General features: G+C 61.3%; 54 protein-coding genes (1 of these 54 only partly in view). 23 read left to right on the top strand and 31 right to left on the bottom strand.

What is annotated here, in order from left to right:
• Window positions 1-99: 99 nt before the first annotated feature.
• Window positions 100-1,206, bottom strand: a complete 1,107-nt coding sequence (locus tag AC07RZ_RS19970; RefSeq protein ID WP_494669268.1) for a DNA alkylation repair protein — start codon at window positions 1,204-1,206, stop codon at window positions 100-102.
• A gap of 180 nt (window positions 1,207-1,386) precedes the next feature.
• Between AC07RZ_RS19970 and AC07RZ_RS19975 the strand changes: the two genes are divergently transcribed.
• The gene (locus AC07RZ_RS19975; RefSeq protein WP_494669269.1) at window positions 1,387-2,793 is read left to right on the top strand and encodes a glycerophosphodiester phosphodiesterase family protein; all 1,407 of its coding nucleotides are present in this window, start codon (window positions 1,387-1,389) and stop codon (window positions 2,791-2,793) included.
• Here AC07RZ_RS19975 and AC07RZ_RS19980 read toward each other — a convergent pair whose 3' ends face one another.
• On the bottom strand, window positions 2,794-3,573 hold the full coding sequence (locus tag AC07RZ_RS19980) for a CPBP family intramembrane glutamic endopeptidase (RefSeq protein ID WP_494669270.1): 780 nt from the start codon (window positions 3,571-3,573) through the stop codon (window positions 2,794-2,796).
• 325 nt (window positions 3,574-3,898) lie between these two features.
• Here AC07RZ_RS19980 and AC07RZ_RS19985 point away from each other — a divergent pair, with 325 nt between their 5' ends.
• The 7 genes from AC07RZ_RS19985 to AC07RZ_RS20015 all read left to right on the top strand — a co-directional run bounded on the left by AC07RZ_RS19985 (window position 3,899) and on the right by AC07RZ_RS20015 (window position 11,333).
• On the top strand, window positions 3,899-4,663 hold the full coding sequence (locus AC07RZ_RS19985) for an SDR family oxidoreductase (protein WP_494669271.1): 765 nt from the start codon (window positions 3,899-3,901) through the stop codon (window positions 4,661-4,663).
• A 39-nt stretch (window positions 4,664-4,702) separates the two neighbouring features.
• Window positions 4,703-5,557 (top strand): fumarylacetoacetate hydrolase family protein, encoded by an 855-nt coding sequence (locus tag AC07RZ_RS19990; protein ID WP_494669272.1) that lies wholly within the window; start codon window positions 4,703-4,705, stop codon window positions 5,555-5,557.
• 16 nt (window positions 5,558-5,573) lie between these two features.
• The gene (locus tag AC07RZ_RS19995; protein WP_144737828.1) at window positions 5,574-6,851 is read left to right on the top strand and encodes an L-fuconate dehydratase; all 1,278 of its coding nucleotides are present in this window, start codon (window positions 5,574-5,576) and stop codon (window positions 6,849-6,851) included.
• 46 nt (window positions 6,852-6,897) lie between these two features.
• Window positions 6,898-7,674, top strand: coding sequence for an SDR family oxidoreductase (locus AC07RZ_RS20000; RefSeq protein ID WP_494669273.1), 777 nt, complete (start codon window positions 6,898-6,900; stop codon window positions 7,672-7,674).
• Between the two features lie 19 nt (window positions 7,675-7,693).
• Window positions 7,694-9,226: a sugar ABC transporter ATP-binding protein gene (locus AC07RZ_RS20005; RefSeq protein ID WP_494669274.1), complete on the top strand. Its 1,533-nt coding sequence runs from the start codon at window positions 7,694-7,696 to the stop codon at window positions 9,224-9,226.
• 46 nt (window positions 9,227-9,272) lie between these two features.
• Window positions 9,273-10,313, top strand: a complete 1,041-nt coding sequence (locus AC07RZ_RS20010; protein ID WP_494669275.1) for an ABC transporter permease — start codon at window positions 9,273-9,275, stop codon at window positions 10,311-10,313.
• A gap of 81 nt (window positions 10,314-10,394) precedes the next feature.
• Window positions 10,395-11,333, top strand: a complete 939-nt coding sequence (locus tag AC07RZ_RS20015; RefSeq protein WP_144737820.1) for an ABC transporter substrate-binding protein — start codon at window positions 10,395-10,397, stop codon at window positions 11,331-11,333.
• A gap of 267 nt (window positions 11,334-11,600) precedes the next feature.
• Here AC07RZ_RS20015 and AC07RZ_RS20020 read toward each other — a convergent pair whose 3' ends face one another.
• A complete protein-coding gene (locus AC07RZ_RS20020) occupies window positions 11,601-12,089 on the bottom strand; it encodes a GFA family protein (RefSeq protein WP_494669276.1) in 489 nt (162 codons plus the stop codon).
• A 268-nt stretch (window positions 12,090-12,357) separates the two neighbouring features.
• Between AC07RZ_RS20020 and AC07RZ_RS20025 the strand changes: the two genes are divergently transcribed.
• The 4 genes from AC07RZ_RS20025 (at window position 12,358) to AC07RZ_RS20040 (ending at window position 17,433) form a co-directional block, all read left to right on the top strand.
• The gene (locus tag AC07RZ_RS20025; RefSeq protein WP_342831787.1) at window positions 12,358-12,669 is read left to right on the top strand and encodes a hypothetical protein; all 312 of its coding nucleotides are present in this window, start codon (window positions 12,358-12,360) and stop codon (window positions 12,667-12,669) included.
• Window positions 12,670-12,925: 256 nt separating this feature from the next.
• Window positions 12,926-13,222 (top strand): hypothetical protein, encoded by a 297-nt coding sequence (locus AC07RZ_RS20030; RefSeq protein WP_494669277.1) that lies wholly within the window; start codon window positions 12,926-12,928, stop codon window positions 13,220-13,222.
• A 321-nt stretch (window positions 13,223-13,543) separates the two neighbouring features.
• Window positions 13,544-15,181 carry a VRR-NUC domain-containing protein gene (locus tag AC07RZ_RS20035; protein WP_494669278.1) on the top strand — a complete coding sequence of 546 codons (1,638 nt, stop codon included), beginning with the start codon at window positions 13,544-13,546 and terminating at the stop codon, window positions 15,179-15,181.
• Entirely contained in the window at window positions 15,160-17,433 is a 2,274-nt protein-coding gene (locus tag AC07RZ_RS20040; RefSeq protein WP_494669279.1) for an ATP-dependent DNA helicase, read from the top strand. Before AC07RZ_RS20035 ends, AC07RZ_RS20040 begins: the two co-directional genes overlap by 22 nt.
• 21 nt (window positions 17,434-17,454) lie before the next feature.
• Here the strand turns inward: AC07RZ_RS20040 and AC07RZ_RS20045 are convergent, their stop codons facing one another.
• The 9 genes from AC07RZ_RS20045 to AC07RZ_RS20085 all read right to left on the bottom strand — a co-directional run bounded on the left by AC07RZ_RS20045 (window position 17,455) and on the right by AC07RZ_RS20085 (window position 26,524).
• On the bottom strand, window positions 17,455-19,278 hold the full coding sequence (locus tag AC07RZ_RS20045) for a phospholipase D-like domain-containing protein (protein ID WP_494669280.1): 1,824 nt from the start codon (window positions 19,276-19,278) through the stop codon (window positions 17,455-17,457).
• A 193-nt stretch (window positions 19,279-19,471) separates the two neighbouring features.
• On the bottom strand, window positions 19,472-20,266 hold the full coding sequence (locus AC07RZ_RS20050) for a phosphate/phosphite/phosphonate ABC transporter substrate-binding protein (RefSeq protein ID WP_494669281.1): 795 nt from the start codon (window positions 20,264-20,266) through the stop codon (window positions 19,472-19,474).
• Window positions 20,263-21,027: an ABC transporter permease gene (locus tag AC07RZ_RS20055; RefSeq protein ID WP_144737800.1), complete on the bottom strand. Its 765-nt coding sequence runs from the start codon at window positions 21,025-21,027 to the stop codon at window positions 20,263-20,265. Before AC07RZ_RS20055 ends, AC07RZ_RS20050 begins: the two co-directional genes overlap by 4 nt.
• The gene (locus tag AC07RZ_RS20060) at window positions 21,024-21,956 is read right to left on the bottom strand and encodes an ABC transporter ATP-binding protein (protein WP_144737798.1); all 933 of its coding nucleotides are present in this window, start codon (window positions 21,954-21,956) and stop codon (window positions 21,024-21,026) included. Before AC07RZ_RS20060 ends, AC07RZ_RS20055 begins: the two co-directional genes overlap by 4 nt.
• The gene (locus tag AC07RZ_RS20065) at window positions 21,949-23,154 is read right to left on the bottom strand and encodes an ABC transporter permease (RefSeq protein WP_494669282.1); all 1,206 of its coding nucleotides are present in this window, start codon (window positions 23,152-23,154) and stop codon (window positions 21,949-21,951) included. The genes AC07RZ_RS20060 and AC07RZ_RS20065 overlap by 8 nt, the downstream gene beginning before the upstream one ends.
• Window positions 23,151-24,080, bottom strand: a complete 930-nt coding sequence (gene osmF, locus AC07RZ_RS20070; protein WP_494669283.1) for a glycine betaine ABC transporter substrate-binding protein OsmF — start codon at window positions 24,078-24,080, stop codon at window positions 23,151-23,153. Before osmF ends, AC07RZ_RS20065 begins: the two co-directional genes overlap by 4 nt.
• 31 nt (window positions 24,081-24,111) lie before the next feature.
• Window positions 24,112-25,083: a fatty acid desaturase gene (locus tag AC07RZ_RS20075; protein ID WP_494669284.1), complete on the bottom strand. Its 972-nt coding sequence runs from the start codon at window positions 25,081-25,083 to the stop codon at window positions 24,112-24,114.
• A 97-nt stretch (window positions 25,084-25,180) separates the two neighbouring features.
• Entirely contained in the window at window positions 25,181-25,579 is a 399-nt protein-coding gene (pcaC, locus tag AC07RZ_RS20080) for a 4-carboxymuconolactone decarboxylase (protein WP_494669285.1), read from the bottom strand.
• A 54-nt stretch (window positions 25,580-25,633) separates the two neighbouring features.
• Window positions 25,634-26,524: a LysR family transcriptional regulator gene (locus AC07RZ_RS20085; protein ID WP_494669286.1), complete on the bottom strand. Its 891-nt coding sequence runs from the start codon at window positions 26,522-26,524 to the stop codon at window positions 25,634-25,636.
• A 129-nt stretch (window positions 26,525-26,653) separates the two neighbouring features.
• Between AC07RZ_RS20085 and AC07RZ_RS20090 the strand changes: the two genes are divergently transcribed.
• Entirely contained in the window at window positions 26,654-27,397 is a 744-nt protein-coding gene (locus AC07RZ_RS20090) for an SDR family oxidoreductase (RefSeq protein WP_494669287.1), read from the top strand.
• 30 nt (window positions 27,398-27,427) lie between these two features.
• On the opposite strand, the gene AC07RZ_RS20095 is transcribed toward AC07RZ_RS20090, so the two are convergent.
• Window positions 27,428-27,988 carry a cupin domain-containing protein gene (locus tag AC07RZ_RS20095; protein ID WP_494669288.1) on the bottom strand — a complete coding sequence of 187 codons (561 nt, stop codon included), beginning with the start codon at window positions 27,986-27,988 and terminating at the stop codon, window positions 27,428-27,430.
• Window positions 27,989-28,124: 136 nt separating this feature from the next.
• Here AC07RZ_RS20095 and AC07RZ_RS20100 point away from each other — a divergent pair, with 136 nt between their 5' ends.
• The 4 genes from AC07RZ_RS20100 (at window position 28,125) to AC07RZ_RS20115 (ending at window position 32,912) form a co-directional block, all read left to right on the top strand.
• Window positions 28,125-28,559 (top strand): YeeE/YedE family protein, encoded by a 435-nt coding sequence (locus tag AC07RZ_RS20100; RefSeq protein WP_494669347.1) that lies wholly within the window; start codon window positions 28,125-28,127, stop codon window positions 28,557-28,559.
• A gap of 10 nt (window positions 28,560-28,569) precedes the next feature.
• Window positions 28,570-28,995: a DUF6691 family protein gene (locus AC07RZ_RS20105; protein WP_494669289.1), complete on the top strand. Its 426-nt coding sequence runs from the start codon at window positions 28,570-28,572 to the stop codon at window positions 28,993-28,995.
• Between the two features lie 358 nt (window positions 28,996-29,353).
• Window positions 29,354-31,753, top strand: coding sequence for a pilus assembly protein TadG-related protein (locus AC07RZ_RS20110; RefSeq protein ID WP_494669290.1), 2,400 nt, complete (start codon window positions 29,354-29,356; stop codon window positions 31,751-31,753).
• Window positions 31,754-31,769: 16 nt separating this feature from the next.
• Complete coding sequence (locus tag AC07RZ_RS20115) at window positions 31,770-32,912, top strand: hypothetical protein (RefSeq protein WP_494669291.1); 1,143 nt, start codon at window positions 31,770-31,772, stop codon at window positions 32,910-32,912.
• A 204-nt stretch (window positions 32,913-33,116) separates the two neighbouring features.
• Here AC07RZ_RS20115 and AC07RZ_RS20120 read toward each other — a convergent pair whose 3' ends face one another.
• A complete protein-coding gene (locus AC07RZ_RS20120; protein WP_494669292.1) occupies window positions 33,117-35,297 on the bottom strand; it encodes an eCIS core domain-containing protein in 2,181 nt (726 codons plus the stop codon).
• Between the two features lie 315 nt (window positions 35,298-35,612).
• Here AC07RZ_RS20120 and AC07RZ_RS20125 point away from each other — a divergent pair, with 315 nt between their 5' ends.
• Window positions 35,613-37,592, top strand: coding sequence for a hypothetical protein (locus tag AC07RZ_RS20125; RefSeq protein ID WP_494669293.1), 1,980 nt, complete (start codon window positions 35,613-35,615; stop codon window positions 37,590-37,592).
• Window positions 37,593-37,668: 76 nt separating this feature from the next.
• On the opposite strand, the gene AC07RZ_RS20130 is transcribed toward AC07RZ_RS20125, so the two are convergent.
• Complete coding sequence (locus AC07RZ_RS20130) at window positions 37,669-38,154, bottom strand: SgcJ/EcaC family oxidoreductase (RefSeq protein ID WP_494669294.1); 486 nt, start codon at window positions 38,152-38,154, stop codon at window positions 37,669-37,671.
• Window positions 38,155-38,637: 483 nt separating this feature from the next.
• On the opposite strand from AC07RZ_RS20130, the gene AC07RZ_RS20135 reads away from it, so the two are divergent.
• Together AC07RZ_RS20135 and AC07RZ_RS20140 are read left to right on the top strand one after the other, a co-directional pair.
• Window positions 38,638-39,879, top strand: a complete 1,242-nt coding sequence (locus tag AC07RZ_RS20135; RefSeq protein ID WP_494669295.1) for an alginate lyase family protein — start codon at window positions 38,638-38,640, stop codon at window positions 39,877-39,879.
• 59 nt (window positions 39,880-39,938) lie between these two features.
• Window positions 39,939-42,209 carry a pectate lyase-like domain-containing protein gene (locus AC07RZ_RS20140; RefSeq protein ID WP_494669296.1) on the top strand — a complete coding sequence of 757 codons (2,271 nt, stop codon included), beginning with the start codon at window positions 39,939-39,941 and terminating at the stop codon, window positions 42,207-42,209.
• Window positions 42,210-42,212: 3 nt separating this feature from the next.
• On the opposite strand, the gene AC07RZ_RS20145 is transcribed toward AC07RZ_RS20140, so the two are convergent.
• Window positions 42,213-43,724 (bottom strand): FAD-dependent monooxygenase, encoded by a 1,512-nt coding sequence (locus tag AC07RZ_RS20145; protein WP_494669297.1) that lies wholly within the window; start codon window positions 43,722-43,724, stop codon window positions 42,213-42,215.
• 55 nt (window positions 43,725-43,779) lie between these two features.
• Here AC07RZ_RS20145 and AC07RZ_RS20150 point away from each other — a divergent pair, with 55 nt between their 5' ends.
• Entirely contained in the window at window positions 43,780-44,418 is a 639-nt protein-coding gene (locus tag AC07RZ_RS20150; protein WP_494669298.1) for a TetR/AcrR family transcriptional regulator, read from the top strand.
• Here the strand turns inward: AC07RZ_RS20150 and AC07RZ_RS20155 are convergent.
• Window positions 44,409-45,359 (bottom strand): LysR family transcriptional regulator, encoded by a 951-nt coding sequence (locus tag AC07RZ_RS20155; RefSeq protein WP_494669348.1) that lies wholly within the window; start codon window positions 45,357-45,359, stop codon window positions 44,409-44,411. The genes AC07RZ_RS20150 and AC07RZ_RS20155 overlap by 10 nt on opposite strands.
• A gap of 105 nt (window positions 45,360-45,464) precedes the next feature.
• On the opposite strand from AC07RZ_RS20155, the gene pcaD reads away from it, so the two are divergent.
• Window positions 45,465-46,256, top strand: coding sequence for a 3-oxoadipate enol-lactonase (pcaD, locus tag AC07RZ_RS20160; protein WP_494669299.1), 792 nt, complete (start codon window positions 45,465-45,467; stop codon window positions 46,254-46,256).
• A gap of 1 nt (window position 46,257) precedes the next feature.
• Here pcaD and AC07RZ_RS20165 read toward each other — a convergent pair whose 3' ends face one another.
• The 11 genes from AC07RZ_RS20165 to AC07RZ_RS20215 all read right to left on the bottom strand — a co-directional run bounded on the left by AC07RZ_RS20165 (window position 46,258) and on the right by AC07RZ_RS20215 (window position 53,780).
• Window positions 46,258-46,881 carry a glutathione S-transferase family protein gene (locus AC07RZ_RS20165; protein ID WP_494669349.1) on the bottom strand — a complete coding sequence of 208 codons (624 nt, stop codon included), beginning with the start codon at window positions 46,879-46,881 and terminating at the stop codon, window positions 46,258-46,260.
• Between the two features lie 166 nt (window positions 46,882-47,047).
• Window positions 47,048-47,839: an SDR family NAD(P)-dependent oxidoreductase gene (locus tag AC07RZ_RS20170; protein WP_494669300.1), complete on the bottom strand. Its 792-nt coding sequence runs from the start codon at window positions 47,837-47,839 to the stop codon at window positions 47,048-47,050.
• 274 nt (window positions 47,840-48,113) lie between these two features.
• Entirely contained in the window at window positions 48,114-48,686 is a 573-nt protein-coding gene (locus tag AC07RZ_RS20175) for a DUF6529 family protein (protein WP_494669301.1), read from the bottom strand.
• A 64-nt stretch (window positions 48,687-48,750) separates the two neighbouring features.
• Window positions 48,751-49,449, bottom strand: a complete 699-nt coding sequence (locus AC07RZ_RS20180) for a CDGSH iron-sulfur domain-containing protein (RefSeq protein ID WP_494669302.1) — start codon at window positions 49,447-49,449, stop codon at window positions 48,751-48,753.
• Between the two features lie 19 nt (window positions 49,450-49,468).
• Window positions 49,469-49,852 carry a cupredoxin domain-containing protein gene (locus AC07RZ_RS20185; RefSeq protein WP_494669303.1) on the bottom strand — a complete coding sequence of 128 codons (384 nt, stop codon included), beginning with the start codon at window positions 49,850-49,852 and terminating at the stop codon, window positions 49,469-49,471.
• A gap of 3 nt (window positions 49,853-49,855) precedes the next feature.
• On the bottom strand, window positions 49,856-50,755 hold the full coding sequence (locus AC07RZ_RS20190; protein ID WP_494669350.1) for a metallophosphoesterase family protein: 900 nt from the start codon (window positions 50,753-50,755) through the stop codon (window positions 49,856-49,858).
• Between the two features lie 82 nt (window positions 50,756-50,837).
• Entirely contained in the window at window positions 50,838-51,227 is a 390-nt protein-coding gene (locus AC07RZ_RS20195) for a c-type cytochrome (protein ID WP_494669304.1), read from the bottom strand.
• 107 nt (window positions 51,228-51,334) lie between these two features.
• A complete protein-coding gene (locus tag AC07RZ_RS20200) occupies window positions 51,335-52,039 on the bottom strand; it encodes an anti-sigma factor family protein (protein WP_494669305.1) in 705 nt (234 codons plus the stop codon).
• Window positions 52,039-52,668: an RNA polymerase sigma factor gene (locus AC07RZ_RS20205; RefSeq protein WP_494669306.1), complete on the bottom strand. Its 630-nt coding sequence runs from the start codon at window positions 52,666-52,668 to the stop codon at window positions 52,039-52,041. Before AC07RZ_RS20205 ends, AC07RZ_RS20200 begins: the two co-directional genes overlap by 1 nt.
• Window positions 52,669-53,027: 359 nt before the next feature.
• Window positions 53,028-53,540 (bottom strand): dethiobiotin synthetase, encoded by a 513-nt coding sequence (locus AC07RZ_RS20210; protein ID WP_494669307.1) that lies wholly within the window; start codon window positions 53,538-53,540, stop codon window positions 53,028-53,030.
• 102 nt (window positions 53,541-53,642) lie between these two features.
• Entirely contained in the window at window positions 53,643-53,780 is a 138-nt protein-coding gene (locus AC07RZ_RS20215; RefSeq protein ID WP_494669308.1) for a hypothetical protein, read from the bottom strand.
• Between AC07RZ_RS20215 and AC07RZ_RS20220 the strand changes: the two genes are divergently transcribed.
• Window positions 53,779-54,174 carry a hypothetical protein gene (locus AC07RZ_RS20220; RefSeq protein WP_494669309.1) on the top strand — a complete coding sequence of 132 codons (396 nt, stop codon included), beginning with the start codon at window positions 53,779-53,781 and terminating at the stop codon, window positions 54,172-54,174. The two genes, AC07RZ_RS20215 and AC07RZ_RS20220, sit on opposite strands and share 2 nt — an antisense overlap.
• 128 nt (window positions 54,175-54,302) lie before the next feature.
• On the opposite strand, the gene AC07RZ_RS20225 is transcribed toward AC07RZ_RS20220, so the two are convergent.
• From AC07RZ_RS20225 to AC07RZ_RS20235, 3 genes are all read right to left on the bottom strand, one after another.
• Window positions 54,303-54,668, bottom strand: a complete 366-nt coding sequence (locus AC07RZ_RS20225) for a nuclear transport factor 2 family protein (protein ID WP_494669310.1) — start codon at window positions 54,666-54,668, stop codon at window positions 54,303-54,305.
• A gap of 103 nt (window positions 54,669-54,771) precedes the next feature.
• Entirely contained in the window at window positions 54,772-55,401 is a 630-nt protein-coding gene (locus tag AC07RZ_RS20230; RefSeq protein ID WP_494669311.1) for a glutathione S-transferase family protein, read from the bottom strand.
• 172 nt (window positions 55,402-55,573) lie between these two features.
• Window positions 55,574-55,956, bottom strand: partial view of an SDR family oxidoreductase gene (locus AC07RZ_RS20235; protein WP_494669312.1) — the 3' portion only. Its footprint extends 373 nt past the window's final position; only the last 383 of its 756 coding nucleotides appear in the window; the start codon falls outside the window, past its right edge — the gene reads right to left on this strand; its stop codon occupies window positions 55,574-55,576.

The following is a 55,956-nucleotide window of genomic DNA, read 5'->3' on the forward strand; positions in this document are numbered from 1 at the left end:
AGAACGGATCAAGCTTCGACCCGCACTTCGTTTCCATAAAAGCTTGACCAAAACCATAGAATCTATTACGCCCTACAGGGTGCGTCTTGCCGTGTTGATTTATTCAACGTCGCGGCGCAATTCAAAGAAACCGCGCGCCATGGATTGGCCGTTGACCAGGATTTCAACCTCGTGCCGTCCCGGGTAATGGATGCGCGTAGTGAAATCCCGGATGCTCTGGCTGCGCTCGATGGATACCCGCTGGGCGCCTGCCAGCGTCAGCTCCTTGAGCTTGAACACCTTGGCCGTGGTGGCCCCTGATTTCTTCACGTAATGCATCTTGTAATCGATCACCAGGCGCTGGCTCTGCGCTGACCTGGATACCAGGTCGAACGACAGGGTCACGCGTTCGCCCAACGCCAGCCGGCGCGGCGTCACCGTGAATTTGCTGATGTTTACCTCGGGTGCGCCGCCGGCGCCGATCACCGCCAGCGCGCGCGGGTTGCCGGCCTTGATCAGCGAGCGCAGCGCGTGCCTGGCGATCCAGGCCGTCTGCGGGTTGTCGAGCGGCCAGGCGGTGAGCCGGTCCAGCACCCATTCCGGATGGGATTTGGTGACATCGTTGAGGTGGTTGGCCACCGACTTGCGGACATACAGGCTGGGGTCGGCGCGCAAATTCTCGAGGATCGGCGCCGCCAGCGACGGATCGGCGAGGATGGCGTCGAGCCGGAACGACCATGGCAGGCGCGGGCGGCAGCCTTCGCTGGCAAGCCGGCGCACAGCGTCGCTATCGTCGCGCGACCAGGATTCCATGATGGCGAGCGCCCGCGCGGTGTCGAGGCGCAGGAATTCGCGCACGGCAAATTCGGACGAACCGAAGCCGGTGAAATACTTCAGCGCATCCATCGACCAGTCGAAGTCGTGCTGGCCGTGCTGGCCGACATAGTCGGGCAAGACCAGGGTCGCGAAACCGTGGTCGATGCGCGGCGCAAGCGCGCGCAGGATTTTTACCGCCTGCCGGTAATTCTCGGGCAAGGTGGCGTGCAACGCTTCCGTCATGCGGCGCAGGCGCTGCATCAGGCTCAGCTGGTCGAGCCCGGCGAACGCCAGCTTGAGGAAGCGCTTGGCGTCGAATGCCGGGTAGATTGCAGCCACCTCCAGCGCCACGCTGCGGAAGCGTGCCTTGTCGAAGATATCTTTCAGGGCGGCGTTCTCGGTAGTTGTCATTCATGTCTTTCCTGCCGGATACGGGCATGTAAAACATGAAGCTTAACGGTTTCTGCTGCCAGTTTCCGTCAGGAGCGAAGACGGGCAGCCGGCAGGGCGCAGGGAGAATTGCCGTCTGTCATCACGTGGTCATCGAAACAATCGATAATCGAAGGTCTTTACACTCAAGCCCACATCGCCATGCACCTCAAAGACAGCCGTTCCGCCTCCCGTTCGATCCTGATCCTGACCCAGCTCGCGGCCGCCGCCGCGCTGACCGCCTGCGGCGGCGGCGACAGCGGCAACGGCAACCTTGGCGCCGCCAAGTTCCAGACCCTGGACGGCGCAATGCCGCTGGTGATCGGTCATCGCGGATTGCCGGGGCTGTATCCGGAAGAGACGCAGCCTTCCTATGAGGCTGCGGCCGATGTCGGCGCCGACTCGCTGGAAGAAGACCTGCACTTGACCAAGGACTGTGTGCTGGTGGCCCGCCACAATCCGTGGCTGAGCGATAACACCAACATTGCCACGGTAGCCCAGACCAACGCCACGGTGGCGGCGCGCAAGCGCACGGTGCCGGGCGTGCTGGTGAACGTCAGCTATTCGCTCGCCACCTATGGCGGCCCGGCGCAGTATCTGAGTGACCTGACCGATCCCAGCGATCCGAAATCGGTGCTGAAATCGCTGGTGGTGGACGGCGAGGACCATACCGGCGACTGGTCGATTACCGACTTCACCGTGGCCGAACTGAAACAATGGATAGGCGGCACCACCTACGACGCCCGCGACCAGCGGCCGACGGCGCTGAACGGCAAATATCCGATCCTGACGATGCAGGAAATCATCGACATCGCCAAGGCCAAGGGCGCCGCCAGCGGCCGCACGATCTCGATCTATCCGGAATCGAAGAATCCGTACTGGAACAACGCGCAAGCCATCGCCAACGGCTGCGGCAGCGGCAAGCATCCGTTCGAAGACGCGATCATCAAGCTCATCAAGGACAACAACCTGAACAGCAAGACGGCGCCGATCTATGTACAGAGCTTTGATCCTGCCAGCCTGAAGTACATGCGTTCGGCCGGCCTGAATACGAAAATGGTGCAGCTGGTCGACGGCAACGACGTCAACTACAAGACCGGCGAGATGATTTACCAGACCAACGATGTCTACAACTTCGTGGACGGCCGCCCATACAGCTGGACGCTGGCCGGCGACGGCCGCTATTTCGGCGCCATGCTGACCCCGGCAGGGCTGGCCGAAGTCAAGACCTATGCCGATGGCATCGGCCCATGGAAGCCGCAGGTGATGGCGCATACCATCGTGCCGTTCAAGGCGACCAATGCCGACGGCACCCCGTATACCGGCTCGCTGGCCGACGTCAACACGATCACGCCGACCAGCCTCATCGCCGATGCGCACAAGGCTGGCCTGTTCGTGCATTCCTATACTTTCCGCAACGAGCAGAAGTACCTGGCCGGCATCTACAAGGGTGATCCGAACGCGGAATTCCTGACTTACTTCCGGGCTGGCATCGACGGCGTGTTCACCGATTTCGCCAACACCGGGGTAGCTGCGCGCGCTTCCTTCATCCAGGAAAGCCGGCAGTAATCAGGCCCAGGCGACGGACAGCAGCATCACCGCCGCCACCTCCAGCAAATCGCCGACGCCATGCGCGATCATCGGCGCCAGCAGGCTGCGCGAGCGTTCCATCAGCCAGACGTAGGTCAGGCCGAAGAGGAAGGCGTAGAGCTGCTGGGCCACCGCCTGGTATAGCGGGTCGTTGAAGAAACTGCCGTAATGGGCGGCGCCGAACAGCAGGCCGACGATCACGCCCGACACCGGGATCTCGAACTGCGCCAGGCGCACCCGTCCGGGCACCAGCACTGTCAGCATGCCGACCAGCACGCCGCGGAAAATGATTTCTTCGTTGGGGCCGGCGGCGAACATCACCGCCAGCCAGCCGGGAATGCCGAGCGCGGTCATCTCGTAGCCGCCCTGCGGCGCGGTGCGGCTGATCAGCTGCGGCCAATAGTCCGCCACCAGCATCAGCAGCGCCATGCCGGCGCCGATCAGCACGGCCAGGCCGGCGTAGCTGCGCCGCGGCGGCCAGCGCAGGTACGGATCGGCCTGCGGCAGGCAGCGGCGCATGACCGCGACGGCCATCAATCCGACCGCAACCTGGAACAGCTCGGCCAGGCCGACAAAGGCCCAGACCTGGTGGTGGAACCAGCCAGGCTCATGCTTGAACAGCCAGCGTGCGGCTTCGCGCGCCGGCCAGAGCATAAGCTGCATCAGGATCGCGGCGAGCACGATCGGCCACAGGCGGAACTTGAATCCGGTAATTTGAAACAGCGGGCGGCGGGGCGCCAGGGCGGTGGTGTCGGTCATGGATTGACGATATCAGGGAGCGGCACAGGCTTGGGCAGGGATATGCGCGCAATCACGGTTCCTGTCGCAAGGATGCAACTGGGCGTTTGCTGGAAACTGGGCATGTTGAAAAAGGGGCGGGTGGTTATGCGTCGCATATTGCCGCATATCGTTACCTGAAGGCAAGATGACTCTGGTCCCGGCGGCCGGCAATTATGTATTGCAAAGCCAAAATTTAACCATTATGATTGCCTCAAGCGAATTGGTCCAACCAATGGACCTATAGACCGATTGCCATCAATCGGCAGGCAAGTTCCGCACAATAAACAATACGGAGACAGTGTTCATGAGGCTTCAAGGAAAACGCATCCTGGTGACGGCGGCAGGCCAGGGCATAGGACGCGCCAGCGCCCTGATGTTTGCGCGCGAGGGTGCGCAGGTGCTGGCGACCGACATCAACCAGGACGCGCTGGACCAGACCGCCGCGCTGGCTCGAGCCGCCGGCGCCGAGCTCGGCACCCGCCATCTCGACGTCACCGACGCCAAGGCCGTGGCCGCATTGGCGCAGGCAGGTTCGCCTTTCAACGTGCTGTTCAATTGCGCCGGTTTTGTCCACCACGGCAGCATCCTCGATTGCAGTGAACAGGATTGGCAGTTTTCCTGGGACCTCAACGTTTCGTCCATGTACCGCCTGATCCGCGCGCTGCTGCCGGGCATGCTGGCGCAGGGCGGCGGCTCCATCATCAACATGGCGTCGGCCGCGTCCAGCGTCAAAGGCGTGCCCAACCGCTTCGTCTACGGCGCCACCAAGGCAGCAGTAATCGGCCTGACCAAGGCGGTGGCGGCGGATTTTGTCGCCAAGGGCATCCGTTGCAACGCGATCTGTCCCGGCACCGTGGAATCGCCTTCCCTTGAGGCCAGGATCAAGGAACAGGCGCGCCAGCAAGGCGTGTCGATTGCTGAAATCGAAGCTGCGTTTGTCGCCCGCCAGCCGATGGGACGGGTGGGCAAGGCCGAGGAAATCGCCGCGCTGGCCCTGTACCTGGCTTCCGACGAATCTTCCTTCACCACCGGCGCCATCCATCTGATCGATGGCGGCTGGTCCAACTAATCAATCCCTGTTGCATGACATTACGATGAAAGCGAAACCATGAAGTTGTTGAGATACGGCCAGAAAGGCCAGGAAAAACCCGGCGTGCTGGATGCGCAGGGGCGCGTGCGCGACTTGTCTGGCGTGGTGGCGGATATCGCCGGCCGCTTCCTGACGCCGCGGGAGCTGGATAAATTGCGGGCGCTGGACCTGGACAGCCTGCCGCTGGTTGCCGGCACGCCGCAGCAGGATTTGCGGCTCGGACCTTGCGTCGGCGCCGTCGGCAAGTTCATCTGCATCGGCTTGAATTATTCCGACCACGCCGCCGAATCCGGCATGGACGTGCCGGCGGAGCCGGTGGTGTTCAATAAATGGACCAGCGCGATCTGCGGCCCGGACGACGACGTCGAAATCCCGCGCGGTTCCCTGAAGACCGACTGGGAAGTGGAACTGGGCGTGGTGATCGGCCAGGGCGGCCGTTACATCACTGAAGCCGACGCCCTCAAGCACGTCGCCGGCTATTGCGTGATCAACGATGTCTCCGAGCGCCAATACCAGCTCGAACTGGGCGGCACCTGGGACAAGGGCAAGGGCTGCGACACCTTCGGCCCGCTCGGTCCGTGGCTGGTGACCGCCGATGAAGTGGCCGACCCGCACGCCCTCGGCCTGTGGCTGGAAGTGGACGGCCATCGCTACCAGAACGGCAATACCTCGACCATGGTGTTCCAGGTGCCGGCGCTGGTCAGCTACCTGAGCCGCTTCATGAGCCTGCAGCCAGGCGACGTGATTTCCACCGGCACGCCGCCCGGCGTCGGCCTCGGGCAAAAACCGCCGCTCTACCTGCGCGCCGGCCAGGTGATGCGGCTCGGCATCGACGGCCTGGGAGAGCAGCGCCAACGCACCATCTCACTTTGAACCAGAGAGAACCACGATGACGACAATTCGATCAATACGCGTACTGGACGTGCGGTTCCCGACCTCGCAAATGCTGGACGGCTCGGATGCGATGAACCCGGACCCCGATTATTCCGCCGCCTACGTCGTTCTGGAAACCGACCAGCCCGGGCTGGAAGGCCACGGCCTGACTTTCACCATCGGCCGCGGCAATGAAATTTGCTGTGCGGCGATCAAGGCCATGGAACACCTGGTGGTCGGCCTCAAGCTGGACTGGATCAGCGCTGACATGGGGCGCTTCTGGCGCCACATCACCTCCGACAGCCAGCTGCGCTGGATCGGCCCCGACAAGGGCGCCATCCACCTGGCTACCGGCGCCGTGGTCAATGCCGTCTGGGACTTGTGGGCCAAGGCTGAAGGCAAGCCGCTGTGGCAGCTGGTGACCGACATGTCGCCCGAGGAACTGGTGCGCGCCATCGATTTCCGCTACCTGACCGACTGCATCACGCCGGAGGAAGCGCTGGCCCTGCTGCGCGCGCAGGAACCGGGCAAGGCTGAACGCATCCGCTTGCTGCAGCAGGACGGCTATCCGTGCTACACCACTTCCGCCGGCTGGCTGGGTTATGAGGACGCCAAGCTGCGCCGGCTGTGCCAGGAAGCCATCGACAACGGCTTCAACCATATCAAGCTCAAGGTCGGGCGCGACCTGGAAGACGATATCCGCCGCGTCACCATCGCCCGCGAGGTGATCGGCCAGGACCGCCAGCTGATGATAGACGCCAACCAGGTATGGGAAGTCGACCAGGCTATCGACTGGGTCAACCAGCTGGCGTTTGCCCGGCCCTGGTTCATCGAAGAGCCGACCAGCCCGGACGACGTCGAAGGCCATCGCAAAATCCGCGAAGGCATAGGCGCGGTCAAGGTCGCCACCGGCGAAATGTGCCAGAACCGCATCATCTTCAAGCAGTTCATCATGCGCGGCGCGATCGACGTGGTGCAGATCGATTCCTGCCGCCTTGGCGGCGTCAATGAAATACTGGCGGTGCTGCTGATGGCGGCCAAATACAAGCTGCCGGTGTGCCCGCATGCGGGCGGCGTCGGCCTGTGCGAATATGTGCAGCACCTGTCGATGATCGACTATGTCTGCATTTCGGGCAGCAAGGCAGGGCGCGTCACCGAATATGTCGACCATCTGCACGAACACTTCGTCGATCCCTGCGTGATCCGCAATGCGTCCTACATGCCGCCGACGGCGCCGGGTTTTTCGATTACGATGAAGCCTGAATCGCTGCAGCAATACCAGTTCCGCGGCTAGCAAAGCGCATACTGTCAATAAAACAAATAAGAATGGAGGCGGCAAAGTGGATCTACATCTGGCTGGAAAGGTAGTGATCGTGACCGGCGGCGGCGCCGGGATAGGCGCTGCGATCTCGCTGCAGCTGGCGGCGGAAGGCGCGATTCCGGTAATCCTTGGCAAAAGCCAGCCGGCGCCCGAATTCAAGACTGCGTTGCTGGCTTTGCAAGACAAGGCCCGCATCATCCAGCTCGACCTGATGGATGAGGACAAGTGCCGGCAAGCCGTGGCCGAGACCGTCGAAGAATTCGGCCGGCTGGACGGCCTGGTAAACAACGCCGGCATCAACGACAACATCGGCCTCGACGCCGGGCGGGCCGCTTTTGTGCTCTCGCTTGAAAAGAACCTGATCCACTATTACACGATGGCGCACTTCTGCGTGCCGCACCTGAAAGCCAGCCGCGGCGCCATTGTCAATATCTCTTCAAAAACCGCCGTCACCGGCCAGGGCAACACCAGCGGCTATTGCGCCGCCAAGGGCGGCCAGCTGGCGCTGACGCGCGAATGGGCCGCCGCGCTGGCGAACGACGGGGTGCGGGTCAATGCCGTGATCCCGGCCGAAGTGATGACGCCGCTGTACCGCAACTGGATCGCCAGCTTCGACAATCCGGAGCAGAAACTGGCCGCGATCACCAGCAAGATACCGCTCGGAAAACGGCTCACTACGGCCGAGGAGATTGCAGACACCGCGGTATTCCTTTTGTCGCAGCGCGCCGCGCATACGACCGGGCAATGGGTATATGTGGACGGCGGCTACAGCCATCTCGACCGCGCCTTGACCTGAATGCATCATGAGGGCAGATATGCAGCAACCAGAAATTCCTACGCCTGACTGCCTTATTTCGCTGGAAAACGTGACCAAGCGTTTTCCCGGCGTGCTGGCGCTCGACAATTGCCGTTTCGACCTGATGCGCGGCGAGGTCCATGCGCTGATGGGGGAAAACGGCGCCGGCAAATCGACGCTGATGAAGGTGCTGGCGGGTGTGTATCCCAAGGACAGCGGCGAAATCCGCGTCGAGGGGCTGCCGGTCGAGATTCCTACGCCGCGCGCCGCGCAGGCGCTGGGCATCGGCATCATTCACCAGGAACTCAACCTGATGAACCACCTGAGCGCGGCGCAAAACATTTTCATCGGCCGCGAGCCGCGCGGACGCTACGGCCTGTTCCTTGACGAAGAGGCATTGAACCGGCAGACCAAGGCGATTTTTGAACGCATGCGGCTCGACCTCGATCCAGGCACGCTGGTGAGCGAACTGACGGTGGCCAAGCAGCAGATGGTGGAAATCGCCAAGGCGCTGTCCTTCGATTCGCGCGTGCTGATCATGGATGAGCCTACGGCGGCGCTCAACAATGCGGAAATCGAAGACCTGTTCCGCATCATCCGCCAGCTGCAGTCGCATGGCGTCGGCATCATCTACATCTCGCACAAGATGGACGAACTGCGGCAGATTTCCAACCGCGTCACCGTCATGCGCGACGGCAAATACATCGCCACCGTGCCCACCGCCACCACTTCCATGGAAACCATCATCGGCATGATGGTGGGACGCCAGCTTGACAACATTGGCCAGGCCATTCCCGACACCTCCGGCAACGACGTCGTGCTGGAAGTCAAGGGACTGCAGCGCGGCGCGTTCATCAAGGATGTGAGTTTCAGCCTGCGCAAAGGCGAAATCCTCGGTTTCGCCGGCCTGATGGGTGCCGGCCGCACCGAAGTCGCGCGCGCCATTTTCGGCGCCGACCGCCTCGACGCCGGGGAAATCCGGGTGCACGGCGCCACGGTGACCATCAAGTCGCCCCGGGATGCGGTGGCGCACGGCATAGGCTACCTGTCGGAAGACCGCAAGCATTTCGGCCTGGCGACCGGGCTGGACGTCAAGACCAACGTCGCCATGTCCAGCATGAACCGGTTCCTGACCCAGGGCTTGTTCCTGGACCAGGCCGCGATCCGCGACACCGCCCAGGATTTCGTGCGGCAGCTCAGCATCAAGACGCCGTCGGTGGACCAGCCGGTGCGGCTGCTGTCGGGCGGCAACCAGCAAAAGATCGTGATCGCCAAATGGCTGCTGCGCGATTGCGACATCCTGTTTTTCGACGAACCGACGCGCGGCATCGACATCGGCGCCAAGAGCGAAATCTACAAGCTGCTCACGACGCTGGCGGCGGCCGGAAAGGCGATTGTCATGATCTCGTCGGAACTGCCGGAAGTGCTGCGCATGAGCCACCGCATCCTGGTTATGTGCGAGGGCCGGGTGACCGGCGAACTGGCGGCCGGCGAAGCCTCGCAGGAAAAGATCATGCAGCTGGCTACCTTGCGCGAACCCGCGGCAGCCTGAATCCAGGTAACGCCTGCCGAATAACTTATATCGAATGAAGACCACCATGGCAAATACCCAGAACCCGCTGTCGCCGACAAAGCCGCCCTTGGCCGGGCAAGGGCCGCTCGCGGCGCTCAAGGCAAAGATATTCCATCCTTCGACGCGGCAGAAACTGCTGGCCTTCGCCAGCCTGCTGGCGCTGCTGGTGTTTTTCAGTTTTGCGTCGCCGAACTTCCTGGAAATCGATAACCTGGTGAGCATCCTGCAGTCGACTGCCGTCAACGGCGTGCTGGCGATTGCCTGCACCTTTGTCATCATCACTGCCGGCATCGACCTGTCGGTCGGCACCCTGATGACTTTTTGCGCGGTCATGGCCGGTGTTTTCCTTACCTATTGGGGCATGCCGCTCTACGTCGGCATTATCGCCGCGATCGTGTTCGGCGCCTTGTGCGGCTGGATTTCCGGCGTGCTGGTGGCCAAGCTGAAGATTCCACCCTTCATCGCCACGCTGGGCATGATGATGCTGCTCAAGGGCTTGTCGCTGGTGATCTCCGGCACCAAGCCGATCTACTTCAACGACACGGAGGGATTTTCGGCGATCTCGCAGGATTCCCTGATCGGGAGCCTGATTCCCGCCTTGCCGATCCCGAATGCGGTGCTGATCCTGTTCCTGGTGGCTATCGCCGCCGGCATCGTGCTCAACAAGACCATATTCGGCCGCTATACCTTTGCGCTGGGCAGCAATGAAGAAGCGCTGCGGCTGTCGGGCGTCAACGTCGATTTCTGGAAAGTCGCGGTGTATACCGTCGGCGGCGCCATCTGCGGCATCGCCGGGCTGCTGATTGCGTCGCGCCTGAACTCGGCGCAGCCGGCGCTGGGGCAGGGTTATGAGCTGGACGCGATTGCCGCGGTGGTGATCGGCGGCACCTCGCTTTCGGGCGGCACCGGCACCATCCTCGGCACCATCATCGGCGCTTTCATCATGAGCGTGCTGATCAACGGCTTGCGCATGATGTCGGTGGCGCAGGAATGGCAGACCGTGGTGACCGGCGTCATCATCATCCTGGCGGTCTACATGGATATCCTGCGCCGCCGGCGCCAGTGAAAGGAAGAGCAGGTTTTGCAGGCGATGTTACGGGTTGCTGCAGCGGGCCCACCGTTTTATAACCACAAGAGGAGACTTGAAATGATAAAGAGAAGAGCAGTGAACATTGCCGTTGGCCTGGCGCTTGCGCTGGGATTCAGCGCCGCGGCGGTAGCCGAGGATATCTATATTCCCCTGATCTCGAAAGGCTTCCAGCACCAGTTCTGGCAAGCGGTGAAGGCCGGTTCGGAGCAGGCGGCCAAGGACTACAATGTCAAGGTGTCGTTCGAAGGGCCGGAAACCGAAGCCATGGTCGACAAGCAGATCGACATGCTGTCGGCGGCGCTGGGCAAGAAGCCCAAGGCTATCGGCTTCGCCGCGCTGGACAGCAAGGCTGCCTTGCCGTTGCTGAAGAAGGCCCAGGCCGCGCATATCCCTATCGTTGCATTCGACTCGGGCGTGGACAGCGATATTCCGGTGACTACCGCGACCACCGACAACAAGGCGGCAGCGGCGCTGGCGGCCGACAAGATGGCTGAGCTGATCGGCAAGGAAGGCGAAGTTGCGGTAGTTGCGCATGACCAGACCAGCCGTACCGGCATCGACCGCCGCGACGGTTTTGTGGAACGCATGAAGGCTTATCCCAAGATCAAGATCGTCAGCATCCAGTATGGCGGCGGCGACCAGCTGAAATCGACCGAGATCACCAAGTCCATCCTGCAAGCCTATCCACGCCTCAAGGGCGCTTTCGGCACCAATGAAGGCTCGGCGATCGGCGTGCTGAACGGCGCCAAGGAAATGAAGCGCAAGCTGGTGATCGTCGGCTACGACTCCGGCAAACAGCAGAAAGATGCGATCAAGGACGGCAGCATGGCCGGCGCCATCACCCAGAACCCGGTCGGCATCGGCTACAAGACGGTAGAAGCCGCGGTCAAGGCGCTCAAGGGAGAAAAACTGCCCAAGGTGATCGATACCGGTTTCTACTGGTACGACAAGAGCAACATCAACGATCCGAAGATTGCTGCGGTGCTGTACGACTGACCTGGCTTGAGTCCGGCCCGATAGCGTGACAAGCCCTGTCGGGCCGGCACTCAGGCGTAGGGCGTAATAGCGAAGCGTATTACGCCGCATGGTTGATTGCTGTACCACGGTGCAGGCTCGGTATCATGCAGCATTCTTTTATAGCTATTCGTCACAATTCATTTGACTTCACTTTCGTCACCAGCACATCACATGCGGCGTAATACGCTTCGCTATTACGCCCTACGGGGGGCGGGTGCGTTTACACAGGGGTGTTTTACAGGCTCGTCATTTCAGCAGGTCCAGCCGCTGATGCCATTCAAATAAAGACTCACGCGGAAATTGCTTGAACTGCTTGTCCTTGCGGCCAGCCTTGACTTCCACCCATGGCGCCTTATAAGCCAGCAGCAGGTGGGTGTATTCAGGCGGCGTTGGCAGCGGCGTATCGATGGCGGATGCGAACGGATGGACCAGTTCCGGCCATTCCGGGCTGTAGAGCCATAGCGCGCTGCCGCAACGCCGGCAGAAATGGCGTTGCGCGGTGCTGGTATGGACGCGCGATTCGCCGTGCCGCTTGAGTTTTGCGTGATAGACGTTGACGTCGTCCCGGCCTTGCACTTTCAGGGTGCTGGCGTCGCCGCCGATGTTGACGGCATACCCGCCGCCGCCCTGGGTCTTGCGGCAAATCGAACAATAGCAGCGCTGGTAAGGGTAGGGCGTGTCGCTTTCCAGGCTGAAGCGGACTGCGCCGCAATGGCAGGATCCCTTGAGCTTCATGGTTCTCTCCTCGTTGTCGCTGCCGCCAGTATCGCCGATCCCGGCATCCAGGATGTGTTAAGCACCGAACATACAGGGCAGCTGTTGAAGCGCATCATGCTTCCTTCTTTCATCCCCCTCATCGCAGATCTCGCCGCCCGAGCGGCTGCTGGCGCCGGCCTCGCCGGCCGGACAGTAGCCTGGACTCGAGCGCGTGAACGTCGATGGCGGTATAGTTAAACGAACTTAAGTTAACCCGACTCAAGGCTGACGGATCAAGGAAATTGTCATGGCGCTGGACCGTACTTACATGATTGAAACAACGAATGCGTTGTTTACGCTAGTCATCACCGAAGCCGGCGATGGCGGCTCTTATAAGGCGACGTATGTCGGGACCCGGCAAAAAGTCGAGCTGCCCTGGGTGGATAATCCCGGGCTGGGGCAGAAAGACCTTGACGGCGAAGCGACAGACGTCGATTTTGACGCGCTCATCGCGACTTGCCACCGCCAGATCGCGGAACGCGGGGGCGAGATACTCGGCATCCAGGATATTTCCGTCATCGACGAACGCCCCCGCAGAGACTGGGGAGCCAGCCGTTGACAATCCGGCCGCCGTCCGAAAACAGTATTACCTTCCATCAGCAATGATTATTTGACAGCAGCCGGCGCCGGCAGGCGTGGCCCTGCCCGCAAAAAAACTTGCGGAATCGCTCCTGATGGAGAATTATTTAAGCTCCGATCCGTCTCACTCCCAATGACACTGTCAAGGCCTGGCGCAGCAGTACCGGGCCGGTCGGCGCACGCCGCCGTTTTGCGAGGGCAGTCCATTCATCGCCTGGATAGACAAGGAGATTTTCATGAGGCCAGTCAGTACCTACATCATTGAAACCGACAATGCGCTTTTCACGCTGGTGGTCACGGAAACGGATGAAGGCGGTCCATACAGCGCCTCGTATATCGGGACCAGCCCGAAATTTGAACAGACCGAGATCGACGATGACGATGGCGGCCCGGCACAGGAGGACCTGGAGGGTGAAATGGAGGACGCGGATTTCGATGCGCTGCTGGCAGCCTGTCACCGCGAGATCGTCGAGCGCGGCGGCGAGATCGTCAGCATCGAAGATATATCTGACGACGATGATGACGACCGCTAGCATTTCACGCGGGAACATCGAATTTGCGGCGAAGCGCGGCTTCCCCCTGGGGGGCGACTCAAACTTGTGCGCACACGTCATTCCCGCGAACGCGGGAATCCATTTTGCGATGCGTGCCAAGTCATTAACTTGGATTCCCGCGTTCGCGGGAATGACGGTTTTTAGAGGACGCACAAGTTTGGATCGCGGCTTCCGCCTGGCCGAAGGCGGCAATTCTTCAGGGTTGATATATACTGCAGTGTAACTGTATATCCATACAGTCAATCATCTTCAATTTTGCCTGGCGCTCTTCGCAATGCGCAGAGCTGCGGCGCCCGCAACATGATCAGAGTGCTGGAAAACCGTTTTTATTATCTCGACAATTTCCTTGCCGTGGTGGCATCGGTGCGCGCCCGCTATCGGCATCTGCTGGATGGCGAGGAGCAGGCTTTCGCCGATGGTTTCGAAGCATTGCCGCTGGCCTCGCGCGCACTGCTGGTGCGGATGGTGATGCGCAAGGGCGAGCTGTTTCGCCTGGGCCGGCTGCGTTACGACGAAATCGGCTGCCCGCGCAGCGCCGCAGTGCCCCTGGTCGCCGCCGGCTGGCTGGACGGAGAGCCGGCCATCGATATCGGACAACTGTGCGGCCTGCTGACGAAAACCGAGCTCGCGGAAGTATTCCCGTTGCTGCCGCGCAGTGCGCGCAAGGCAGGGCAGCTGGAAATCCTGCGCGGCGAACATGGCGACACGGTGCGCACGCTCGCCGGCTGGGGCATCGATGAGCAGCTGTTGCAGTTGCGCATCGCACCTTTGTGCGACCGGCTGCGGCTGATGTTCTTCGGCAACCTGCGCCAGGACTGGTCGGAGTTCGTGCTGTCGGAACTGGGGATTTTCAGGTACGAACAGGTCGATTTGTCGCTTGCGCAAGGTTTCAGCAGCAGGCAAGACATCGACGATTACCTGCACCTGCACGCCTGCCGCGAACGGTTCCGTAACGGCGAAGCGCCGGCAGCCGTACTGGCTGACGTTCCCGAGGTGCCTTATCCGAACGACTGGCTGGAACAGCGCCGCAGCAAGCTGCTGTTCCAGGTCGCCCAGCACTACGAACGCAGCGCAGAACTGCCGGCCGCGCTACGGCTTTATGCTGAATGTGCTTGGCCGGGGGCGCGCCTGCGTGCGATCCGGGTGCTGGAACGCTGCGGCCAGCCCGATGCGGCTTTCGCACTGGCGCAGCAGGCCGAGCGGCAGCCGGAAAGCGAAGCTGAAAAACAGCAGCTGCTGCGCGTCATGCCGCGTTTGCGGCGGCAGCTGGGCCACGGCAAGATGCCGCAGGCCGCTGCCGCGGCTATCGTCCGCCAGGATATGGCGTTGCCGCGGGCCGAGCCCGGCATCCCGGTCGAAACCGTGCTTGCCAGCCATCTGTCGCGCCCCGATGCGCCCGTCGTCTACGTCGAAAACACGCTGATCAATTCACTGTTCGGCCTGCTGTTCTGGGATGCCATCTTTGCACCGCTGCCGGGCGCGTTCTTCCATCCGTTCCAGAGCGGCCCCGCGGACCTGCACAGCGCCGATTTCCAGCAACGCCGTGCTGCGCTGTTCGAGGCCGGTTTCGCCCTGTTCGACAGCGGCGGCTATAAGCAGGCTATCAGGCGCAATTTCCACGCCAAGGCCGGCATCCAGTCGCCGTTCGTGTTCTGGGATGCCATCGACGAAGCGCTGCTGGCAATGGCGCTGGATTGCCTGCCGCCGTTGCACCTGCGGAAATGTTTCGAGCGCATCCTGCAGGACATCAAGACCAACCGTTCCGGCTTGCCGGACCTGATCCAGTTCTGGCCGGCGGAAAAACGCTGCCAGATGATCGAAGTCAAAGGGCCGGGCGACCGCCTGCAAGACAACCAGATCCGCTGGCTGCACTATTTTGCCGAACACGGCATCCCGGTCGCCGTCTGTTACGTGCAATGGGCCGGGGAGTGCGCGTGAACCAGGCCGCATACGTAATCGCCGTCCGCGCCCTGTGCGAGTTCACGGCCAAGCAGGGCGACCTTGACCTGCGCTTCACGCCGGCGCCGACCGCGCTGGAAGGCATCGCCGGCCACGCCGCGGTGGCGTCGCGCCGCGATGCCGCCTATGAAAAGGAAGTCAGCCTGAGCGGCCGCTACGGGCCGTTGCTGGTGCGCGGCCGCGCCGACGGCTACGATCCGGCCTTGAACCGGCTGGAAGAAATCAAGACCTTCCGCGGCAGCCTGGAGCGCATGCCGGACAACCACCGCCATCTGCACTGGGCGCAGCTGCGGATCTACGGCCACTTGCTGTGCCAGGCGCGCAACCTGCCCGAACTGCAGCTGGCGCTGGTGTACTACGACATCGGCAGGCAGAAGGAAACCCTGCTGACCGAACATGCGACCGCCGCCTGCCTGCAACGGTTTTTCGAAGAGCAGTGCGGCCGCTTCCTGGCCTGGGCCGGACAGGAGATGGCGCATCGCGCGGCACGCGACGCCCAGCTGGCCGCCTTGCGCTTTCCGCACGCCGATTTCCGTCCCGGCCAGCGGATCCTGGCGGAAGCGGTGTACAAGGGCGCCAGCAGCGGCCGTTGCCTGCTGGCCCAGGCGCCGACCGGCATCGGCAAGACGATCGGCAGCCTGTTCCCTTTGCTCAAGGCGACTCCTGGCCAGGCGCTGGACAAGATATTTTTTCTTTCTGCCAAGACCTCGGGGCGCGCGCTGGCGCTGGAAGCGACGGCGCGCATCAAGCAAAGCGCGGTCGGATTGCCGTTGCGCGTGCTGGAGCTGGTCGCGCGCGACAAGGCCTGCGAGCATCCCGACAAAGCCTGCCACGGCGATTCCTGTCCATTGGCGCAAGGGTTTTACGACCGCCTGCCGCAGGCGCGCAGCGCAGCCATCGAAAGCGGTGCGATGGACAAGGAGGGCTTGCGCCAGGTCGCCGCCGCGCATCGCGTCTGCCCCTATTACCTGAGCCAGGACCTGGTGCGCTGGTCGGACGTGATCGTCGGCGACTACAACTATTATTTCGACCTGAGCGCCATGCTGCATGGCCTGGCCAGCGCCAACCAGTGGCGGGTAGGCGTGCTGGTCGACGAAGCGCACAACATGATCGAACGGGCGCGCAAGATGTATTCCGCCGAAATGGAGCAAGCCGGTTTCAAAGCCGTGCGGCAAGCGGCGCCGCCGGCGCTCAAGCGCGCGCTGGACCGCGTCAATCGCCAATGGAATGCCCTGTACAAGGAGCAGGAAGCCGAATACCAGCGCTACGAAAACCTGCCGGACGCCTTCATCCAGGCGCTGCAACAGGCCGTGGCCGATATCACCGACTACATGGTCGATCATCCGGCTGCCCTCGACAGCGACCTGCAGCGCTTTTATTTCGACGCCATGCATTTCACCCGCATCGCCGAGCTGTTCGATAGCCACTCGCTGTTCGACATCACCCGGCGCGGCGCCCATGGCGCGACGCTGTGCCTGCGCAATATCGTGCCGGCAAGCTTCCTGGCGCCGCGCTTTGCCGCTGCGCATTCGACCACGCTGTTTTCCGCCACGCTCAGCCCCTGGCATTTTTACAGCAAGACGCTGGGCATGCCCGACAATACCGCCTGGCTCGACGTGCCGTCGCCGTTTACCGCCGACCAGCTGTCAGTGCGGCTGGTCACCGGGATTTCGACCCGTTTCCAGCATCGCGAGCGGTCGCTGGCGCCGATCGTGGACCTGGTCGCCAGGCAATACCGGGAGCAGCCCGGCAACTACCTGACGTTTTTCAGCAGCTACGACTACCTGGAGAAAGTCGCCGCCATGTTCGCCGCGCTTTATCCCGATATCCCTTTGTGGCAGCAGGCGCGCCGCATGGATGAGCGGGAAAGGGAGCAGTTCCTGGCACGGTTTACCGATGCCTCGCAAGGCGTCGGTTTTGCGGTGCTCGGCGGCGCATTTGCAGAAGGCATCGATCTGCCCGGCGCGCGCCTGATCGGCGCCTTCATCGCTACCCTGGGGCTGCCGCAGGTCAATCCGGTCAATGAACAGATCATGCAGCAGATGGAACGCACTTTCGGCCAAGGCTACGACTGCACCTACCTGTATCCCGGGCTGCAGAAAGTGGTGCAGGCCGCGGGCCGGGTGATCCGCACCCAGCAGGACCGCGGCGTGGTGTACCTGATCGACGACCGTTTTGCGCGGCAGGAAGTCAGGCAGCTGCTGCCTGCATGGTGGCAGCTCGGCAGCTGAGCTGTTGACCTGGTGCACGCATCAGGCAAACAGCAGGCGGTCAGTGTAATGAAAGTCGTTGGGATCGAAATAGGGGCGGGCCCAGCCATCGCTGGTGGACAAGAACCAGCCGACAGCAAGCGCGGCCTGCTGTTTCGAGGCCGGCACCGGTTCATTGGCCGTCGGCGGCGCGACGGCCGCCATCCGGTTCAGGAACTGGAAATGATCGACCAGTCCCACCGCTTCGATGGCGAACACCGTTGCGACGTCGCCGTCATGGATCGCCAGCAGGTTGTCGCCGTTGGCCTGTTCCCCGCCTAGGGCAAGGTTGGACGAGCCGCAGAACACAACCGGGCTGTCGCCGCTGAAACCGCATACGACGAATTTATGATGGATCTGGTGGCCGATGCCGCTGATCGAGCGTACCTGGTCAAACGGCGGCGGCAGTATCGATTTGCCCGGTTTGCCGGTCACCAGCACGCCGGTTTTCTTGCCCGGCGCATACAGGGAAATACCGGTGTTGCTATCCGAAATTCCATAGCTGAAGACATTGCTGTCGGCGTGCAAATCCTTCAGCGCGGCATAGACCGGGCTGGTGCCGTTGTCGATCTCCATGACGGCAAACAATACGCTGCCGTTCTTGGCGGGCTTGGTTTGTTCCTGCTGGATGCGGGCGGCGATGTCGCCAAGGTTCTTGGCAACGAAATCCGCCGCATGCGGCGCAAACGTAATATCGGCGCGCGGCGAAATGCCTTCGGGAATCGAGAACGTTGCGGAGGAGAACGGCGATTGCAGGTAGGGGCCGAGCTTGACGCCGCCTTGCCATACGGTCTCGAACAATTGCCCGTATTCGGTTGCGACGCTGGGATCGTCGAACACCATCACATGGTTGGAGTTGACGTACAGGCCGGTGACGGAAAAATTGGTCGACCCGGTCAGCACCTTCAGCGCACTGTCCTTGTTGAAGGAAACGAATACCTTGTCATGCGCATAACGCTTGAAATGGCCGCGCAGGATGGCGGCGGGGCTGGCGGCCACGGCCAGGAACTGCGCCTCGAACTCATCCTCTGGCATTGGTTTGGCGGCGGAATGATGCAGGGCTGCGTTGTCGAGGATGATGCGGACCCGGCCCTGCTTGCCCAGTTCCAGCAGGATCTTGCACAGGTCGGGTTCGTTCAGGTCATAGGCAAACACATCGAGGTACTGTGCCGGATCTTGCAGCATTTCATTCAGGAATTCAAAAATCCGCTCCCTTGCAGTCAACCCCAGCCAGGCGTATTCGTCGGCAAAGGTGTACTGCTCGCCGGCGGCATTGGCGCCCGATACCTGCGTGGTATCGAACAGCAGTTCCTTGGTGTTGGGCCGGATCAGCGCGTTGACGCCGAAATGATGGGCAAACGCCTGGGACTGCGTGTAGCCGCGGGTAAAGCCGAGCTTGAACTTGTCTTTTGCAAACGGCCCGACATACACGCTGACCGATACGCCCAGTGTCTCGTCAAGGGCGGTCATCGACTGCTTGCCGTCAAAATAACGGGGGATCACCGTATAAGTGTATTCGCCGAAAAACGGTGTGAGTCCCTGATGGACCGAGCCAGGCACGTGCAGCCAGCGGAACTTGTGTATCGGCGCATTCACCGTTGAGTTCGGCGGCTCGGCCGGATCCTGGGCATGCGCCGCCGGGGTTTCAAACTGCAGCGTGTTGTACAGATAGTAGGACGGCAGGCCCTTGGGCTGGCAGCGGATCGTGAAACCCGCCAGGTTGGCGGCGCCGTCGGGCTGGAGCAGGCTGAACGCCAGCAGGGTCTTGCAGTCGCCGACATGGGCGGTCACCGACAGCAACTGGGATTGATCTTTGACAGACGCCATGGCGATCCTCCGAATTCAGTTAGACATGTTCCGGTTCTCGAAGCATGAACGAAGAAATTTCGCCTGGCACACGGATTCAGTGCAGGACGTCCAACCCGATTCAGGAGGAGTTGCAAAATACTAACGAAGAAATATGACTGGATGATGACCGCCTTGCGCCGGCCCAGAACGCGTACTGCGTGCCGGCAAGGCGCTACCAGTCGGCCAGGCCGCCGGCGAGGTTCTGTTCCGCCTTCAATGCGCAGATGCGGTAATCCTGCTCGTCCAGCACGGAAAAACCGCTGATGCGCATGGCGCGGCGAGCGTGTTCAAGCCCAGGAGCCTCGATGCTGGCGGCCAGGGCTTGGCGCAGGGCGGCCAGGGTGGCAGGCGGTGTGGTAGATGCGGTGATGAGCGGCAGGCCCGGCATCGGCGTGGTGAACCCGATGGCGGCGAGCCGGGAAAAAACCTCCGCTTCCTGGCGGCTCAAAAAATAGGCGCTGACACAATCGAGCGCGGCAATATCGGCCTTGCCGCCGGCGACCAGCCGCGCCGACTGCCGGTGAGCGCCGCTGAACAGCACTTCCGAGAAAAACCTGCCGTCGCCGGCAAACCCTGCAACCGCGCTGCGCAGCGCGTGATAGCCGGATTGCGAATGGCGCTCGTTGCAGGCGGCAACCGCGCCGTGGAAAGCCGGCAAGGGCTTGGCAGCATCCTCTTTGCGCACCCACAAGCTGCTGCTGTAGTTGGCCTGTTCGCAGCCGGGCAGGTCGAAATGCAAGGCGCCGACCACCTGCACCTTGCCATGCAGCTGCGTGGATACCGGATAACCGCAAGCCTGGCTCAGCAGCAGGCCGGGCTCTTGCCAGTGCTGCAGCAAATCCTGCGGCTGCTCAAGCTGGTGCGGCACATCGGCCATGCCTTCGCGCAGCATGCAATCGCGCAGCCCGCGCCAGAACTGGTCCAGGCTGGCGGCCGGAAACGGGTACATCGGCAATGCACATCTCATGCACTGCCTCCGCCGCGCAATGCAGGGTCTGCCTGCGGCGTCCAGCGCTGTCCCAACAGGTCGAACAGCTGGTCGGCGACGATGGCCAGCAAGGCCACCAGCAGCGCGCCCTGGATCACATAGGCGGTGTTGAAGCCGCTCAGGCCGACGATGATCGGCAGCCCCAGCGTCTTGGCGCCGACGGTGGAGGCGATCGCCGCCGTGCCGATATTGATCACCACCGAGGTGCGCACGCCCGCCAGTATCACCGGCGCCGCCAGCGGCAGCTCCACCCGGTACAGGATCTGCCAGCGGTTCATGCCGATGCCGCGCGCAATTTCCAGGATCGCCGGCGAGATCGAAGACAATCCGGTCATCGCGCCTTGCGCTACCGGCAGCACGCCGTACATGACCAGCGCAATCAGGGCCGGCGTTTCGCCGAAACCGATCAGCGGCACCGCCACCGCCAGCACCGCCACCGGGGGAAACGACTGGCTGATCGCCAGCACCGTTTCCAGCGAAGAGCGGAACGGCCGTCCCGCCGGCCGGGTGACCAGCAGGCCGGCCGCCACGCCGCCCAGCACCGCGATGGCGCCCGACAGCAGCACAATGCGCAGGTGCGCCAGCACCAGCGTGGTGAATGCGTCTTGCAGGTACATGGGGCGCGCCAGCTGCGGGAAGGCGCTGGCGAACAGCGGCGCCGTCAACGGCATGCCAAAGGTGAATCCCAGCAGCAAAAGGCTGCTGGCGGCGAGCCAGCGGTAGCGGTAGAGCCGGTTCATCGCGCCGCCTCCAGCAAATCGGAGAAATGCAGCACGCCGGCAGCCTGGCCGCGCTCGTCGACCACCGGCAGGCTATGCGCCTTGCGGGTGATGAAAGCGGACAGGGCTTCGCGCAGGGTGCTGCTGCTGGAGATCGGCTCGCCCGGTATCGCTGCTTCGTTGCGCACCCGGCCGGCGATCTTGTCCAGCCCGAGCAGGCGGATGCCGACGTCGCTCTGGCCGACAAACCCGCGCACGAATTCATTCTCCGGCGACAGCAGGAATTCGCGCGGCGTGCCTTGTTGCACGATGCGCCCGTGGTCCATCAGTACGATGCGTTCGCCCAGCGCCAGGGCTTCGTCGATGTCATGCGTCACCAGCACGATGGTCTTGCCGGACAGCTTGTGGATATTGGCCAGTTCCTGCTGCAGGCTGGCGCGGGTGACCGGATCCAGCGCACCGAAAGGTTCGTCCATCAGCAGCACGTCGGGATCGGCCGCCAGCGCGCGTGCGACGCCGACCCGTTGCTGCTGGCCGCCGGACAGCTGGTCGGGATAACGGTGGCGGAATTTTTCAGGGGGCAGGTGCAACAGCGCCAGCAGTTCGCTGACGCGCTCATGGATCCTGGCTTTTGGCCATTTCAGCAGGACCGGGACGGCGCTGATGTTCTGCTCCACCGTCCAGTGCGGAAACAGGCCGACTGACTGGATCGCATAGCCGATGCGGCGCCGCAATTGCTCCGGCGAGTGCTCCACGATCGGCTTGCCGTTGAGCCTGATGCTGCCGCTATCCGGTTCCAGCAAGCGGTTCAGCAGCTTCAGCATGGTCGACTTGCCGGAGCCGGAAGTGCCGATCAGGACCACGAACTCGCCGTCCTTGATCGTCAGGGACAGCTCGCTGACCGCTTGCCAGCCGCTGAACGATTTGCTGACTTCGCTGATTTCAATCATGGTTTTGCCTCCGCAAGAGAACGATCGCTACCTTGAACAGCGTATCGGCGCCGATGGCCAGCAGGATCACCGGGATCACGCCCAGCAGCACCAGGTCCAGCGCGCTGCTCGACATGCCCTGGAACATGAGGACGCCGAAGCCGCCGGCGCCGATCAAGGCTGCCACTACGGCCAGCCCGACCGCCTGCACGGTGGTGACGCGGACGCTGGCCAGGAACACCGGCAGCGCCAGCGGCAGCTCGACGTGGAAGAATATCTGCCAGGACGACATGCCGATGCCGCTGGCTGCTTCGCGGACGTCGGCCGGGACCTGCTCCAGACCGGCCAGGGTGCCGTTGGCCATCGGCAGCAGCGAATACAGGCTCAGCGCCAGCAACGCCGGCGGCAGGCCGACGCCGCCGATCCCGGATTGCGGCAACAGGCTGCCCAGCAGCGCCAGCGGACCGATCAGCAAGCCGAACAGGGCAATCGAGGGAATCGTCTGGATCACGTTCAGCACCGGAAACAGCAGCTTGCGCGCCCGCCGGCTGCGGAAAGACAGCGCGCCCAGCAACGCGCCGACGACCACCGCGGGCAATACCGAAAACACGACCAGCTGCAGATGGCGCAGCAGCGCCAGGTTAAAGGCATCCTGGTGATTCTGGTATTCCTTCAGCAGCGACAGGCTATCCAGGTATCCCGAAACGATCAGCGCCACGATCGGCGCCAGCGCCGCGAGTATCACCGCGACCCGCGCCGGCAAAGCCAGGGCGAGGCCGCGCAGCGCCTCCGCCAGCTGCAGCCAGGCGGTCAGCAGCAACAGCCAGAACGCGCCGCCGAACGAGATGCGCGCCAGCGAATCGGCGTCGCCGCTGCGCAACTGGGCTTCATGTCCGGCCAAGGCCAGCAGGCCGCCGCTCAACCCTGCCGCCGCGAGCAGCAGGACAATGCTGCTGAAGCGGGACGGCCGCAGCCAGGGCGCCGCCAGCAGCGGCAGGGCCGGCAGCGCCAGCAGCCAGTAACGCGCGGCCAGCTGGCTCAGCAGGATGCCTTGGCCGCTGAGCAGCCGGTTGGGGGCATAGGTCAGCAGGGGCAGGTTGGTAGCGGCGACGATCGCGACGATCACCAGCAGCAAATGCACCGGATTGTGCAGCTTGCGGGCCGCCAGCGCGGCGCTGCCCACGCGCCATGGCTGGTCGGCCAGACGCGCCATGGTCATTTGATGAAGCCTTTGCTGCGCAGGTAATCGCCGGCGACCTTGCGGCCGTCGCGCCCTTCGATGGCGATGCCGGCGTTGAGTTTTTGCAGCGTCGGGCTATCCAGCGACAGGAACACCGGCTTCAGCAGGTCGGCAATCCTGGGGTACTTCGCCAGCGTTTCGCTGCGGACCACTGCTGTCGGCGCGTAGACCGGCTGCACCGACTTGATATCCTCCAGCGCCACCAGTCCCAGCGCCGCCAGCGCGCCGTCGGTGCCGTACACCATCGCCGCGTTGACGCCGGAAGTCTGCTCGGCGGCGGCCTTGATGGTCGCTGCCGTATCGCCGCCGGCCAGGGTCAGCAGCTGGTCCTGTTTCAATTTGAATCCGTAGGTGTTTTCAAAGGCGGGCAAGGCATCCGGGCGCTCGATGAATTCAGCCGACGCCGCCAGCTTGAAATGCCCGCCCTGGCCGATCCAGCGGCCCAGGTCGGCCAGGGTCTTGAGCTTGTTGGCCTGCGCCACCTCCTTGCGCACCGCGATCAGCCAGGTATTGTTGGCGGGAGACGGCGTCAGCCAGGCCAGCTTGTTTTTATCGAGATCGAGTTTCTTCACCAGCTGGTAGCCGCTCTCGGCGTTTTTCCAGGCCGGGTTCTTTTCATCGGAAAAGAAGAACGCACCGTTGCCGGTGTATTCGGGATAGATGTCGACGTCGCCCGAGATCAGGGCGCCGCGCACCACCTTGGTGGTTCCCAGCTGCAGGCGGTTGACCGTCTTGATGCCGTTGGCCTCCAGCACCAGCTGGATCAGGTTGCCCAGCAGCGCGCCTTCGGTATCGATCTTGGAGCCGACCCGGACCGGTTCGGCAGCCTGGGCAAAAGGAGAAAAGAGGGCGGCGGCCAAAGAAGTGGCCAAGGCGGCGGCCAGCAGGCGAGTGTACAGACTCATGTCGACTCCGTTAGAAGATAGCGATGCCGGTTCAGGCAAATGGATGGATATCGGCAATCACCGGGGTGCTGCGATGGCGCCACAGCAGCGGCAGGTAGCCGTGCTCGACAAAACCGTCGCTGCGTTCCTGGTAGGCCTCGCGCTGGACCAGATAGGCTTGTCGTAGATGGAACCATGGCAGTCCGGGATGCAAGTGATGTACAAGATGGTAATTCAAATTCAGGAACAGCAGGCGCCAGGGCCATGCAGCCTCGTTGATCACCGAGCGTCCGTGCGCGGCTTCGACCGCCCGGTGTTCATAGAAAGAACGCACCATGGTCAGGCTCAGCGCGGGATAAGCGACGGCAAACAGGTAGAACCAGGGGGATATGCCGGCGCGATGCAGGAACAGCAGCAGCATGGCCAGCAGCGCCAGGTGCCAGGCCCAGGTAACCATGGTTTTGCGGTCGCGCTGCCGCCATGCGGCATGGACCGTCTGCGACCATGCCAGCGCCGGCCCGGCCAGCAGGCGGCCGCCGGACGTATTGCGGAAGCGGCGCAAGGACCGTCCCGGCCGGCCGCCGCTCGCGCGCGCTGCATAGTAGGTTTCCGGGTCGGCGCCCGGCAGCGTCAGGTTCTTTTCATCGCGGTGATGGGCAAGATGGCTGTCGCGGTACAGCGCGTACGGATACCACACCGCCAGCGGCAGCTGGCCGAACAGGGCGTTGAAGCGGGCGTGGCGGGTCGGATGGCCGTGTATCAGCTCGTGCTGCAGCGACATGTACCAGGCGCTCAGTCCGATCAGCAAGGGCGTGCCGAGCCATGGGCCCAGTCCGCGCCAATGCAGCACGGTCGCCAGCCAGCCGCCGTAGATCACGGCAATCAGTCCCCAGGTAGGCAATTCCAGGCGGCCCCGCCATGCCGTGGACGGCGGCGTCTTTTCGTCGTTCTGGGCAACGGTGGCGGCCGGCGGCGCGGCCTGGTCAAGGTAATGGAATGCAGGGTCGTAAGGTAAAAAGTACATGCGCGGCTCTCTTTCCATTAGCCGCGAATATATAGTAGGCATATGCCAAGAAAGAACGAATCATTTTGAACAACTATATACGGAATAAATATATGCTTTAGGCGCCGGGGTTCGACGCCTTGCCGGTTTGCTGGTCAGCCAAAACCTCCTGCGCAGCACGGAAAGCATCCACCGCCAGCGGCACGCCGCAGTACACGGTGGCGTGCAGCAGCACTTCCTGTATTTCTTCCATGGTCGCGCCGTTGTTGCGGGCGCCGCGCACGTGGCCTTTCAGTTCCTGGGTGCGGCCCAGGGCCGTCAGCATCGCCAGCGTCAGCAGGCTGCGGGTTTTCAGGTCGAGGCCGTCGCGGCGCCAGACCGTGCCCCAGGCGTTGCGGGTGATGTATTCCTGCAGCGGACGCGTGAAATCGTCGGCGCCGGCGAAAGCCTTGGCCACGAATTCCTCTCCCATTACCTGCCTGCGTATTTCCAGGCCATCTTCGAATTGCTTGTCCATGTCGTTTTCCTTTATCCAGGGGAATTGGTCTTGCCTGCTTCGAGCGAGCTTACATCATGCCGACAGCACGTCCGCGAGATGGTCGTAAACCAGGCGCACCCGCGCCGGCACCGGTCCGCGTTGCGGCCGGTAAATGTACAGGTCCCATGGTTCGGGAGCAAACTCCTGCAGCACCGGCAGCAGCTTGCCCGCGGCAATCTGCTGGTCTGCCATGAAGCTTGGGAGCTGTCCGCAAGCAAGACCGGCCTGTACCAGACCAAGCTCCGCTTCGCCGTCGTCGCAAACGAAACGGTGGCCAGTCGGCAGCAGCAACTGGTCGCCGATGAACGACCATGGCCAGAGGCGTCCGGTGTCGCGGTCGAACAGGGCGCTGGTCGGAAAATCGTTCAACTGCTCGATGCTCTTGGGGATGCCGTACTTGCGTATGAATCCAGGCGTTGCGGCGATACGGAAATGGACTTTGGCGGCCAGCCGCGCCACGAAACGATTGTCCCGCAAAAAGCCGATACGTACGCCGATATCGATTTTCTCATTCACCACATCGGCCAGCTGATCGTTGAAACGCAGGTCGAAGCTGATGTGCGGATTGGCCTTGGCGACATGCGTCAGGGCCGGCACTACCAGCCGCCTGCCCAGCGCGCTCGGCGCTGTTATCCGCACCAGCCCGCTCAGCTCGGCGTCAGCCTTGCCGGTATCGCGTTCGAACAAGCCGTCGAGCTGCCGCACCGTGTCCCGGCCGCGCGCTGCCAGCGTTTCTCCAAAGGCAGTGATCTGTACCCGCCGCGTATTCCGGTGAAACAGCATTTCTCCTTGCAGCTGCTCAAGTTCCTGCACGGCGCGGGTGACTGCCTGCGGCGAGATGCCGAGCTTGACCGCGGCCGCCTTGAAACTGCCGGTTTCAGCGGCTGTACAGAAAATCCGCATCATTTCGAGTCGATTCAGCATCGGATAATTATTCCTTGTATTGGAATTATAAAATCAAATCATTTCCATTGTTTGGCATTAATAATCATCCCATACTTCTTTCATCGCAGGGGGAATGCCACCTGCTTCAACCAGAAAAGGAAGATGGACATGAACACCAATATCGAAGGTAAAGTAGTTGTTATCACCGGCGCCAGCAGCGGTTTGGGCGAGGCAACCGCTCGACATCTGGCAGCGCAGGGAGCGTCGGTGGTGCTGGGCGCGCGCCGCATCGACAAGCTGGCCGGTATCGCCAATGAGATCCGCGCCGCCGGCGGCAAGGTGGAAGTGGCTGCAACCGACGTCACCGATGCGGCCCAGGTCAAGGCCTTGCTCGATGTCGCGGTCAGCAGTTTCGGCCGGGTCGACGTGCTGGTCAACAATGCGGGCCTGATGGCGATTGCACCGATGAGCGAAACCAAGGTCGAAGAGTGGAGCCGGATGATCGACATCAACATCAAAGGCGTGCTGTATGGCATTGCCGCCGCGCTGCCGTTGTTCCAGCGGCAGGGCAGCGGACATTTCATCAATATCGCGTCGGTGGCCGGCATCAAGGTGTTCAGCCCGGGCGGCACGGTGTATAGCGGCACCAAGTTCGCGGTGCGCGCCATCTCCGAAGGCTTGCGCCATGAAGTGGGTGGAACAATCCGTACCACTACTATCCTGCCAGGCGCCGTCGACAGTGAACTGAAGCTGGGTAGCTCGCACGAAGAAAGCGCGAAATTCGTCAAGGACTTTTACCAGATCGCAATTCCGGCGGATTCGGTGGCGCGCGCAATCGCCTATGCGATCGAGCAGCCGGCGGGTGTCGACATCAATGAAGTCGTATTGCGGCCGACGGTCCAGGATTTCTAAAGGCCGCAGCCGGCTTGCCCGGCCGGGTGTTCAGGGCCGGGTGAGCCTGACGATCACATCCTTGTGCTGCGGGAACAGCTTGAGCAGTTCTTCCCGCGTCGGCGTCACCATGTCCTCCATCTCCCATCCGGGCGCGACCGCCTCGCTGACCAGGCCGTACTGGCCCTTGGTCAGCTCCGCCGCTTTCCAGGTCCCGCCCTTGACGGCCAGCTGCAATTGCTGGCCATGCCGGATATCCGGCCCGACCACCACCGCCTGGTACCTGCCGTCAGGGTAGATCAGGTGGTAGGTGATGGGCGCACCCATGTGGTAATACTCGATGCCGTCCGAGCTTTTGGTATGGAAATGGTCTATCGGCGTGTCGTCGGTCAGCATATAGTAGATCGTCGTCAGCGTGCTGCGCGGACCGCGCGCGGTGCTGATCTTGTCGCGCTGGTCGGCCTTGAAGGTTTGCCGGAAATAGCCGCCTTCGAAATGATGCTCCAGCTGCAGCAGCTTGATGACCTCGTCCTTGTCCGGGATGGCCGGATTGTCTGCCCGGCAGGCGCCGGCCAGCAGCAGGCCGCCGAAGAAGATAGCGAAAAATTTCATGGACCACCTTTTTTGAAAGGGATGTTGCGGAATCGGGCGCGGCATCAACCGTGCGAAAATAGGCAAGCTTCATCAACGGCTTGGCAAAACAACTGAGCAAGAACCGGGCCAAACATTCATCCTCAAGGGAAACATGATGTCTATCGACTGGAGCGCGTTCACGCCATGGGCGGCCTTGCTTGGCGGTTTGCTGATCGGCCTGGCCGCAGCGATGTTCGTATTGCTGAACGGCCGCATTGCTGGCATCAGCGGCATCCTGGGCGGACTGTTGCGGCCGGCGCGCGGAGATATCGGCTGGCGCACTGCCTTCTTGCTAGGCCTGATCGGTTCGCCGCTGGCGTACGGCTTGTTTGTCGCATTGCCGGCGGTGCGGATTGACGCCGGCTACGGCGCCTTGACGCTAGCGGGGCTGCTGGTCGGCGTCGGCACCCGTTACGGCTCCGGTTGCACCAGCGGCCACGGGGTCTGCGGCCTGTCGCGCCTGTCGCCGCGTTCGCTGGCGGCCACCGTCGTCTTCATGGGGTGCGGGTTCGTCACCGTATATGCGATACGCCACCTGTTTGCCGCTTAAGGAAAAAACCATGCTTATCATCACATCGCTGCTTGCCGGCCTGGTGTTCGGACTGGGGCTGATCGTTTCCGGCATGGCGAATCCGGCCAAGGTGCTTGGCTTCCTCGATCTCGGCGGCGCGTGGGACCCGTCGCTGGCGTTTGTGATGGCCGGCGCCATCGCGCTGGGGCTGGTGGCGTTCTCTTTTGCAAAAAAACGCAGCACGTCCTTGATCGGCGCCGAGATGAGGCTGCCGGCCGCGCGCCACATAGACCGCCGCCTCGTGATCGGCAGCGCCTTGTTTGGGGTGGGGTGGGGGATTGCGGGCTTTTGCCCGGGACCCGTCCTGGTGGACCTTGGCATGGGCGAGACGAAAGCGCTGGTGTTTGTTGCGGCGATGCTGGCTGGCATGGCCGTATTCGAGATTGCCGAAAGGCGCTTGCGCGCGGCCAGATAAGCGCATTGCATACGGCACGGCCCCGACTGCTGTCCTGCCGTCGTTTAAATTTCCTAAAGCAATTCACCATGCGTTGACTGGAACGCGCGCACCTGTGCGTTCGAAAGCCGGCGCGCAGGCTGGTTCTCGCCAGCGTCATTATCCGGTAACAAAGTGCAGTTACCATCCGGAAAGATTTTTAACGCGTCTTACCAGGAACGATGGATCCATCGTTCATTCGCGCAAACTTAAATTCCACTCAGGGTAACGACATGGTGCTGAAATTCAGCGTGTCCTGCGCAGGCAACGCACGGCCGGCCGATCCATCCGCTTTGCGTGCCGTGGCGCCGGGACCGGGACCGCTGCCATGAAACACGACATGACCAGGCGCTTTCATTCCGGCCGCCGCCGCCGCTTGCCGCGGCGCGCCAGCCACGCATACAGCCGCGGCGCGGTGCTGCCGATCGGGATCTTTTTCCTGGCGGTGCTGTGCGTCGGCATATTTTCCGTCTACAACCTGTCGCAGGTGACGAGCGACAAGCGGCGCCTGGTCAACGCCGCGGATGCGATTGCCTACAGCACCGCCAATATCGCGGCGGAGGGCCTCAACTATACGGCCTACACCAACCGCGCCATGATCGCGAACTACCAGGCGGTGGGCCAGATGACGGCGATGTGGTCGAACATGACCATGTCGGACCAGTACTGGAAAAACAATACCAAGGTGATGAAGGCCACCGCTGCGCTGACCAAATTCATTCCCTATATCGGCGCCGGCATGTCGAGCATCCTTAACGCCGTCTCTACGTTCGGCAAGTACTGGGAAAAAATCGTCGACGGCGTGCGCGTCACCAGCCAGGTGCTGGCCAATGCCGGCACCGCCACCACCTCGCTCACCAACTACGCGATTTTCGCTTCGCAGCAGGTGCACCTGGCCACTACCACCTCGGCCATGATCGCGATGCAAAAGGAACTGCTGACGGCCAACGCACCGCGCGCCGAGTTTGTGCCGCAGACCATCATGTACCAGGTCGCCAAGAGCGTGGTGGACTTCGGCAGCATGATCAAGCTGCACCAGCCGCCGCGCAAGTTCATGGGCAGCACCGAGATGAAGACCAAGCTGCCGGACAGCACCGGCACGGCCGAATTCAACCTGGTGCACCGGGTGATGATGCAGGACATGATCAAGCTGACCAGCGCCATGGGCGGCCGCCGCCTGTTTCCCAACGCGGTCGGCCTGTGGGCGGTGGACGGCTGCAACCTGAGCGGCATCAACGGCATCCTGACCGGCCTCTCGGCCAACGGCCTGGAACAGATCGTGCCGGCGCTGCAAGGCAACGTTGCGGCGGACGTCATCGGCCCGGTGATCGAAGCGTTCATGAACACGGTGGGCCTCATCGTCAGCCCGATCATGTGCCTCTACGAGCGCACCGGCGGCACCCGCATGATCCAGATGCAGGACGGCACCTATGCCTGGAGCAATATCGACATCATGGAGATCAATCCGCACCTGTTCAATATCCACATCCCGATGGCCGGCGCGGTGACGATGTCCAAGGTCGGCCGCCAGGGCCTGGACAAGAACCAGGAAGTGCCTGAAGACCTGGCCAAGTTCGTGGAGGTGGTGAAAGACACTTCCTCCTGGAAGAAATCGTTCTGGGGCGAGGCTACCGGCATCGACGACTGCCTGTATTTCACGCTGCCTAGCGGCGAGCTCTATGCGCCGCGGATAAGCGGCGCCTGCGGCTCGCTGTCCGCCGGCGCGGCCAAGAAATACTACGAGCGCGGCGTCATGAATATCGCCGGATCCTCCGGCGAGCGCGCAATGAAGGGCCAGCCGCAGATCGCCACCGCCAGCCAGACGCTCAACAACGCCGCCATGGCGACCCTGGAGCCGGTGATCAATGCGGCCGGCGCCGGCGTCAATTCCTCCAATTCATCCCAATCCGCGGTAAACCTCCCGGACGCCAACGCCGGCAACCTGAGCGGCGTGCTGGGCGGCGCGCCGGCCGGCACGCCGGCTTCCGGCGCCGCGCTGAATGCGCCTAATCCCGGCAGCGCCGACGCCGAAGTGGCAGTGGCGACGGCGATGGCGCAGCAGGCGGTGAATTTCCAGCAGCTGTCGAGCCTGGGCGGCAATGTCGCCACTTCCATTTCGAACATGCTGGGCAGCGGTTTTTCGCTCGCCACCTCCGCGTTCGACGACCCGCTGGACGCCCCCAGCGGTTTTGTCCAGTTCATCCTCAAGGCCCTGGGCCTGGGCGACTTGATCGACGTCCTTGGCATGCGCACCTCGCGCGGCACCGAAACGCTGTTCCAGAAACCCGGCCTGGGCGGCGTGGTGGCGGCCGACATGGGATTGCCGGCGGAACGCTTCGGCCTGTGGGAAATGCGCGGCGCCAACATGGGCAACTACCAGCTGGGCGACCGCGCGGCCAGCAACCTGTTTGTGGCCAGCAAGGAAGTGCAAGACAACGCCTTGAAGGACCTGGGGCCGTCGTTCGTGGTGGCGCTGCAGCAGACGGTCGACAAGACGCCGCTGCGCCCGGAAAGCAAATTCAACCTAGGGCGCGCGCCCATGAACGATTACGACACCGAACTGAAGCAGGATTACCTGAAGGCGATCGGCAAGGCGCGCGTGTATTACCGGGCGCCAGTGGAGCGCTGGACCACGCGCGGCCAGATCGTGTCGCACGCCAACCTGATGCTGCCGTACTGGAACGCCCGCCTGGAAGGCTTGAACTACCCTGAAAAAGCGCTGTTTTTCATCATCAACTAGAGCTCATTTCATGCCCATGCTGCCTACCAGATCCACCGCATCGCCCAGCTTGCGCCGCCAGCGCGGCCAGGCGCTGGTCGAATCCATCATTGTCTGCAGCCTGTTCATGGTGTTCCTGTTCGGCCTGCAATGGGTGTGGCGCTTCGGCGAACTGAGCCAGCTCAATGCCGAGGCCGCGCGTTTCGCGATCTGGGAACGCACCGCTTACAAGACAGGCGCCGGCGCCGAAACGCAAGCGCTCTACAGCAGCGACGGCAACCTGGGGCCGCAGGTTTTCCGCAACGTCTACCTGACGCCGCGCGGCGCGCGCCAGTCGCAGGGCGAGGGCGGCAACGCCTTGATGCAGGACCATCCGGACTGGATGAGCACGGCGGCGCGCTTTTTTACCGGCACGATGAAGGGCGCGACTTTCGGCTCGCTGTCCGGCAATGCCTTGAGCGTCGTCACCAATTCGGACAAGGCGCCCGGCGGTCCGATGGGCTTCGATCCGACCCATAACACCTTGACCCGCCTGAAGCTCGATGACAAACCCTACGAGCGGGTGCAGGTCAACGGCGCCATCGGGTTGGGCGATTTCATCACCGATTTCCTGCAGCAGCGCTTCGGCATCGCGCCTGGGGTCGACAGCGCCGCCGCCGGCGGCACCAACGTTACTGCGCTGGGCAGCCTGACCATGGTCACCAATTCCTGGTCGGCGCCGGGGGCGGTAGCGATCAAGCGCATGTTCGACGAGCTCAATCCGCTGGCTTCCAGCAACAACGTCGGCATGGTGCTGAACAACGGCAAGTATGGCAACTTGTCGCAGCTGATCGGCGGCGCCTCCGGTTTCGGCAGCAATTACCGGGTCGACAAGGTTGGCATCAACCCGGCGCAAGTATCGACGCTGGTGTCGCAGGGGATGGGTTTTGACTACAACAGCCTGAAGAACCCGGGCGACCTGATAAAGATATTCAAGCCTACCGATGAATACAAGGAAAGCTTCGTGTTCAAGGCGGCGACCATCGAACCCGAATACGTCGGCATCATCTGCAAGGCAAAAGTGCCGAATTCGATCCGGCTGACGCAATACACCCAGGATGAACTGTGTCCGTCCGGCACGGTGCGCGCGCGCACGATTTCCATGTTCGATAATCCGGCATGGAGGTTTGTGGCGCCGTAGGGAAGTATTTTGGAAATGGTATTAATTCGGTGAAAAAATCATTGATATTCAATGTATTACAGATCAATTCTGCCAATTTGGATTAAGTATTGAGCGCAATAAAAAGACGTTTTTATTCAATCACTTGCGTAAATTATCTAGAATTAAGATGAGATGGCGGCCAGCATTTCCCGCGACTGTGCACATGCCGGTTCGCTACCGCAGCTATTGCAGCTGCTGCCGGGTGCTGCGGGTCGAATCATAGTGGGCGTTGCCGTCGTAGACGATGCTGATCTGCTGGTTGCGGGTGACGAAAGTATTGTTGTGGTTCAGGACCAGCCCGCCGATCGGATCGATGACAAGCGGTCCGGACGGCTGGATGATCTGCACCGGCCGCTGCAGCACGGTAGCCATCAGCTGCGGCGCGAAATCGCCGCCGACGTTGCGCCAGCTGCGGCTGGTGAGGATATCGTCGACGATGCGGTTGAGCTGGTTGCCGGTGACGAATACCTGGAAATAGGCGGCGTTGTCGAGGATCAGCTGCGCCACCCGCTGCCTTAACGTGGCTGGATTGGCGTTGACGCCGTCGAGATAGAGGATCTGGTCAAGCACCGCGGCATAAAAGCAGTTGCCGTCGCCGGCGACCCTTTCCGCCGCCAGGCCATCCCTTTGCAGGTAGATATCCAGGTTGCGCTGGTTGAGATCGATGAACCCCTGGTTGGAATACTGGGAAATCAGGTCATCCAGGAGATTGCGCGCATTGACGATATGCTCGAAGGCTTCCTGGCTGCCGCCTTCTTTGTCCGGATGGTTCTGCAACAGGAGTTTCAGGCTCTGCTTCTTGACCAGGGCGCCGATGCCAGGCAGCAGTACCTGCTGGTTGATGTTGCTGAGGCGCTGCGGAATCTGCAAGATCGCCAGCGCCGCATTGATCTCTTCCAGGGACGCACTGTCTTTATCGTCGATGCTTGGCGCCAGGTCTTCGTCGTCGTCCTCGGTGTCGCTGTCGTCGCTGTAATAGCCGTCTATGGTCTGCAGCAACTCGTCCACCAGCTTGTCGCCGAGATAAGCCTCCAGTTTCTCAAGATCGTATCTGTCGGTGTCTTTGCTGAAACCGAACAGGGCGCGGCCGGCCACTTGTCCGCCCTGGGGAGCGCCGCCTTTTTTCGCCCAGGCCGAAACGAACAGGCCGTTCTTGCGGTTGAAAGCTTGCTGGAAGGTCAACTGGCCAAGGGCAATGCGCCGCAACAGGGCGCGCGCAAGCTTGTCGGAGCCGGGCACGCGCGTGCTGTGCGCTTCGATGAATTGGGTCAATAAGAGAAACAGGGACTTGGCCTGGGCTTCCTGGTCTTTGCCGCTGCTTTGCCCGGATTCGATCGCGCTGAGTATCTCGAAGGCGACTTCAGCGTCGTTGCCTTTAAAGCGGGCAATGACGTCATCGTAATTGCTGGGAATCTGCTTGTCGTCGTACGCCTCGGAGTCGAGATATAGGAAAGGCTGCCCGCCGAATCCCTTGCGATAGTAGCCTTTGGTGTCGCCGACCCCGATTTGCGAATAGGCCGGGTTGATGCCTGGATTGAGCGCGGGGTTATATAAAGTCAAGGCGGTGCTTGCCTCGGGATTGCCGGCAACCAGCCTGGCGATGTCCGCATTCCTGTAGCCGTAGTTGTCCTTTGCCTGCTTGCGGAAGATGCCTCGCTCGCTCTTGGGAGTGGCTTTCTTGAACCTGTTTCGCAAGCGCGACCTGCGCAGCTTTTGAAGAAGGGTTTCTTTTCTCTTTTTTTTCCCAAGCTGGGCCGTGCCGCCAGTGCCATTGCCTACGGTGCTTGGGATTGGCGTCAACGCACTGGGAACGTCCTTGGTGGAGACTTGCCTGAATCCAGCCGCTTTGCGGCCCATCACGTCCGCTTCCCGTTCGAGGGCGGCGTCGTCATTGACCGGCGTGCCGTCGGCCTCGGTGGTCGGCGCTACCCGGCCTTGCGCTTGCTGCACCAGGTGCCAGGCTTCATGCGGCAGGTGCGATTGCTGTCCCGGCGCCAGGTGGATCTGGCTGCCTTGCGCATAGGCATGCGCCATCAACTGCGCCGGCCGGGCCGAGTTGTAATGTACCTTGACGTTGTCAAGGCTGAGGCCGGACAGCGATTCGATGCCCGCTTTCAGCTGGTCCGGCAAACCGGTGCGGTTGATTCCCGGGCTGTGCGTAGCCGGGCCGGTCATCGTCATCGGCATCGGCGTAGCTGGCGCGTTGGTCGCGCGCCGCTGCAGAGGGCTGCCGGCATAGTGAAAATCGCCCATCGCGACCAGGCCGTTGCCGCCATCCGGCGCCGTTTCTGTGCGGGCCGGCAATTCCTGGCGCGGCAAGATCTCCGGCGTCAACGCTGGAGCAAGCGCACTCATTTCTTTCATGCCTGTCATCGCCTGCTTGCTCCTTGCCTGTCAGGATGGGTTGCGCTTCGCCGTAGCCATCTGCTCCGCTTGCCTTGTTTTTCCGATACGGCGAAATAAATGATCCCTTGTGGAGAATATATATATAATTTCCGCAGGGCAAATTTTGCCCCTCATTATTCAACGCCGGCCTTCCCCAGGTCGAGTGGATCTTGATTCAACAGGCACGCCGCAAGATTTTACGGATCATCTTTTGGCTGCCGCATTGCGGTCTGCAAACCAGGTTTTTTCTTTCCCCTGACAAGGGCTCAAAAATGATGGTTTTTGGAGAAGAAAATGAATCGGAATTTTAGTGGATTAGCGTTAATTCTCAGCGTTGCCTGTTTTACCTCAAGCCTTGCCTTGGGCGCCACCATCACCAGGCAAATACCCAGCAGCGGCACAGTCAAGATTCCTGCCGCCACCGTCGGCGTCGACGGCTTGTCCTCGCCTGAAATTTCGCCGGTATTTTCGAACGCGCCAGATCTTGCCGACGGCCCTACCGCGGCGGGTACGACGGGGTTGAGCGGTAAAAACGGGACGCAAAGCACCGCCGGCGTGCTGGCGCGGGTGGCGAAGTTCAAGATAAACCGCAGTATCGCCAGGACCCAGGGCAAAGGGCAGTGGACCGAAGCAGTCGGCAGGGACGCGCCAGACCGCCGGGTGCAAGTCAGTTTTGACGGCGAAAACTCGCGCAACCAGCGGCTGGCGAGCAACGGCAACCAGTTTTCCATTGAGCCGCCGGACCAGGGGCTTTGCGCCGGCAACGGTTACGTCATGGAATCGCTGAATGACGTCATGAAAGTCTATAACCGCAAGGGCGCCGCATTGAGCGGCGATATTGCGCTCAATGCGTTCTACGGTTATGCGCCGGCCATCAACCGCCAGGTCACGCCACGTGTCTTTGGTCCCTCGATTACCGACCCGGCCTGTTATTTCGATCCGGATGTAAAACGCTGGTTTCACCTGGTGCTGACCTTGGATACCGATCCTGCCACAGGTGCGCAAACCGGCACGAACCATCTCGACCTTGCGGTCAGCTCGTCCGCCGATCCGCTCGGGAGCTGGACGGTATACAAGATCGCCGTGCAGGATGACGGCACGCAAGGTACGCCCCAGCATCCAAATTGTCCTTGCCTGGGCGATTATCCGCATATCGGCGCGGACGCCCACGGCATCTACCTGACGACCAACGAATTCCCGTTTTCCGGCGGCTTCAACAGCGCGCAGATATATGCCATATCGAAAAAAGCGCTGATCAGCGGCAGCGCATCGATACAGGTGGTGCAGCTGGACACGGCCGACTACCTGCTTGAAGGCAATCCAGGATTCACGGTATGGCCGGCAGTCTCGCCGGCCGGCGACTTTGAACGGAGCAACCACGGCACCGAATACCTGTTGAGTTCGGTCGCGGTATTTTCCAATTCCGGCAACGACAATCGCCTGCGGGTGTGGGCAGTCGGCAATACCAGGTCGCTGGACGACGCGGCGCCGGCGCTGACGCTCCTGCACAATGTAGTCAGCGTCGACAGCTATGGCGTGCCGCCTGCGATTCCGCAGAAAACGGGCAGCGCGCCGCTGCGGGATTGCCTGAACGACCGTAGCATGGTGACGCCGGCCGGCGTCGGCTGCTGGCATTACCTGACCGCTGTCCTGCCGGCAGTCCCCGAAACGCTGGCGGACCTGGATCCGAACGATTCGCGCATGCAGCAAGTATTTTTCACCGGCGATCGCCTGTATGGTGCGCTCGATACCGTCGTCAATGTCTCCGGCCAGGAACAGACCGGGATTGCCTACTACGTGCTGAATCCGGCCGTTTCGGCCAGCCAGGTCGGCGCATCCGTGACCAGGCAAGGGCAGGTGGCGCTTGCCGGCAACAGCGTTACGCGGCCGGCCATAGCGGCGCTGCCTAACGGCAAAGGCGTGATCGGCTTTACCGTCGCCGGCGCGGACCACTACCCGAGCGCCGGCTATATTCACTTCAGCCGCGACCGCGGGCACAGGGGTGAAACGGCCAAGATCATTGCCAACGGGCTCGGGCCGGATGACGAATTCGGCGCCTATAACGCCTTCGGTACGCCGCGCAGCCGGTGGGGCGATTACGGTGCGGCGGCGGTCGACGGCAACGATATCTGGCTAGGCGCCGAATACATTGCGCACGGCTGCACGCTGGCGCAATTTGCCAGCCTCGCCGATCCGGTAGCGCAGTTCAGCTGCAATGGCAGCCGCGTTGCCCTGACCAACTGGGCCACCCGCATCAGCAGGATCGCGCCTTGAAATCTTAAACGGAGTAGAGGGGCCTGGCATCGTTCGCCAGGTCTCTCGGCCAACTGACGCTGGATGGCATTCCGTACTATTCTTTCTCCGGCATCATGGACGAATGATGGGTCGAGATCAGCCATTGCTTCCCATCCCATTTGTAGGTGAAGGTATAGCGCGCCTTTACTTCTTGCCCGGTTTTCCCTAGCGTGAACGTATACAGGCCGATATCGATGGCGGTAGTGCAATCGATCTTGATGGTGCGCCAATTGATTTTCCCGCTCGGCTTGATTTCCAGGAAATGCTCAAAATAATCGATTTTCTCTTCGCGGGTAACGCGCGGCTTGTTGGACAGGGTGGCAAGCAATACCGATTTATCCGCATAATTTGCGGCGACCTCGCGCGGGTTGCCGGTCTTCAGCGAATTGTTCCAGCGATCAAACAATGATGCGATGTCAGGCTCGCCGGCTGCGGGACAGGCTTGCGCATTTTGCGGTCCTGGAGTTTCGCTTCCTGTTGGCGTCATGGCGCAGCCGGAGATCGCGCAAGCGATGGCGGCTGACAGGACTTTGCGGCTCATTTCCATGGTTTTCCTATCGAATAAGAGAATTTGCCCACTTTCGGCGTGGCTTGAAGCCGATGCAAATAATGCCATACGGAAACATTAAAAGGTGGAACAGATACATACCGACTGTGTGTATTTTTATTTGAAGGCATAGCCAGGCAGCCATCCTCGCCAACAGCAGCAAGTCCACCTGGAAAAACAACAGGTCAGATGACTTGTGGAAAAATTAATGTAAACAACGGCTTGTGCGCGTATCCGAGATACCGGAACAGGACCGGATCGCCTTTCTCACAATACCACCCAGATACAGGTTGACAGCATTTTTTGCAGCTCCTACAGTCGTCAGACAAGTGTTTCCATGTGGAAATATCGAGGATAGATTAAACCGGCGCAACAAAAAAGCGAGGCCCGCAACCTGTTCGACCTTGGCCATCGCAAACCGCGCCGACAGCAGGCAAGCCATCCCAATCTATCTAGGAGAGTCAATTGAAATCGAAGATGATAAAAGGCCTTGCGATCGGCCTTTCATGCATGGCGTTCTCAAGCCATGGCGCCGAACAGGCAGATGCGGCCGGAACCCGCGCCGCCAGCCCGGCCAGCTTTAAACATCCCGGCGTGCTGGTCGACATGGCGCGCCTGAATTACATAAAAAGCCGGGTCAATGCCGGCGCCGAGCCTTTTTCCTCGGCCTACGACGCGGCCAAAAGCAGCGCCCTGGGATCGCTGAGCTACAGGGTGCAGGGGCCGCCGTCGAACCACCTGATCGAATGCGGCTCCGGCTCGGTGCCGGACCACGGCTGTTCGGCCGAGGACAGCGACGCCGCCGCGGCCTATACCCAGGCGCTGCTGTGGTTCATCTCCGGCAACGCCACCTACGCCAAGAACGCGATCGCCATCATGAACGCCTATGCCCGCAACCTGACCGGCGGCCACACCAACTCCAATGCGCCGCTGCAATCGGCATGGACTGCGGAAAAATGGCCGGCGGCAGCTGAAATCATCCGTTATACCTATACCGGCTGGGCGGCTTCCGACATCACGGCCTTTCAAAAGATGCTGTCGACCCAGTACCTGCCGTATATCAACGGCAACCAGGCCGCCGGCAAAAACGGCAATTGGGAATTGAGCATGATCGACGGCATGATCGGCATCGCCGTGTTCACGGAAGACAAGGCGCTGTACGCCTCGGCGGTTGCGCTGTGGAAGAAATGGGTGCCGGCCTATTTTTACAACCATGCGGCAGACGGCGGCGCGCCGGTGAAATTCAGCGGCAGCCCGAGCGGCTGGAACGGGCAAACCGTGTTCAACGCGGCCACCAGCGGCGTGTCGCAGGAAACCTGCCGCGACACCCAGCATGTGCAGCTGGGCCTGGCTGCCGTCTTCAACGCTGCCGAGACCGCTTATGTCCAAGGTACGGACCTGTACACCCCGATGCAGGCGCGCCTGACCACATCGCTGGAATACCTCGCGCGCTCGCTGCAAGGCGTGCGCAATACCTCGCAGACAAACACGGTCAACGTGCCTGCCGGCTTTCCCGGCTTGTGCGACGGCAGCTACATCCCGGTGCTGAAGGGCACGATGGAACGTGCCTACAACGGCTATCACAACCGCTTGGGCGTTGCGCTGCCGCAGACATTGAAACACCTGGTCAATGACGTGCGTCCGCATGCGAATCCTGACGATGAGCATGACGTGATCCTGGAAACGCTGACCCACGGCGGCAGTCCGGCAAGCAAATGAATCCATTGCCGCCAGCCGGCCGCAACCAGATACCGAAGAAAATCCAACAGGAGAATATTTTGGAGAATGCCGCTGTTACATCTTTGTTCAAAAGCATTACGCTGGCCCTTGCAAGCGCCTGCATCCTGAGCGCTTGCGGCGACGGCGCGACATCCGCCTCCAGCTCGGCCGCCGGCACTGCGAAACTCGCGGCCGCCGCCGGCACGCCTTACGGCGGAACCGCATGGCAGCTGCCGGGAACCATCCAGGCTGAAAATTTCGATAGCGGCGGACAGAACGTCGGCTACTTCAACGCCGCCAACACCAACCAGGGCGGCCAGTACCGCAGCGCCGAAGGTGTGGCGATCGAAGCGTCCACCGATACCGGCGCCGGCTACGATGTCGGCTGGACCACGGCGGGCGAATGGCTCAACTACACGGTCAATGTAACGACCGCCGGCAGCTATGCGGCGCAAGTGCGGGTGGCCAGCCTGGGGCAGGGCGGCACGTTCCATTTCAATGTCGACGGCGCGCCTGCGACCTCCCAGCTCACGGTTCCCGATACCCAGGGCTGGCAGAACTGGCAAACGGTGTCGGCCGGCATCACCCTGAGCGCCGGCCCGCATGTGATCCAGCTGTTCATGGATAGCGCGGGCAGCGGCGGGGCAGTCGGCAATTTCAATTGGTTCGCGATAGGCAGCGCCGCCGCGGCGCCGGATTTCGGTCCCAATGTGCTGATCTTTGATCCGGCCATGCCGAGTTCGACTATCCAGGGGAAACTGAATACGGTCTTCAACCAGCAGCAGAGCAACCAGTTCGGCGCCGCACGTTATGCGCTCTTGTTCAAGCCTGGTTCATACAGCGTCGACGTGAATGTCGGTTTCTACACCCAGGTGCTGGGCCTGGGCAATTCTCCCGACGATGTCAACATCACTGGCGCGGTGCATGCCGAAGCTGACTGGTTCCAGGGCAATGCGACGCAGAATTTCTGGCGCGGCGCGGAAAACATGGCGGTCAATCCATCCGGCGGCCTGGACCGCTGGGCAGTCTCCCAAGGCTCGCCGTTGCGCCGCATGCATATCCGCGGCAACCTGGCGCTGGACGACGGCGGCTGGTCCAGCGGCGGTTTCCTGGCCGATTCCAAGATCGACGGCCAGGTGCAGTCCGGCGGCCAGCAGCAATGGTTTACCCGGAATTCCCAGATCGGCAGCTGGAGCGGCTCCAACTGGAACATGGTGTTCGCGGGCGTCGATGGCGCACCCGGCGGCGTCACCTGGCCGAATCCGCCCGATACGATCCTGGCGACTACCCCCGTGGTCCGGGAAAAGCCATTCCTGACGATTGACGCCAGCGGCAAATACAGCGTTTTTGTCCCGGCGCTTGGCAGCAATGGCCACGGCACCACCTGGGCCAGCGCAGCGGCGCCAGGCCAGGCGATCGCCATCAGCGAGTTTTATGTGGCGAAGGAGGGGACCGATACCGCGGCCACCATCAACGCCGCGCTCAGCCAGGGCAAGAACCTGATACTGACCCCCGGCGTCTACCACCTCAACGATACGCTGCGCGTGACCCGCGCCAACACGGTCGTGCTGGGCCTCGGCCTTGCCACGCTGACGCCGGACAACGGCGTGGCGGCGATGTCGGTAGCTGATGTCGACGGCGTCAAGATCGCCGGCATCTTGTTCGACGCCGGCCCGGTGAGTTCGCCGATCCTGCTGGAAGTCGGCCCCTCGGGAAGCACGGCCGGCCACGCGGCCAACCCGACCTCGCTGCATGACCTGTTCTTCAGGGTCGGCGGCGCAGCCGTAGGCAAAGCCGCGGTCAGCCTGAAAATCAACAGCAGCGATGTCATCGGCGATCATTTCTGGATCTGGCGCGCCGACCACAGCAACGGCGTCGGCTGGACCACCAACACGACCACCAACGGCCTGATCGTGAACGGCGCCAACGTCACCATCTACGGCCTGTTTGTCGAACATTTCCATCAATACCAGACCCTATGGAACGGCAACGGCGGCCGCGTCTATTTCTACCAGAGCGAGCTGCCTTACGATGTGCCGAACCAAGGCAGCTGGATGAACGGCAGCAAGAACGGCTATGCATCCTATAAAGTGGCGGACTCGGTGACCAGCCACCAGGCGTGGGGCGTCGGTATCTACTGCTATTTCAGCAGCAACAACAGCGTCAAGCTCGGCAGCGCCATCGAAGTGCCTGCCGCCGGCCTGAACGGCGCGATGATCCATAACATGACGACCGTGTCCCTGGGCGGCGTGGGGGAAATCACGCATGTGATCAATCAGTACGGCAACAGCGCGAACTCGGCGGCCAATGTGGTCAGGCTTGGGCAATAAAGGTCAGGCCGGCGCCGGAATGAACCAGCGCCGGAGCGCATCCTTCAATCCGTCCATGCTGTTCTCGTCGCCAGCCCAGGCAACGCAGGCATCGGGGCGGATCAGCATCGAAGGCCCTGCATCGACCGCCACGCAGCGTATCCTCTGCGTGGCGGCCGCAGCGAGATTGGAAGCCTTCCCTCCGGCTGAGGCGTCGAGAAGGACGCCCATGCCATCCTGCATGGCAGCGTAGAGCGTGACGCCGGCATCGCCATGGCTGATCGGCTGGTCGCCGACCAGCCGTCCGACGCCGTCCAGCTCGGACCCGAGGTCGTAGCGGGTGGAAAGGCCGCTCATCATCTCGCCGATGAGCCGGTTGACGTCATCGAATTGCATGAAGTCCGCCACGAGGTCGCGCATCGCACCCGATTGCGGATCGGGCCGCAGCAGGGCGATCTGGGCAAGCGTGTTGGCCAGCACGGCCTTGGCGACGGGCCGCCGCTCGGCGGTGTAGGTGTCGAGCAGGTTCTCCGGCATTTCGCCGCGGATGACCGAGGCGAGCTTCCAGCCGAGGTTTGCCGCATCCGCAAGCCCGAGGCTCAGGCCCTGGCCGCCGAACGGCGAGTGAACATGCGCCGCATCGCCGGCAAGCAGCACTTTGCCTCGGCGGTAGGTATCGACCAGCCGCGTGTTGTCCGTCCACCGGCTCCCGCTGTCGAGCGCTTTCACGCGGACGTCGGCGCCGCTGATGCGGCGCAGGACGGCTTCGGTCTCTTCAAGCGTGACCGGAGCCTGCCGATCCTCCGGCGGGCCGGTAAAGTCCAGCATGAACAATCGGCCGGGGACAGGCCCGTAGGCGAACACGCCACCCGATGTGCGATTCCAGCCAATTGGCAGCAGGCGGTCGGGATGGTCGATTTCCGCGACAACCTGGTAGAACGTCGACGTCGGGGCCGTGCCGGGGAAGTCAAAGCCGGCCATCTTGCGGATGAGGCTGCGCCCGCCGTCGCAGCCAACAAGATAGGAGCAGGAGATGCGGCCTGCGCCCGCCGGAGATATCCACTCCAGGTCGACCCCGTCCGCCTGCTGGACGAAGCCGGTGACCTCGCAGCCGCGGCGTACCTCGATCCCAAGAGCGCGCGCACGATCGGCCAGCATGGCTTCGATGTCGTGCTGGCGCACCAGGCGAGGACGCCGTTCAGGCTCTTTCTGCGCATCCTTCCGGATCAGGGACAGTCCGCCGAAATGGCCGCTGTACTTCGACGCCCGGCCACGCAGCTCGGCGCCGGTCTGTTTTGTAAACGCATCCATCGCCGCGAAAGTGCTCGCCTCCGCGGCAGCAATCGCCGCGGCCATCCCGCGGCGCGTCAACGCTTCGCTGCCAAGAGGTCCGACCGACATTGCCTTCATGATCATGTTTATGCCCGCCAGGCGCTCCAGCACGAGCACGCGCGCGCCGCCCAATGTCAGCTCAATGGCCGACAGCAGTCCAACCGGACCGGCTCCCACCACCACCACATCAATTTGTGTTTCCATGTACTTGATCCTAATGTATACTGAGTACATGAATTATTGTGCCTTCAGGAGCCATATGTCAACACCATCCGATCTCCGGTCCCGTAAGCGCCTTGCCATGCGACAAGGCATCTCCAACGCCGCCACGCGCCTTTTCTTCGAACGTGGCTTCGATCATGTGACGGTGGACGAGATCGCAGCCGCCGCCGACGTCGGGCGGATGACGGTGTTCAATCATTTTCCCCGCAAGGAAGACATGTTCTTCGACCGCGACGAGGAGGGCCGCGCAATCTTGCGCGAAGCATTGCGCCAGCGCGATACCGGCGTCGCGCCGATCGAGACCTTGCGCCTGCTGGCGCATCGGCTGGTTGCGGAAAATAGTCCTTACGTCAGGTTTTCTGTCGAGAGCCAAGGCTTCATAGAGACGATCGAGGGCAGCGAAACCCTGAAGGCGCGGGCCAGGGCGATACGTGACGAGATCGCGCAAGTCGTGACGGTGGCGCTGACCGAGTGCGCAGGGCGCGAACCTGCCGATCCCGACGCCCACCTGGCGGCCGGCCTGCTCTTGGCGACGTGGACCGTGGCCCTGATCCAGGCGCACCGGACTTTTCGGCAGAAGCGAGATGCCGAGGAAGCGGAAGCGGTCTTTCTCGCTATTGTCGATAAGGGAACCATCGGGCTGCTGGCTGCCATGGCAGGTACGCCTTACGCTTGAGCAATCGGCTTCGGTCCAATGGCAGGTTTCTGAGGTTCGAGCGCGCGGCGCAATTGCGGCGCCTCTTGCTGGATATGGTCCCACAGCCGGTTCGAGACCGGCCCGTGCGGCCGATCGCGGCGGCGCGCCACCACCAGTTCCTCGGTACGGCCTGGCAGGTGGCGGCCGGCAATCGATTGCAGGCGTCCGTCGCGCAGTTCGTCCTCGATCAGGAAGCGGGGCATGTGGCCCCATCCGAGGCCCTGCAGGATGATTTCCTTCTTCATGCCCTGGTCGGCAACCATGCATTGCAGCGCGCCTTCGATCATGAAGTAGTCTTGTTGCGGTGAATGACGGGCAGTGTCGCGCATGATGCATTGGGTGAGCGTGCGCATCCGGTCCGGCGTGATGGGGCGCTTGGTGCGTTCTGGCAGGAAGCCCGGCGCCACTACGGGGATAAACGGCACCTTGCACAGGTCAACCCATTCCACGCGCGGGTCGCTCTTGTCGATCCAGTGCAGGATCAAATCGGCTTCGCCATCGAAGAGCCGTTCCCAGGGGCCGCCCACCGCTTCGAAGTGCAGATGCAGGCGCGTGCCCGGACACCGGGCGAAGAAACGTCCGAGCATCCCCAGCGCCTGCGGGCGCGGGCAGAGGTCGCCGATCACCACATGGATCTCGCTTTCCTCGCCCATCGACAGCTGGGCAGCATGGATGCGCAAGCCTTCCAGCTCGCGCAGCAGCGATTGCGCCCGGCGATGGAACGATAGCCCCGCCTCGGTAGGGTGCACGCGATAGCCGCTGCGATCCAGAAGGACAAGGTCGAGCTGCCGTTCCAGCTTGGCGACGGCGGCGAACACCGCCGGGTGCGAACGATGCAGCATGGCCGCCGCGGGCTGGAAACCGCCCGAGCGGACCACCGCATCGAAGCATTGCAGGTCGTGCAGGGTGAAATCCGACATGTCATGTTTTCCTACAGAGATCATCATATCTTTGTAATATCATAGAAACCGCGCCGCAGCTAGAATTTGCTTCATTCATCAATCAACAAGGAAAGTGTTTTCACCATGAGTGAACTGAAATTCGTTAGCGCCGGCGACGGCGCCCGCATCGCCTATCGTATTGACGGCGCCGCCGGGAAGCCGGTGCTGGCGCTGTCCAACTCCATCGGCACCACGCTGCGGATGTGGGACCGGCAGATCGAGAACCTGTCGGAACATTTCCGCGTTTTGCGCTATGACTTCCGCGGCCATGGAGGATCAAGCGCTCCGGCCGGCGCCTACTCGCTCGACCGGCTTGGGCGCGACGTGATCGAGCTGCTCGATGCGCTCGGCATTGAGCGGGCGCACTTCCTCGGCCTGTCGCTGGGCGGCTTCGTCGGGCAGTGGCTCGGCATCCACGCGCCCGAGCGGATCGACCGTCTGATCCTGAGCAACACCTCGTCCTATCTCGGACCGGCAAAGCAGTTTGATGAACGGATTGCCGCCGTGCAGCAGGCGCCGGACATGGCGGAGACCGCCGAGATGTTCCTGGGTAACTGGTTTCCTGCGCATATGCTTGCGGCCAAGGAGCCCGTCGTCGAGGAATTCCGCAGCATGCTGCTGGCTATAGACAGGCAAGGCCTGGCTGGCTTGTTCGCAGCAGTGCGCGACGCGGATCTCCGCCGCACAATCGCGCTGATCTCCCGGCCGACGCTGGTGATCGCCGGCCAGTACGACACTGTGACTGCCGCCAGCCACAGCGAGCTGATCGCGGCTACGATTCCCGATGCAAAGCTGGTTGTGCTGCCCGCGGTTCACTTGTCGAACGTGGAATATCCTGCCGAGTTCATGGAGGCCGTGCTTGGTTTTCTGCGTTGAATTACTTCTGAAGATTGGCAAACGCCTCGGCAATCCGCAGGGGAGCAGTGGGGCGGGCGTACATCCTGTCCAGATAAGTGCGCAGTCGCGGGTGTTCATCGATCAGATGATATTCATTGGCCCAATCCATCAGGTAGGCGGTCACGCAATCGGCTATGGTGATAGTGTCGCCAACGATGAACTGGCGTCCTGCCATGTGTTTATCCAATATGGTCGCCATGGCAATAAATTCCTGGCTCGCGATGGGAATTTCTTCAGGAATCCGCTTGTCTTCCGGATATAACCAGGAATGGCGCGTGATGCGCCACAACGGTTGCTCCAGTTCTGTCATGGCAAACATCACCCAGCGATACGCTTGGGCCAGCTGCTCGCGGTCAGCAGGAAGCAGTCCTCCGTCAGGGTATTTTTCAGCGAGGTAGATGACAATCGCGGCGGATTCGGTGAGTACCATATCGCCATCGACGAGCACTGGCACCTTGCCGGCGGGGTTGATGCGGAGGAACTCGGGATGACGATGTTCTCCAGCCAAGATGTTGACCGGTACAAATTCGAACTCGGCGCCGAGTTCATTTAATGCCCACAGCGCGCGAATTGAGCGGGTGGCGGCAAATCCATAGAGTTTCATCATGATATTTCCTTTCAGGTTTAGGTTGGTTGCTGATAACTAGTCGAATGGCGAAGCGCAGGATCGACAGCCGGATGGTTGAAGATTGCGCACTGCATTGACTCTCCAGACTGGCTTGTTAGCGGCCTTTTCCTGAAAAAACTCCGTGGAGCCTAACGGATGGAAATTAGTGAAGTCCCATGTTCCTGCTTGCCATTCCTGCGATTTTGGTGACCAGCGAGCGCGGCAGGAACCGGGGCAGCAATGTTCCCACTCGCACACTCAGGCGGGTGGGGTAGGCGACGCTTTTACCTTGATCGAATGCTGCAAGCGACTTTTGCACTACCGACCCTGAACTATCCATGTCTTTCGCAGACAGCTTGGTTGTGGTTCCAGCGAAAAAATTGGTGGCTGTCGGACCCGGGCACACCGCCATCACATGCACGCCGGCTCCGGCCAGTTCGTAGTTCAACGCTTCGCTGAAATGGAGCACGAAGGCCTTGGTCGCGGCGTAGGTAGCCATTGCAGGGAGCGGCTGGAAACTGGCGTTGGAGGCAAGATTGATGATGCCTCCCTTGCCGCGGCTTTTCATGCCTTTGCCTAACAGATAGCTGAGGGAAACGAGCGTCTGTACGTTCACCTGTATGCTGCCTTGTTCCTGCTTCAGTTCGTGCGACAGAAAATTGCCGCTCAATCCCAAGCCGGCGTTATTGACCAGCAGATCCACCTGGATGCCGCGCCGTCCAAGTTCGGCGGAAATCCAATTCGCAGACTCCGGATCCGCGAGGTCGGCATTGAGTGCAGTGCATTGAATCCCGTACTTGGCCGACAAGCGTTGTGCCAGGTTTTCCAACGCATCTAACGAACGCGCAACCAATACCAGATTCATGCCGCGCGCGGCAAGATGCTCTGCGAAGACTTCGCCAATTCCTTTGGACGCACCGGTGACCAACGCGGTCGATCCTTGATAGTTAAACATTTTGATTTCCTCTTTAAAAGCTGGATAGATTATCTGCGCAGTTTGCCGATCCGATAATTGGCGTAGCTTTTGAATTATTTTCAAACTATTTTGGATAATCTATGGACAACTTTTGGAGCATTGTCGTGAAAGATGACATCGCAACATCAAATCCCAACGTAGATAGGCTCTGCAGCGGCCGGAAATCGCGGCCGCGCTGTGCCAGGCGGTATCACGTAGAAGCCGCAGGCCGGGGGGAGTTAAATGGGTTATGGAGACGCTTACGTCGGATATGCTATATGCCAACCCCAAAGGTACTGAAGTACCAGAATGCCGACGTAAGCCACAACCCCAGGAGAATGGAGAACAGCGCACTTCCGGCAAGTGGCAGCGCCCAGCCTCGAAAGCCGTTTGAGCGGACAATGAGAACCTTTGCGAAAACGGTCCCGTAGAGCAACGACCCCAGCAATGAATGGATGTAGGCACGGGCATCATATGTCCCGAAACCGAGCAGGAAGATGCAGTGGTAGGCCACCGGCAGTGTCAGCAGGATGGCTGCGCGCCCCGACCAGCGATGCACCACATGGTAAAAGCGCCCCTTCGGCGGGAAGCGCAGCACCTCATAGATGCGCGACGCCGTCAGCAGCTGGCCCAATGCCAGTAGCAACGCAGCCGTTATCAGCCATGCCTTCATATGCAGGGTATCGCTGAAGAAGAGGTGAAAAAAAGGAGTCTCGTAGGGCTGCCTGACGGTCTTGCTTGCCGCAAAACCGACGGTGATTGCGACGAATGCGACGAGTACCAGAGGGAGCACAAGGAACACTCGACCGAGAACGGTCCGCCTGCCGGGACAGGCATTATCGCTCATTGATCTATTAAACATGACCTGCCCCTCATCTTGCGCCAGCGAGCGCTGCGATCAATTTGCCGGCTCAGTTCTTGTCGCTGAACCTGATCGACACATGCGTACCGTCGCAGAAAGGCTTGTTCTGCGACGCACCGCAGCGGCACAAGGTCACGCGATTGCGTACTTCGTATTCGAAACCGTCGCTCCCGACCAGCTGCACCCCACCACGCAACCATAGCGGCCCTGAGCACTCCTTGGCGGGGTCCTCGACCAGGCAGATGGATGGCGCATACATCGGCTCGATGGGTTTGCCGGTCTGGTTGTCCCAAGCCACCAGCCGCCCCGAAGGGCAGTCGCAGGCCTGGCTTGCGAAATGTTTACTCGCCGGAGGGTTGTCCGTTGCGCTGACGAGATCCCACACCCCTCCATGTGGATCGCAAAAGCGCGCGAACGCGCACAAGCTCTCGACGTCCGTCAAAGACATCGTCGGGCCCCGTATTACCTTGGCCTGATCGAGATACGGCTGGCGGCTCGCGGTTTCGCTTCCGTCAAATCCGGTTTTTGTATGCGAGCCGTCGCAAAACGGCTTGTTCGCGCTGCGGCCGCAGCGGCACAACGCGTATTGCCCCTGAGGTGGATATTTCTGTTCCTGCTCCCACTTTACCGATTCGCCATCTTCGTTTGCGCCGATGATCTCCCTGCTCAGAGGTACATCGCCCGAGACGATATACGGGCCGTTCTTCGAAATCTGGACTTTCGCGCCTGCGAGTTTCTGCCGGTTCATCTGGGGCCTCCGCAATGTATCAGCCTGTTACGGTTATTTTCCCGCTCATTTCCTCATGGCCGCTGCCACAGAAATTGTCACATAAAAAATCGTATTCACCGGCCTTGTCAGGTGTCAGCCTGACTTGGGTGACCTTGCCTGGCGGCAGGTCGGCGCGGATATTCATGTCCGGTATCTTAAATCCATGCACGAAATCCACGGAGGTGAACTCCAGCACTACCGGCTCGCCCGTTTTTAAGACAATTTCGTTCGGTGTATAGACGAATTTTTTGGCTTGAATTTTTATGACCCTTTCTTTTGCGACTTTCTTCGTCTGCCCCTGGGCGTTGATGACAGCCCCCGATAGAAGCGCGCCGATGCCGTAGGCGGCGCGTAAACATATCTGCCTTCTTGAATGATCCATGGCTTACGTCCTTGTCACAGGAAACTCGGTGATCTTGTAATCGCTATCCTTGCGTTCAGCTTCTACCTCGCGAAAGCCGAGTCCGTTATTCGGCGCAGCGGCATCCCACGGCAAGGGGGTGCGCTTATCTTGCGAGCCTGGCGCCGGCAATGGGAAAATGAGCGACTTGGCTGCGTGGTGTGCGATCTGGCCCGTCATGTGGTGATTTTCCTGGTGGATGTGGCCATAGAACACCGTTACATTGCTGTATGGCGTCAATAACGCAATCGCTTTGTCGCCATCGCGGGTGGCCCAATCCCATTTGGGTACCAGGTCGAACAGGGGGCGGTGCGTGAAGACAACAATTCGCGCATCTTTTGCTTGTTTGGCCAGATCGTTCTTAAGCCAATCCAGTTGCGCATCGCCAATACTTGCGCCAGGATCGGACACGTTATCCAAGGCGATGAAATGCACCCCCTTATGATCAAACACGTAGTTCGTCGGGCCAAAGTTTTCCTTGAATGCCGCGCCGTTATCGAGCGAAGCGTCATGCTCTCCCGGGATAAAACGCACGGTTTTCACTTTTAATCCGGCAGCAATCTCTTTGAACTCGGCCATACGTTTCCGGCGTTCCTTCGGATCATCCGTCGTGTGGGTCAGATCCCCGGTAAAGATGATAAAGTCCGGCTGCACTTCAAGTGCATTGACGGTTGCGACCGTCTTCTTGAATGTGTTGAGCGCATCCGGATTGGCCGCGCCGCTATACCCCCAATGAACGTCGGACAACTGAACGAAGTAGAAATCGTCGTAAGCGGATGCCGCCGTCTTGCCGGCCGTTGCAGCTTGCGCCTGGCCATATAGCCCGGAAATAAATACCGCACCGCCGCCGACAGCGGTCAGTTTCATAAAACTCCTGCGATCCATCATGATTTTCTCCTTTGAATGGTTGGAACAGCTGTAGGGCAGAGCGTTACAGGACGTTGTGTGCAACAGGTCGGTCGAGCGGTCAGGGCTTCTCTTCTCGTCCCGCTTCCTTCTTCAAATAGGCGATCAAGTCGGCGCGGTCTTTTGCGTCAGGCACCATGAAACCCATTTTTTGCCCCGGAATCAGTTTCTCGGGATTGGTCAACCATTTATCCAGCGTTTTTTCGTTCCAGACAATGCTGGAGGCCTTCACGGCTGGTGAATAGAGGTAATCGGCGTGACTGCCGGCCTTCCTGCCAAACAGCCCCTTGTGTGCCGGCCCCACGCCGTTGTAGTCAATCGAGTGACAGGACATGCACATGCTTTGGTAGAGCGCCTGGCCGCGTATCGTATCGCCGGCGGCGGCTGCGGCGCCGCTGAAGCCCATCAGCATGGCCAAGCCCAGGCCAAGGAATACGTGATCTTGTTTCATGTGGAAATCCTTTCGATTTGCGAGTTTGCTGGTGTCCGATCGATGTCAGCCATTCCTGTAAACGGTATAACTTGGAAAGAGAGGAAAATATTCCCGTAAATCTCGATTTATTCTTTTAACGGGTTTTCTTCATGGTCTTCCTCTGCCTGCACCGCTTGCTCGAACGCATGCAGATGGCTGGATTGGGCGTCGGTGATGGCCCAGTAAGCCATGCCGTTGCGCTGCCAGTGAGCTATCGCATAACCATCCGAGGCCCGTGCTGCGGGAGCCGGCGTACCGCCGGCATCGGGAAATACGTACAGGTCGATGGGGTGCTTTTGGTAGCGATAGATCAGTACCGCGACGGTGCGGTGACCCACGTAGTCGATTCGTCCGCCGACGAGCGGAAAACCTTGCGCGGCGAGATCGACGACCGGCGGCGTATAGTCGAGTCTGCCGTTGAACCATGGCTTGACGGTGTGCTGATCGGTCGACACGACGTCGACCGGGTGCTGCGACAACAGCGAGCGCACGTGGCTCGACACAATCTCCTGGGCGATTGAGCCGGTTGGCGCCGGCCGTTGGATCAAGGCGGCTGCGCTCAGTGCCAGCGCACAGACCGCGATCCCCGCAACGCTGCCGTTAAGCCATGCCCGCACGCCATCCGTAGTGAAGCCGCCCCATGCGAAGACGGTCCGGCGGGAGGACTCGCGCGGTAATTCGCGCGGCAACTCGGCGAGCACGCGCGCACGCAGGTGGGGTGGGGCGCGATGATAGAGTGAGCCGTCACGCAGCACACTGCCAAGCGAGCTCAATGTTTCTTTCTTATCCATTATTTAACTCCTTTTGGTGAACCCGGCATAGGCATCCTGACCAGCTTGCCGTCTACCTTGCCGCGCACGGGCGCGAGCTCTGAAGGCATCGCCCCCTGCGCCTTGCGCACTGCCGCACAAAGCAGGCTGCGGCCACGCGCCAGCCGCGACATCACGGTGCCGATCGGAACGCCGGCGACGGTCGCAATGTCGCGGTAGCTCATGTCTTCCAATTCGCGCAGGACCAGCACCTCACGATATTCGACCGGCAATACGCCGAGCGCGCGATGAATCAAGTCCACCTCGTCGCGCCGCACAGCGAGCGTTTCGGGATCGCTGCCGATCTCGTCGCCCCATCCTGGGAGCCGCTCGTCGTCGTGCAGTCCGTCGTCATAGGGGGTGTCGTCGGCTGCGTCGTTCCGCCTGCGCCATTCGGTAAACCAGGTGTTGCGAACGATCGCGAGCAGCCATGCGCGCGCGTTGTCGCCATGGAAGCCGTCGAAGAACCGGAAGGCGCGCAGGTAAGCATCCTGCACCACGTCGTCGGCATCGCTCGCGCTGCCGGTCAGCCAGCGCGCCAGGTTGTAGGCGGCATCCAGATGCGGCAACGCCAGTTCTTCGAATCGGCGTGACTTGTCGGCCGCGATCACGGCGATCTCCCGCTTTCTCCGATTTGCGCCCGGTCTATTTGACGATTACGCCAGCCATATGGGGGTGTCTTGTAATCGTTTCTCATGGGTTCCTCCATTGCCAGTCCGGTCGGGAGATGCTCGCAGCATCCGAGCGCCGCAAATGCCGACGTTCATACCCCTATAACCGTCAGTGACCGGGATTTATTCCCGCGATATTTTTTGATTGCCGCGGCAAATCCGGGAATAAAACGAAGAGCGCGACGGTATACGCGGAAATCCTCCCGCCGCTTGTCGCATGGAAACGCATCAAGGCCGCAGTGGCGCCGTCTGGCTCAGCCGGCTAAGCCAGGGCGGAGCACCCCGAATCACGATCACCTTCAATTCTGTTCCTCTTCCGGATCCGGGCCGGCTTGGGTAAGGCGCAAAATGCCATCCGGATCGAAGTAAAAATGCATCATCGAATACCACACGCCGTCTTGCAGGAAGCGGTAACTCCAGACATGGCGTCGCATGAGCGGGAAATAGGCGGTTTCGGCGGGTCGCCCAAAATGCACCAGCACGTCCTGCCTGGTCCACTGGCCGATTCTGGCCTGGCCGAATTCCTCGATGGTCAATACTTGCTTGATGCTGACAACTCGCCCATGCCCGTCGATGTCAGCTGCCCACGTGTATTCGCCGGCAGGCTGGGTTGGATAAAGCCAGCGTGTGGTGCCGTCCGGCAGGTGATAGACCTCGCGCGGAGCGCCGAGCCGCGCTTGCACCTCCGCCTGGCTGGCGCCGGGCGGAATGGATGCCGGCGTGGCGCAACCGGCTACCAGCATGGCGACGGCGATAGACGCGTAGTGAGCGTTCAGCCACCGGTCGTACTTCATGGAGTGGATGGGACTCATGGTTTGCCTCCAACGGATAATCATATGAACGGGATCGCGGCTGCCAGGGAAAATAACCGGGCAGCCGCTGTCAGGCAGTGTCAACGGCTGTTGCAGCTCGCGTCACTGTCCGGAGTACATGCTGCCCTGATCTGACGACATGCCCGAAGCAGTATTCATGGGATCAAGCTGTGCGCATCCGGCAGCGGCAAGAGTGAGGAAGGTGACGCCAATGGCGAGAATGGTTTTTGCGAATTTCATGATGATCTCCTATACGATCGAAATACATGGCAAACCGGGAAAAGCGTTGGTTTGCCAATCAAATGAACACCAGCGTGCTATCTGGTGCCAGCCGGGGCGGCACTGCGCCGCAGCGCCTCTTTTGCGCTGTGGGCCTATCCATGTTTCCGGTTATGGAAACACTGGTGCGTGTCGTCACTTGTATAACTGCCGGCCGTCGGAAATTATTCTCGCCATATTTTTCTGCCTGCTCTCCACGGCCGGGAATAAAATCAAGCGCGCGCACGTATACCGGCGCAGGAACACACGGGAATCCAATCAGACGCAGGATGGACACGGCGATATGGCGCATGACGACGGCCTCATCACTGAGGCTGTCGTCATGGGCACTTCCGATATCCAGCCAAGCGCGTGATTGTGTGGGGAGGGCGAGGGGAGATGCTGGCGCAGCTTGCTGCCATTCGGTGGTTAACCTTGCTTCGATGCCGAAGCAAGGTTGTTTTGTTTGAGCGCCTGGTCAAAACGCATGACGTCAACGGATGGTCACGAGGGTTCGGAATCGAGAAAGACATATAGCGCAGCGATTTTTTCATCCCGAACGATGATCACATCCCAACCCGTGTACTCGGGAGCATCGCCGCGCGGACCGGAACCCCAAGCTATGCGACCGGCGTTGTGGAGAGCCTGAGGCTTGCTGTGCGGCGTATATACGAAGTGCGGATGCGTCGCACGCAGTTCGCCCGAGAATTTGTCGAGCGCATCGTGCCCGAGGATAACGCCCATGGGCGTATAGATCATGCAGTCCAAGGTATAAAGCTCTTTGATCGCTGCGCGACGACGCACTGCGTCGCCTTCGCCGAAAACCTCCTGGAGGTTGCGAAAAAGCAGTTCATGGGTGCGGTCTTCCATCACATTTCTCCTTAAAATTTTGCTGCAGGCCGCTTGCGGCCAGATGATTTGAAAATTTCTTTATGCCTACGCCCTGAAGCGGATGCGCCAGGACGATGCCGCGCTACTGGGCAAGCGCCAGGGTCTTCGCGATCGCAGCGACGACTGCGGATCGGGTCGAGACTTCGCTATACCAGCGCCGCACGTTCGGGAACTTGTCCAGCGACGCACCGATTGCCTGATGGCGCCAAATCCATCCGAAATGGGCGATGTCTGCGATGCTGTATTCGTTGCCGGCGACGTACTCGTGATGTGCGAGGACGTGGTTGAGCACGCCGAGCGCCCGGTCGACCTCCGCAAGCGCGCGCTCCTTGGCTTCAGGCTGCGGTGACTGTATCGACACCAGAAAGGCCTGCAGGAAGGCTGGGCTCAGGCCGGAAGCGTGGAAGAAAAGTTGTTCGAACACCTTTCCGCGACGGGCTCCGTCGCTTGGCAAAAGTTGCCCGCTCTTCTCCGCGAGGTAGACGAGGATAGCGGCGGACTCGCTGAGTACCACTTTGCCGTCCCCGAACTTCGGGGCACGGTCCACCAGTACAGGAACCTTTGCGTTGAGATTCATCTCCTTGAACGCAGCGGTTTTCTGCTCGCCTTGGCGCAGGTTGACCGGGACTAGCCGATAGTCGAGTCCCATCTCTTCCAGCGCGATAGGGACTTTGACGCTGTTTGGCGTCGCGAATGCAAAAACTTCAATCATAGTAATCTCCATAAATTGGGGAGGGCAACGGCACATATGGCGCACCGATTGCAAATGCTTCACGACCGACGGCCATCCAGGCTAATGCGGCCGCCGCCAAGGGTAATCAGGTGCAACAAGCCCCCGGCCATCGCGATATCCTTGAAGAAGTGGATGGCCACCCGGGGCCTTGTTAAACCTGTGCTTGCCCACCGTCGACGAAGATCTCCGTGCCGGCGATGTAGCTCGAATCGGAAGAGGCAAGAAAGGCTGCGACGCTTGCCACTTCTTCGGGGTCGCCTACACGTCCGAGCGGAACTGTCGTCGCCATGTAGTCGAGCAAACCTTGTTGTTGTGCGGCGTCAGGACCTGCAAGGTCGACCAGGCCGGGCGTCTTGATCGGGCCGGGGCTGATGACGTTGACGCGAATGCCGCGCGACTTGAGGTCGAGGGTCCAGCTGCGGGCAAAGTTGCGCACTGCGGCCTTTGAGGCGCTGTAGACGCTGAATGCCGGCGTACCCTTGATGCTGACGTTGGAGCTGGCGAGAATCACCGATGCGCCATCGACCAGCAGCG

This window comes from Collimonas sp. GW821-FHT07E08, assembly GCF_059418905.1.

Excerpts from the sequence above, each read along its gene's own strand:
- AC07RZ_RS19970 (WP_494669268.1), bottom strand. The coding sequence starts at position 1,206 with ATGACAACTACCGAGAACGCCGCCCTGAAAGATATCTTCGACAAGGCA.
- AC07RZ_RS19975 (WP_494669269.1), top strand. The coding sequence starts at position 1,387 with ATGCACCTCAAAGACAGCCGTTCCGCCTCCCGTTCGATCCTGATCCTG.
- AC07RZ_RS19980 (WP_494669270.1), bottom strand. The coding sequence starts at position 3,573 with ATGACCGACACCACCGCCCTGGCGCCCCGCCGCCCGCTGTTTCAAATT.
- AC07RZ_RS19985 (WP_494669271.1), top strand. The coding sequence starts at position 3,899 with ATGAGGCTTCAAGGAAAACGCATCCTGGTGACGGCGGCAGGCCAGGGC.
- AC07RZ_RS19990 (WP_494669272.1), top strand. The coding sequence starts at position 4,703 with ATGAAGTTGTTGAGATACGGCCAGAAAGGCCAGGAAAAACCCGGCGTG.
- AC07RZ_RS19995 (WP_144737828.1), top strand. The coding sequence starts at position 5,574 with ATGACGACAATTCGATCAATACGCGTACTGGACGTGCGGTTCCCGACC.
- AC07RZ_RS20005 (WP_494669274.1), top strand. The coding sequence starts at position 7,694 with ATGCAGCAACCAGAAATTCCTACGCCTGACTGCCTTATTTCGCTGGAA.
- AC07RZ_RS20010 (WP_494669275.1), top strand. The coding sequence starts at position 9,273 with ATGGCAAATACCCAGAACCCGCTGTCGCCGACAAAGCCGCCCTTGGCC.
- AC07RZ_RS20015 (WP_144737820.1), top strand. The coding sequence starts at position 10,395 with ATGATAAAGAGAAGAGCAGTGAACATTGCCGTTGGCCTGGCGCTTGCG.
- AC07RZ_RS20020 (WP_494669276.1), bottom strand. The coding sequence starts at position 12,089 with ATGAAGCTCAAGGGATCCTGCCATTGCGGCGCAGTCCGCTTCAGCCTG.
- AC07RZ_RS20025 (WP_342831787.1), top strand. The coding sequence starts at position 12,358 with ATGGCGCTGGACCGTACTTACATGATTGAAACAACGAATGCGTTGTTT.
- AC07RZ_RS20030 (WP_494669277.1), top strand. The coding sequence starts at position 12,926 with ATGAGGCCAGTCAGTACCTACATCATTGAAACCGACAATGCGCTTTTC.
- AC07RZ_RS20035 (WP_494669278.1), top strand. The coding sequence starts at position 13,544 with ATGATCAGAGTGCTGGAAAACCGTTTTTATTATCTCGACAATTTCCTT.
- AC07RZ_RS20040 (WP_494669279.1), top strand. The coding sequence starts at position 15,160 with ATGGGCCGGGGAGTGCGCGTGAACCAGGCCGCATACGTAATCGCCGTC.
- AC07RZ_RS20045 (WP_494669280.1), bottom strand. The coding sequence starts at position 19,278 with ATGGCGTCTGTCAAAGATCAATCCCAGTTGCTGTCGGTGACCGCCCAT.
- AC07RZ_RS20050 (WP_494669281.1), bottom strand. The coding sequence starts at position 20,266 with ATGAGATGTGCATTGCCGATGTACCCGTTTCCGGCCGCCAGCCTGGAC.
- AC07RZ_RS20055 (WP_144737800.1), bottom strand. The coding sequence starts at position 21,027 with ATGAACCGGCTCTACCGCTACCGCTGGCTCGCCGCCAGCAGCCTTTTG.
- AC07RZ_RS20060 (WP_144737798.1), bottom strand. The coding sequence starts at position 21,956 with ATGATTGAAATCAGCGAAGTCAGCAAATCGTTCAGCGGCTGGCAAGCG.
- AC07RZ_RS20065 (WP_494669282.1), bottom strand. The coding sequence starts at position 23,154 with ATGACCATGGCGCGTCTGGCCGACCAGCCATGGCGCGTGGGCAGCGCC.
- osmF (WP_494669283.1), bottom strand. The coding sequence starts at position 24,080 with ATGAGTCTGTACACTCGCCTGCTGGCCGCCGCCTTGGCCACTTCTTTG.
- AC07RZ_RS20075 (WP_494669284.1), bottom strand. The coding sequence starts at position 25,083 with ATGTACTTTTTACCTTACGACCCTGCATTCCATTACCTTGACCAGGCC.
- pcaC (WP_494669285.1), bottom strand. The coding sequence starts at position 25,579 with ATGGACAAGCAATTCGAAGATGGCCTGGAAATACGCAGGCAGGTAATG.
- AC07RZ_RS20085 (WP_494669286.1), bottom strand. The coding sequence starts at position 26,524 with ATGCTGAATCGACTCGAAATGATGCGGATTTTCTGTACAGCCGCTGAA.
- AC07RZ_RS20090 (WP_494669287.1), top strand. The coding sequence starts at position 26,654 with ATGAACACCAATATCGAAGGTAAAGTAGTTGTTATCACCGGCGCCAGC.
- AC07RZ_RS20095 (WP_494669288.1), bottom strand. The coding sequence starts at position 27,988 with ATGAAATTTTTCGCTATCTTCTTCGGCGGCCTGCTGCTGGCCGGCGCC.
- AC07RZ_RS20100 (WP_494669347.1), top strand. The coding sequence starts at position 28,125 with ATGTCTATCGACTGGAGCGCGTTCACGCCATGGGCGGCCTTGCTTGGC.
- AC07RZ_RS20105 (WP_494669289.1), top strand. The coding sequence starts at position 28,570 with ATGCTTATCATCACATCGCTGCTTGCCGGCCTGGTGTTCGGACTGGGG.
- AC07RZ_RS20110 (WP_494669290.1), top strand. The coding sequence starts at position 29,354 with ATGACCAGGCGCTTTCATTCCGGCCGCCGCCGCCGCTTGCCGCGGCGC.
- AC07RZ_RS20115 (WP_494669291.1), top strand. The coding sequence starts at position 31,770 with ATGCTGCCTACCAGATCCACCGCATCGCCCAGCTTGCGCCGCCAGCGC.
- AC07RZ_RS20120 (WP_494669292.1), bottom strand. The coding sequence starts at position 35,297 with ATGAAAGAAATGAGTGCGCTTGCTCCAGCGTTGACGCCGGAGATCTTG.
- AC07RZ_RS20125 (WP_494669293.1), top strand. The coding sequence starts at position 35,613 with ATGAATCGGAATTTTAGTGGATTAGCGTTAATTCTCAGCGTTGCCTGT.
- AC07RZ_RS20130 (WP_494669294.1), bottom strand. The coding sequence starts at position 38,154 with ATGAGCCGCAAAGTCCTGTCAGCCGCCATCGCTTGCGCGATCTCCGGC.
- AC07RZ_RS20135 (WP_494669295.1), top strand. The coding sequence starts at position 38,638 with ATGATAAAAGGCCTTGCGATCGGCCTTTCATGCATGGCGTTCTCAAGC.
- AC07RZ_RS20145 (WP_494669297.1), bottom strand. The coding sequence starts at position 43,724 with ATGGAAACACAAATTGATGTGGTGGTGGTGGGAGCCGGTCCGGTTGGA.
- AC07RZ_RS20150 (WP_494669298.1), top strand. The coding sequence starts at position 43,780 with ATGTCAACACCATCCGATCTCCGGTCCCGTAAGCGCCTTGCCATGCGA.
- AC07RZ_RS20155 (WP_494669348.1), bottom strand. The coding sequence starts at position 45,359 with ATGTCGGATTTCACCCTGCACGACCTGCAATGCTTCGATGCGGTGGTC.
- pcaD (WP_494669299.1), top strand. The coding sequence starts at position 45,465 with ATGAGTGAACTGAAATTCGTTAGCGCCGGCGACGGCGCCCGCATCGCC.
- AC07RZ_RS20165 (WP_494669349.1), bottom strand. The coding sequence starts at position 46,881 with ATGAAACTCTATGGATTTGCCGCCACCCGCTCAATTCGCGCGCTGTGG.
- AC07RZ_RS20170 (WP_494669300.1), bottom strand. The coding sequence starts at position 47,839 with ATGTTTAACTATCAAGGATCGACCGCGTTGGTCACCGGTGCGTCCAAA.
- AC07RZ_RS20175 (WP_494669301.1), bottom strand. The coding sequence starts at position 48,686 with ATGAGCGATAATGCCTGTCCCGGCAGGCGGACCGTTCTCGGTCGAGTG.
- AC07RZ_RS20180 (WP_494669302.1), bottom strand. The coding sequence starts at position 49,449 with ATGAACCGGCAGAAACTCGCAGGCGCGAAAGTCCAGATTTCGAAGAAC.
- AC07RZ_RS20185 (WP_494669303.1), bottom strand. The coding sequence starts at position 49,852 with ATGGATCATTCAAGAAGGCAGATATGTTTACGCGCCGCCTACGGCATC.
- AC07RZ_RS20190 (WP_494669350.1), bottom strand. The coding sequence starts at position 50,755 with ATGGATCGCAGGAGTTTTATGAAACTGACCGCTGTCGGCGGCGGTGCG.
- AC07RZ_RS20195 (WP_494669304.1), bottom strand. The coding sequence starts at position 51,227 with ATGAAACAAGATCACGTATTCCTTGGCCTGGGCTTGGCCATGCTGATG.
- AC07RZ_RS20200 (WP_494669305.1), bottom strand. The coding sequence starts at position 52,039 with ATGGATAAGAAAGAAACATTGAGCTCGCTTGGCAGTGTGCTGCGTGAC.
- AC07RZ_RS20210 (WP_494669307.1), bottom strand. The coding sequence starts at position 53,540 with ATGAGTCCCATCCACTCCATGAAGTACGACCGGTGGCTGAACGCTCAC.
- AC07RZ_RS20220 (WP_494669309.1), top strand. The coding sequence starts at position 53,779 with ATGATGATCTCCTATACGATCGAAATACATGGCAAACCGGGAAAAGCG.
- AC07RZ_RS20215 (WP_494669308.1), bottom strand. The coding sequence starts at position 53,780 with ATGAAATTCGCAAAAACCATTCTCGCCATTGGCGTCACCTTCCTCACT.
- AC07RZ_RS20225 (WP_494669310.1), bottom strand. The coding sequence starts at position 54,668 with ATGGAAGACCGCACCCATGAACTGCTTTTTCGCAACCTCCAGGAGGTT.
- AC07RZ_RS20230 (WP_494669311.1), bottom strand. The coding sequence starts at position 55,401 with ATGATTGAAGTTTTTGCATTCGCGACGCCAAACAGCGTCAAAGTCCCT.